The following is a 56228-nucleotide window of genomic DNA, read 5'->3' as shown; positions in this document are numbered from 1 at the left end:
ATCCGCCATCCTCGCTTGATTGTCGAGTGCCGTTTCCACGCTGAAACGGCGTGATAACTACACCGCCCGAAGCTAACAGTTTTCCGTACGGCTGCCAACCGTTGTTTTGCGTTGTGGTGGGTTCTTTGTGAGTGTGGCGGTCTCGGGTGTACGGATGGTGAGCAGCTTAGCGGGCAGGATGCCCTGAAGCGGTTGCCGGGTGGGCGAGGTTTGACCAGGCGAAGGCGCGTAAGTACCCTCGAACAGTCGCCCGAAAGTCGGCGATGCGGCTGCGACCTGGATTAGTCCAGGGACCGCGCCGGCCAGCAGCGAAAACTACCTCCGACTGTCCCGCGGGCCAATCGAGTTGGAAGGCAGTGAGTGGCCGGATGGTGATGTTGCCAGACATAGCGAGGAGACGCCCGTGACCAAGGGCAAAAGGACCTTCCAGCCGAACAACCGGCGGCGAGCTCGTGTTCACGGTTTCCGCTTACGGATGCGTACCCGCGCCGGGAGGTCAATTGTGTCCAGCCGGCGACGCAAGGGTCGGCGCACGCTCAGTGCTTGATTGCAACACCGGGCTTATTTGCGGTGCTTCGTGCACGCAACCGCATGAGGCGGTCAGCGGATTTTGAAACAACGGTGAAGCACGGGATGCGTACCGTGCGGTCTGACATGGTCGTTTATTGGTGGCGTGGGAGTGGCGGTGGGCCGCGCGTCGGACTGATTATCGCCAAGTCGGTGGGGTCGGCCGTGGAACGCCACCGCGTGGCACGTCGGCTGCGGCACGTGGCTGGGTCGATCGTCAAAGAACTCCACCCGTCCGATCATGTGGTGATCCGCGCGCTGCCGAGCAGCCGGCATGTCTCCTCGGCTCGGTTGGAGCAGCAACTGCGATGCGGCTTGCGGAGGGCTGTCGAACTGGCAGGTAGTGATCGGTGAGTCTGTCTAGGCAAAGCTGTGGGCGAGTGGTCCGGGTTACCGGTAGAGCATCAGCGCGGGGGTTGATTTTCGTTATCCAGGTCCATCGGCACATGCTTTCGCCGCTACGACCGGCGTCGTGCCGCTTTGTCCCTACCTGTAGTCAGTACGCCGTCGATGCGCTCACCGAGTATGGCCTGTTGCGGGGAAGCTGGTTGACCATGATCAGGCTCGCAAAGTGCGGACCATGGCATCGGGGAGGATGGGATCCGATACCGGAAGGCTTAACGACAGGCCGGAGCTGCCAGACAGACGTCGACGGCGCGAACGACGACTGGAACCCTGCGTCAAAGCGAGGGGAGCGTGAGTCTTTTGTTTGATTTCTTCAGTCTCGACTTCATCTACTACCCGGTGTCGTGGATCATGTGGGTTTGGTACCGGCTGTTCGCGTTTGTGCTAGGACCATCCAACTTCTTCGCCTGGGCGTTGTCGGTGATGTTCCTGGTCTTCACGCTGCGTGCGCTGCTGTACAAGCCGTTCGTGCGCCAGATTCGCACCACCAGGCAGATGCAGGAACTGCAACCACAGATCAAGGCCTTGCAAAAGAAATACGGCAAGGATCGTCAGCGGATGGCGCTCGAAATGCAAAAGCTGCAACGCGAGCACGGCTTCAACCCCATTCTCGGATGTTTGCCGATGCTGGCGCAGATTCCGGTGTTTCTTGGGCTCTATCATGTGTTGCGCTCGTTTAACCGTACGACCGGGGGCTTTGGTCAACCACACTTGTCGGTGATCGAGAACCGACTGACTGGGAACTACGTCTTTAGCCCGGTCGACGTCGGCCACTTCCTAGATGCCAACTTGTTCGGCGCTCCGATCGGGGCGTACATGACGCAACGGTCCGGGTTGGATGCGTTCGTCGATTTCAGTCGCCCTGCGTTGATCGCGGTGGGTGTGCCGGTGATGATCTTGGCCGGCATCGCGACGTACTTCAACAGTCGCGCGTCTATCGCGCGGCAGAGCGCCGAGGCGGCTGCGAATCCACAGACCGCGATGATGAACAAGCTGGCGCTGTACGTATTTCCGCTCGGCGTAGTCGTCGGCGGACCGTTCCTGCCACTGGCGATCATCTTGTATTGGTTCTCGAACAATATCTGGACGTTCGGGCAGCAGCATTACGTCTTCGGCATGATCGAAAAGGAGGAGGAGGCCAAAAAGCAGGAGGCGGTCCGGCGCCGGGCGGCCAACGCGCCGGCCCCGGGAGCTAAGCCCAAGCGGAGCCCGAAGACCGCTCCAGCGACCAATGCGGCAGCCCCAACAGAAGCCGGGGACACCGATGACGGGGCAGAGTCGGACGCCAGCACTGAGCGACCAGCCGACACGTCCAATCCGGCCAGACGCAACAGCGGCCCGAGCGCCCGTACGCCGCGGCCCGGGGTGCGACCGAAAAAACGCAAACGTTGACAATCCTTCCGGGCAGCCGGGCAGGCGGTCCCACAAACACAACCCACCCGCAGACGAGGGGAGAGCAAGCCATGGCCGACGCTGACACCACCGACTTCGACGTCGACGCAGAAGCACCGGGTGGAGGCGTCCGGGAGGACACGGCGACGGATGCTGACGAGGCCGACGATCAAGAAGAGAGATTGGTCGCCGAGGGCGAGATTGCAGGCGACTACCTGGAAGAGTTATTGGACGTGTTGGACTTCGATGGCGACATCGACCTCGATGTCGAAGGCAATCGTGCGGTGGTGAGCATCGACGGCAGTGACGACCTGAACAAGTTGGTCGGGCGCGGGGGCGAGGTGCTCGACGCTCTGCAGGAACTCACCCGGTTGGCGGTGCATCAGAAGACCGGTGTGCGGAGCCGGTTGATGCTAGACATCGCGAGGTGGCGACGGCGGCGCCGGGAGGAATTGGCGGCGCTGGCCGACGAGGTGGCGCGGCGAGTGGCCGAAACCGGTGACCGCGAGGAACTCGTTCCAATGACGCCGTTCGAACGGAAGATCGTCCACGATGCGGTTGCAGCGGTGCCAGGTGTGCACAGCGAAAGCGAAGGCGTGGAGCCAGAACGCCGAGTCGTTGTGCTCCGCGACTAGCTCGCGAGCCAGCGGCTCCGACCGACGCCGCAGTAAGCGATGCGTGGCCGAGCGGCTGGGCCAGCGTCTCGAGAGCGGAGAATGTTTCACGTGAAACATGACACAGACCTCACGAGCCGGCGGAGTGCGTAATGTCTCCGATCGAGCCCGCGGCGTCTGCGATCTTCGGACCGCGGCTTGGCCTTGCTCGGCGGTACGCCGAAGCGTTGGCGGGACCCGGTGTGGAGCGGGGGCTGGTGGGACCCCGCGAAGTCGGTAGGCTATGGGACCGGCATCTACTGAACTGCGCCGTGATCGGTGAGCTCCTCGAACGCGGTGACCGGGTCGTGGATATCGGTAGCGGAGCCGGGTTGCCGGGCGTGCCATTGGCGATAGCGCGGCCGGACCTCCAGGTAGTTCTCCTAGAACCGCTACTGCGCCGCACCGAGTTTCTTCGAGAGATGGTGACAGATCTGGGCGTTGCCGTTGAGATCGTGCGGGGGCGCGCCGAGGAGTCCTGGGTGCAGGACCAATTGGGCGGCAGCGACGCTGCGGTGTCACGGGCGGTGGCCGCGTTGGACAAGTTGACGAAATGGAGCATGCCGTTGATACGGCCGAACGGGCGAATGCTCGCCATCAAAGGCGAGCGGGCTCACGACGAAGTACGGGAGCACCGGCGTGTGATGATCGCATCGGGCGCGGTTGATGTCAGGGTGGTGACATGTGGCGCGAACTATTTGCGTCCGCCCGCGACCGTGGTGTTCGCGCGACGTGGAAAGCAGATCGCCCGAGGGTCGGCACGGATGGCGAGTGGAGGGACGGCGTGAGTGCTCCGTGGGGCCCGGTGGCCGCTGGACCGTCCGCGCTCGTAAGGTCGGGCCAGGCTTCAACTATCGAACCATTCCAGCGGGAAATGACACCACCGACACCGACGCCTGAGGCCGCGCACAATCCGACGATGAATGTTTCACGTGAAACATCGACAGAATTCGACACCCCCATCGGCGCTGCAGCAGAACGTGCGATGCGGGTCCTGCACACCACCCACGAGCCGCTGCAGCGGCCGGGTCGACGCCGGGTGCTCACCATCGCGAATCAGAAGGGCGGGGTCGGTAAGACGACCACCGCCGTCAATATCGCTGCCGCGCTTGCTGTGCAGGGCCTCAAGACACTCGTGATCGATCTCGATCCCCAGGGCAACGCGAGCACCGCATTGGGTATCACCGACCGGCAATCCGGCACACCCTCGTCCTACGAGATGCTTATCGGCGAGGTTTCGTTGCACACGGCGCTACGGCGCAGCCCGCACAGCGAGCGGCTGTTCTGCATCCCGGCGACGATCGATCTGGCCGGCGCCGAAATCGAATTGGTGAGCATGGTGGCGCGCGAGAACCGGTTGCGCACCGCCCTGGCCGCACTCGACAACTTCGACTTCGACTACGTTTTCGTCGATTGCCCGCCCTCGCTGGGGCTGCTGACCATCAACGCACTCGTCGCGGCACCGGAGGTGATGATCCCGATCCAATGCGAGTACTACGCGTTGGAGGGTGTGTCGCAGCTTATGCGCAACATCGAGATGGTGAAGGCCCACCTCAACCCCCAACTCGAGGTCACCACCGTGATCCTTACCATGTATGACGGCCGGACAAAGCTCGCCGATCAAGTAGCCGACGAGGTCCGTCAGTATTTCGGAAGCAAAGTGTTGCGGACGGTGATTCCACGCAGCGTCAAGGTTTCCGAAGCGCCGGGCTACAGCATGACCATCATCGATTACGATCCCGGTTCGCGCGGCGCGATGAGTTACCTCGACGCGAGCCGCGAACTTGCCGAGCGTGACCGACCACCATCCGCGAAGGGACGACCATGACCCAGCCGTCACGCAGAAAGGGTGGCCTCGGCCGTGGCCTGGCTGCGCTGATCCCGACTGGCCCGGCAGACGGAGAATCGGGGCCACCGACCTTGGGTCCCCGGATGGGATCTGCCACGGCAGATGTCGTAATCGGCGGACCGGTCCCGGACACTTCCGTGATGGGCGCCATCTATCGGGAAATCCCACCGAGCGCCATCGAGGCTAATCCCCGTCAGCCGCGTCAGGTGTTCGACGAAGAGGCACTGGCCGAGTTGGTGCACTCCATCCGCGAATTCGGTCTCCTGCAGCCGATCGTGGTGCGGTCATTGGCTGGATCCCAAACCGGCGTGCGCTACCAGATAGTGATGGGGGAGCGGCGCTGGCGGGCTGCCCAAGAGGCGGGCTTGGCCACCATCCCGGCCATCGTGCGTGAGACCGGCGACGATAATCTGCTGCGCGACGCCCTCCTGGAAAATATTCATCGAGTACAGCTGAATCCGTTAGAAGAAGCGGCGGCATACCAGCAATTGCTCGACGAATTCGGGGTCACCCACGATGAACTGGCGGCGCGCATCGGCCGCTCGCGGCCCTTGATCACCAACATGATCCGATTGCTCAAACTCCCCATCCCGGTACAGCGGCGAGTGGCCGCCGGCGTGCTGTCGGCCGGGCATGCTCGCGCCCTGCTGTCGCTCGAGGCCGGACCGGAGGCGCAAGAGGAGCTGGCGAGCCGGATCGTCGCGGAGGGCCTGTCGGTGCGAGCCACCGAGGAGACGGTCACGCTGGCCAATCACGAGGCCAATCGCCAAGCCCATCACAGCGACGCGACTACACCCGCGCCGCCGCGGCGTAAGCCGATTCAGATGCCTGGCCTCCAAGATGTTGCTGAGCGTCTATCGACCACCTTTGACACGCGGGTGACCGTCAGTCTGGGCAAACGCAAGGGTAAGATTGTGGTGGAGTTCGGCTCGGTCGATGATTTAGCGCGCATAGTCGGTTTGATGACCACTGATGGCCGAGATAAAGGCCTGCACAGGGACGCTCTGTAATTACGTCACTGTGACAACGCGCCGGTTCCGGCGCCTAAGCCAACCCGCTGCGGGGAGCGGGAATCAACGGAGACGCGGTGTGCGGCAAGCGGATTCGAGATTGGACGGGGCAATGGACCGGACAATTGTCACCGGCCGGACACGATGCGGTGCAAGTCGGCTGGAGTGGCATCGCGAATACTGGCCCGATAGCGATCGACTCTCTTATTCTAGAAGGGTTGCTGGTGCACATTGGCCCGCGGAGGTGTAGGGCCATCGGTTGCAATGCCGCACGGAGGCCAGGAGACTAGTGTCCGCTCGTATCACAGCGTTACGACTCGAAGCCTTCGAGCAGCTCCCCAAGCATGCGCGACGCTGCGTTTTCTGGGAGGTCGACCCCGCGATTCTCGGCAAAGACGACCACCTCGCCGACCCCGAATTCGAAAAGGAAGCCTGGTTGTCGATGGTGATGCTGGAGTGGGGTTCGTGCGGTCAGGTCGCAACGGCAGTCCCGGATGAGCGCAGCCACGCCGAACCACCCTGCCTCGGGTATGTGCTCTACGCTCCGCCCAGTGCGGTGCCGCGAGCCCAGCGGTTTCCTACCGCGCCGGTGTCGGCGGACGCGGTGCTGCTTACGTCGATGGGCATCGAGCGCGGGCAAGCAGATGACGACTTACCGCACAGTCTGATTGCCCGGGTGATTGAAGAGTTGGTTCGGCGCGGCGTCCGGGCGCTGGAAGCTTTCGGCCGGACACCAGCGGCCACCGATTTGCAAAACCCGGGCGCGGTAACACCTGATGTGCGGCCGGTGTTGGAGGCCCTCGGCGACTGCTGTGTCGAACACTGCATCATCGACGCGAACTTCTTGATGGACGTGGGTTTCGTCGTGGTGGCACCGCACCCGTACTTTCCGAGGCTACGCCTCGAACTGGACAAAGGGCTGGGGTGGAAAGCCGAAGTCGAGGCCGCTCTTGAACGCTTGCTGGAGAATGCTCGACTGCAAGAGCCGATAGCAGCGGGGTCGACGGCCGGCAACACGTCGTAAACCCCACGCGGCCACTGGGCTTAAGAACCGCCGAGTCTACCCGCTCGCTCGACAGACAGTTCGTGGGCCAGCAACTCGGCGAAAGTGAATGTGCCGGTGGGCCGATCGTTCTTGCCTAACAGATACAGCCGTTTGACCGCGGCGAGAATGCCTTCGGCGATGGCATCGCGCGTCTGCGTTGAGACTAGCATCCCACGATCGTGGGGGTTGGTGATGTAGCCGATATCGACCTGAACGGTCGGCATCCTGGTCAGCCGCAACAGATCCCACGTTCGACCATGCACACGGCAATCCCGTAAACCGGTGCGCGCCACCACTTCTCGTTGAATGAAATCGGCAAGATTGCGGCCGATGGTAGACACCGAGCCGTGCGAGTTGCCGAAGTGAAAGGAAGCCACGCCGTTGGCCGCGAGACTGGTCTGGGTCTCGCAGCGCAGGCTGATCATCAGGTCTGCGCCAACGGCGTTGGCGGTGGCGGCACGCTCTGCGTCGGACGGACTACGGTTGGTCGGACGGGACAGGTGGGTCTCCATACCGATAGCTGCCATCCGTCCTTCGAGCCGACTTGCCAAGTCCCACAACAAGTCTGCTTCGCTGATGGGCCCAGCCGGACCTTGCGCGATAAGTCCGTGGTCCACGCCGCCGCGACCGGGATCAATGATGATCCGTTTGCCAGACAGCTTCGGCCCCGAGCTGCGGACCAGCTCTTCTTCGCGAATCGCATGTGGCGAGCCACCGCTGACTCGCGAACTTAGAAAGTACAAGGAGCGCAACGTTTCTGGGCCGCAGATACCGTCTGCGGCAAGTCCGTACTCACGCTGATAGGACATCAACGCATTGTGGGTCTGCAACCCGAAATGACCGTCGACCAGCCCGGTGTAGAAACCAAGATCCTGCAGCCGGGCCTGCAGTGTAGCGACGTCGTCCCCGTAGAGCGGGGCGCCGAATTGGTGGTACAGCGTGCGGGCCCCGAGCCGGTAGGAGGCTTCTTTCAACGCGCGGTAGGTGGCCTCACCGACGATGCCGTCCACCAGCAGGCCGCGATGCTGTTGGAAGGCACGGACCGCCTGGTCGAGCTGCGCGTCGAACAACTCAAGGGCGACGTTACGGCCCGTCGTCAGGTCTTCTTCCTGATGATCCAGCATCCCTAACGCGGTCAGCGCAGCCCGGATCTCGGTGACGGCCGCACTGCGGTCGCCACAGCGCAGCGCATCGCCGTCTTCGCGGCGCGGACTCGGCATACCAAGGGCCCTCCGGGATTAGCTCACATCGTTGACAATGCGGACCAGCCAACCGGTATTGTCGCAGATCCTTGCCGATTTCGGGAAAACCCCAGGCTAACCGCGGGGGCTAGTTGAGGTTGGGAACCACGTCTGAGAGCTCGCGCAGCAACGCAGCCTTACCCTTGGCGCCAACGATTCGTTTCACCGGCTGGCCGTCCTTGAACAAGATCAGGGTAGGGATCGAGACGACCTGGAAGTTGCGGGCGGTCTCCGGGTTGGTGTCCACGTCGAGCTTGGCGACGGTGAGGTCTGTTGCGCGCTCGGTGGCGATTTCCTCGAGAACGGGCGCTACCATCTTGCAAGGTCCACACCATGTCGCCCAAAAGTCAACCAGCACAGGCTTGTTGCTGGATAGCACGTCGGTGGCAAAGGATGCGTCGGTAACTTTGATGGTGGCGGACTTCTCGGAATCGGTCATCGTTGTGCTCCTATCAATGCGTCGGTACTGTCAGCTTCTCCGGTTGCTGCGTGCTCGGCGAGCCAGCGCTCGGCGTCGATAGCCGCGGCGCAGCCACTGCCCGCTGCGGTAACCGCCTGGCGATAGGTGCGATCCACCAGGTCGCCGGCAGCGAACACGCCCGGCAGTGAGGTGCTGGTGGTACGCCCCTGCACCAACACGTAGCCGTCCGGGTCGACGTCGATGGCCTCGCGCACCAAGCCCGACCGCGGCTCGTGGCCGATCGCGACGAAAACACCGGTTACCGGCAGGGTGGTTTCGGCACCGGTGTTGGTGTCGCGTACCCGCAAGCCGGTCACTGTGGTGTCCCCGTCCACCGCGACCACGGTGTGGTTGGTGAGGAACCGTATCTTGTCGTTGTTGCGGGCGCGATCGAGCATGATTTTGGAAGCCCGGAACTCGTCGCGGCGATGCACCAGCGTCACACTGCGAGCGAATCGGGTCAGGAAGGTAGCTTCCTCCATTGCCGAGTCACCGCCGCCGATGACGGCGATGTCCTGATCGCGGAAGAAGAATCCGTCGCAGGTGGCGCACGAGCTCACCCCGCGCCCGAGCAATTCCTGTTCGCCGGGCACCTGCAGATAGCGTGCCGCTGCGCCCATTGCCAGGATCACGGCTCGGGCCCGGTGGGTCTGTCCGTCGGCGGTGACGACCGATTTCAGCGGCCCGTGAAGTGATACCGACTCGACGTCTTCCATACGCAGGTCCGCGCCGAATCGCAGCGCCTGTTCCCGCATCTCATCCATCAACTCTGGACCGGTGATGCCGTTGCGAAATCCCGGGTAGTTCTCCACGTCGGTGGTGGTCATCAGCGCGCCGCCGAAAGACGTGCCCTCGAAGACCAGCGGCGCCAGCTGGGCACGGGCGGCGTAGAGCGCCGCAGTGTACCCCGCGGGACCGGAGCCGATAACGATCACGTCGCGAACGGGGTGGTGTGCGCGGTCATGGACAGGCGGGGCGGTCATGCGAGCCTTTCGAGTGCGAGGGCAGATCTTGAGACAACGAACGCCAGCGTAGGCACTGCTGTTCCCGCAGGCGAGCGACAGCACCCAGACCCATCATGCGCGGGGGACCACGGTGCTAGCCAACAACCCGGTATCGGCGGCGCTGCAGTGCGGCGCGACCGCAAAAACGGCCAGTTTGTCGGGCGTGTCCGCGGGTATCACCAGCAGTACGGCGGGCCGAGCGTCGATATCGATCGGCTGCGCGCCCAGCACCGGCGTGGACGCCGGATAGCCGAGGCCGCTCAGGCAGGACGTACGCCGGGACGGATCGCCCAGCGGGCCTCCGGGCGGGCCATAGTCCGGGGTGTGGTGAAGCAGGTCGAGAACCTGCGGCCGAGACAGCGGAATCACCGGGGCAGGTTTTGACACCGTGATGTGCTGCGCGGTTGTCGGTGCACTCGGTGCGGGTGGCGGTGCATCGACCACGGCGCCGACACCGATCGCTGTGGCCACGGCGCACAATCCGGCCGCGCCGGCGATCATTCGGACGGGGTGGACGTGCGGACGGGCGGCGTGAGCGGCGCCGGGTGAGCTGTTCGGGCGCGCCGACCGTAAGGCCGCCGAAATGCTGTCGACGACCGCTGGGCGAGCAGCTGGCCCCCAAGCGGGGTCGGCACCCATCGCGGCGACATCGCGGCGTACCCGGTTCAACGCGCGCAGGATTTGCTGAGCCTGCGGGTCTGAGCGGACCCGGCTGCGGATGCGGGCGGCGGTTGCGTCGTCCAGCAGACCTGCTTGCAGGTCGGCCAGCAGCTCAACGGTCAGCGGCGGGTCCGCATCGGCGCTATGTTTGTCTGGATCCTTGTCGGCTGCACTCATCGGCCCCAGTGTCCGTCATGCCCGGTGGCAATAGCCAGATGTGGGGTAGCGGCGAGCCCGTGGATCGATGCTACGACGGACCGGCAACGGGGTCAGCGCCGGATGTTCACCCCGGTGTTGAGATAGCCCAGCAGCCGCGCTAGGCGGGCCCGCGCCCGGGCGCAGCGGCTCTTGACGGTGCCCTCGGCCACGCCCAGCATCCGGGCGGTGTCGGCGATCGAATAGCCCTGCATGTCCACGGCGACCACCGCGGCCCGCTGCTCGACGGGCAGCCGCATCAGTGCCCGCTGCACCGCGATCGCGGTCTCGACCTGCGCGGTCCGGTCCGCGACCGGATAGACATCTTCTAGAGGGGCGGTCGGATGGGCTTTGGCCCGACGCAGCCGGTCCAGGCAAGCGTTGACCACGATGCGGTGCAACCAACTGCTGACGGCGGCATCGTACCGGAACGAGCCGGCGCCGCGGTGCGCTGACAGCATCGCGTCTTGCAGCGCATCGTCGGCGTCCTCGGAGGTCCGGCTGGTGAGCCGCGCGAGCCGGTGTAGCTGGCGGTGATGACGGCGGAACAACTGATCGAAGGCGTACCGGTCGCCGGCGACATGGGCGGCCAGCAGCTCGGCGTCGCTGCGCTCGTGACGGCCCCCGAAACCCACGGCCGGACAGTAACCAATCGGTGGCGGCATAGCACTTCACCCTGGCTGGCCGTGCCCGGCCCGGTCAGGACGCGGCGTAAATCGTGATCTCCGAGATGTCGGCTTGACTCTTTCCGTCGGTGGTTCCCAAGGTAGAGATCCACACCAGCAGATTCGAGGTGGGCGCGGCCGCCTCGACCGAGATGGTGTTGTGGCCGGGCCGCAGCGCGGTGGCCGAAGTCAACACGGCGGTATCCTCCAGCGTTGCCGGCGTCGGCGTGGATGCCGAGCGGATCTCCACCTTGGTGCCGGTGCTGGCCACGTCGATGGCGACGGTGCCGACCACCGCGGCCTGGGGCAGCTGCAACATCAAACCGACTCCGTTCTTGAAGCTAGGGAACGGGACGGGGTCGGTATAGATGTCGGTCTTCCAGGAAGTGGCCGGATTGCCGTCGATGGCCAAATCAGCCTCCCCGGGGTTGTCGGCGCCGCCGTCGGGGGAGAAGACCGTGACCTTGGTGGGTTTGACGACGCTGCCGGGCGGCGCCGAACTGGCCGCCGAGGTCGACGCGGTGGGTGCGTTGAGGCCCAGTTCGTCCTTGTTGAGGCCGCCGCTGACATCGCCGAATATCCGGCTCAACACCGAAGCCAAGACCAGCAGGGCCACCATGAGGACGGCAGCACCCGCGCCGATGCCGATCAGCAGGTTGCGACGGCGGCGGGTGTAGGTTTCGCTGTTGGGCGCGGATGTGCGCGGGGCCGCGGAGACCGGTGCTTCGTCGATCGGTCCCAGCACCTCGGTGCGATCGGCCACCGCGGTCGCCTGCTGCATTAGATTCAACAGCGTTGACGCGCTGCGTATCCCGCCGTCTCCTTGAACCGACCGGGCCGCCACCGCGGAAATCTGGAAGGGGATGTCACGGTCGATGTCGGCGGGTTCGATGGGCTGGCCAGCGGTGTCGCGCTCGGCGGGTGCCAACCCGCTGCGCACGCCGGCCTCCGGCAGCGGCCACCGGTTGACCAGCAGGGCGTACAGGGAGGCGCCGATGCCGCGGATGTCGTCTTGCGGGTTGGCGTCCGGCATGGTCGCCGGGTAGGCCAGCACGACGTCGCCGTCGATGCTCACGCGCACCCGGCTGGGATGGTCGATCGACAGCGCAACACCGGCGCGGTGGGCAGCATCTGCGGCCGCGGCCAGGGACTGCATCGCCCGGATGGCGCCAACCGGCGACGGTGAGGTGTCGGCGACTTCCTGTAACGAACCGCCGCGGATCCACTCCGCGACTACCAGACCACCGGCCCGGGTGTGCACGACGTCAAGCACTCGGGCGACACCGGGCTTGTCGATCCGGCTGAGCCGCAACGTACGGGACAAGGTCTCCTGGAGGACGTCGTCGGGCAGGACGCCCTGCGGGTCGACGAAGGTCAGCGCCACCTGGCGGTCCAGCGCTGTGTCAAGCGCCTGCCAGAACTGCAGGGGTGGTACACCCCCGTGGAAGATCAGTAGGCGGTAGCGGCCGTTAGCGATGCGGGCGCCGGGAACCAGCTGCACATCATCTGGGGGGGCCGACGATTCTCGGTCCGGTTCGCGGAGCGCGTCGAACGCAATCGGCCCACGGGCCGCATCGGCGGGCAGATCGCCGTTTTGCAGGTCGGATGGGTGCGGCCGGGAAACGGGGCCGGGGTCACGGCCGGCTGGCGCGTCGAGCTGAAGCTCGTCGGCGACGGGCCGCGGCAGCTCGGCACCCGACGCGGCACCAAACGAGGCGTTCTCCGATGGGCGGTCGATCACCTCCGGTCCTTTCGCTCTCCCGGCTCTGGCTACCTGCTCCGGAGGCCTGCGCCGGATCGGCTCGTGGACCACACTTTTCCCCCGCGGCGGGGCCAAACGCCTCCGCTCAGGGTACGTGACCGGTCCGGGGCGAGACGATTGATCCAAGACATTCTGGGTCTGAGGCCCGGTCTTCAAGCGCCGGCTCCTGATTCGGGCTCGCACGGCATCCAGCGCCGCCCGCGCCTCGGGCACCCGTGCGCAGAGGGTGACCGCAGCCAGAATTGGCAGCATGATGAGAGCCAGCACCGACAGCCGCAGCAGCGAACCGACGCTGCCCGCGTGGGCCGTCAGCTCGCTTAGCCCTAGTAACCGATCGGCCACGTGTGCCAGCAGTCCGGCAAGCAACGACGCGGCGACGGTCACCAGGACGGTTCGCGCCTCGCCGACGCCGATCAGCTGGCCGCCGTCGGGCCGCAGGGCCCGACGCAGTATGTAGTAGCCGACGATCGTGCCGGCGAGAAATCCGAGTCCGTTAGCCAGCCCGAGATAGGCCGCGACCAGCTGGGGATCACCGGTAATATGCGGCGCCAGCAGCGAGCCGAGGATCTTGACGCCGGTGATGACCACGATGATCGTGATTGGTGTCCACGGCTGCTCGCGGGCGTAGAACACGCGTAGCTGCAACAGCACTAACGCATAGGGGATCAACGTGAACGCCGACAATGCGATCGCCGCCCCCAGGTACCCGGCATCAACGTCGCCGAAGTTGCCGTATGCAAAAAGCGCGCTACCGATCGCCGGACCGCCGACCGTCATGAACGCCACCGTTGGGATCAGCGTGATCATGGTCAGCCTGGTGGCTAGCGACAGGTCGGCGAGCACGGCCGGGGTATCGTCGGCCGCGGCATTGCGGCTCAGCCGCGGCATCACCACGGTCAGCACCGTCACGCCGATCATGCCGAATGGCAACATCAGCACTAGCCAGGTGTAGTTGTAGATCGCGGGGCCGGAAGCCGCTGCCGTGCTGGCGATCCGGTTACCGACCACCAGGCCGAGCTGGCTGATCAGCACATAGAGCACCATCGCGGCGGCCATCGCGCCAAAGCGCTTGAGCCGCTGATCGATTCCCCACAGGGGGCGCAGGCTGATGTGCTCGCGCCGGATGGCCACCAGCAGCACCGCGGTCTGTGCAAACACGCCTGCGGTGGTGCCGATGCCGAGCACCAGCAGCTTGGCGTTGCCCATCCGAACCGGATCGACTGAAAGCTCGCCGGGGACCGCCAGATACACCGCTAGGGTCGCGATGGCGACGACATTGTTGACGACGGGCGCCCAGGCCGGCGGCCCGAACACATTGCGGGTGTTCAGGATCGCCATGAATACCGACGAGAGGCCGTAGACGAGGACTTGCGGTAGCAGCAGGTAAGCGAACGCCGTGGTCAGCGGCTCGTTAACCTGTGGGTTTGTGCCCAGCATCAACCGCACAAGCAGTGGCGCGGCCAGCACCGACAGCGTGGTGGCGCCCAGCAGCAGGGTGGTTGCCAACGTGACCAAACGGCGCACGAACGCCGCGCCGCCGTCCGGGTCGTCCTGCTCGGCGCGGGCCAGCACCGGTACGAAGATGGCGGTGAAGGTGGCCTCCAGCACGAGTGCGGCGACCAGGTTCGGCAGCTGGTTGGCCACCGAGAACGAGCTGGCCAGCGCCGCACCTAAGATCGCGGCCAGCAGCACGATCCGGGCAAAGCCGGTGATCCGGCTGATCAGCGTCGCGAATGCCATTGCCCAGGAGTGCGATACCAGCGCCGCGTCGGACAGCTCGGGCTGCCTCTGCGATGCCGTGGGCACCTCTCCAGGGGAGGGTCTCATACCCGGTGCTTTTCGTCATCCCGACTGGCTACGGCACGGCGCTGCGGGGCGTGTTTGCCGGTAGGCAGGTCGGGGCGATCCAGGTCGGCGCGATCAGGCTGGCCACGGAACCGGTGCCAAAGGCGCCGGCCCGCCAGCGTTACCAGCACGGCCGCAGCGGATAGCGTGATCGCGAACAACACCTTGCCGTAGGCGTTGGAGTGCACCGACAACCGCACCGGTTCACCCAGCGCGACGCCGTCGGGGGTCCGCAGCGACACGTCGACGGCAACCCGCTGTGTGAAGTTCACCTCGATTGGTACTCGTAGCGGCAGGTACCCGGGCGGTAGCTCGATCTGACCGACATCGGCCACCGTCATCCCGGGCGGAGCATCGACCTGTAGCCGGACCCGGATTGGCACGGCGAGGCCATTATGCAGCGCCAACGGCAGCGGACTGTGCTCGGTGGCCAGAGTGTAGGAGCCGCCCGGGTTGACGATGGTCACCGCGCCGAAAAGATCGTCGATCGTCTTTCCAACGACGGCCAGCCGCTGCTGGGCCAGCCCGTTGCGGGTATCGGGTGGTAGCGATTGGCTCAGCGCGCGCAACATGTCCTCGCGTAGTGGTGCGGTGTACTGCACGCCGGTCAGCCCGGTGCGGTCATCGATGGTCAACGCCGAGGTCAGCTTCCATAGCCGGGCAACCTGCCCGCCGATCTGCGTGGTGATGTCGTCATTGAACCGGCCGCGAGCGGCGCTGTAAGCGCCCGGGGGTTCCGGTGGCTCGGTGCGGGCCGCGGCGTCAGCGATCACCGCCGGTAGTGGTCGCGGCACGGCCAGGCCAGACCGGATGGCGGTGGCCAGCGCGGTCAGGATGACCTGCGCGTCGTCGCTGGCCAGGCTCCACGACGCCGGCGGCACCAGGATTTGGGTACGGGGCGCGGCATTCGGCTCCAAGCTGCGCCACAGCATTGCGCCCAAGGCGTCCTGGCGGCGCGCGGTGATCGATTCATGCGCGATCCGAACGAACAACGAGGGATCTAGATAGGTAGGAACGGTCGGGTTTGTTCCCGCGGCGGCCAGCGCGGCCCCGACCGCGGGATCAAACGGCGCCGCTACCACCCGCGGGGACAACCGCCGGGGCGCGGTAGCGGGTAAGAGCGCGGAGCCGATCTGGGACGAACCCTGCTGTTCCTCGGGGCTAAAATCGGCGGCCGCGACGGCAACCGTGCTGCCGTGGGTGCTGAGCAAGTTGATCGCCCGGCCGGTCAACGGGCCGTCGGGCAGCACGGTTGCGCCGCGGGTGGAGCTGACATCCAGGATGCGGTCGACGATGTCGGCGGGGCTGATGGTTGCGATCGCGCTCAGCCTCGGATCATTAACCCGCTGCAAAGCATCCAGGTCGGCTTGGGCAAAAGGCAGCGGCGTCACGCATGTCCGGTGGACTAGCGTCCGCAATCGATCCAGCCAGCTGGATGCGGCGGCCTGGCCGGTGCCCGGGTGGGTCGGGGTGCCCGGTAGTTGAGCGGCCCCGTCGGGCGAGTCGGACACGACGTAGCCGCCGGTCATCGCATTGACGGTGATGAGTAGATCTGGGTCGATGGCCAGGCACAGCGCTCGGCCGACGGCGCCGTCGGGGTCGACTTCCCGGTTGGTGGCGAACTCGGCCGCCGACAGGAGGATGTCCAGCCGGCCGCCGTTGGCCAGCGAGTTTGCCAGGTCGTCGTCGACCAGCCGGACGGGAACGGTGCCACCGGGTGCCCCGGGGGCCAACCGGGGCCGGTCGGCCAGCGGCCACAGCATGGTGATCCAGACCGGCGCCGTCGTTTCTGGTGCAACAGCGGAGCCGAAGTCGGTGGCCTGGTCGGGTGGCACTCCGACCACGGGCAACAGGAACCGCGCATTGTCGAGCCGCGCAGGCGCACCGTAGTCGGGTGTCCCATTGACGTTGACCAGGACCGGGTAGATCCCGGGCTGGTTGACGGCCAACGACGGCCTGGTCAGCGAGCGCAGCGGGGCCGAGAGGGTAAAGCCGGCCTCTTGCCCGCGGTCTAGTTCGGGGGCGACCGTGAGGAAGTCCGCGGCCGGCTGGTACTGGTCGGTGCCGCCGTCGAGCGAGGTGCGTAACGCCGTTGACGACGTGACCGCGGCGGCGTGCTCAAGCCGGACCATCACATCGCGGACTGGGCGGTCACCGGTATTGGTCACCGTTCCGCTGACGGTGACATGGGGTTCGCTGGAAGTGGTCACCACGTCCGGGGTCACCTGATCGATGCGGACCTGGACAAAAGGCGTCGGGCTGGGCTCGCCTGCGAGCGCGTGCGGTGCCGCCGACGGTACCGTGAGCGCCATCCCGAGGCCGGCCACGACGCCGATCGCTGAGGTGACGCGCGCCAAAGCGGCCCAGCGGAGTTGCAGTGCGGTCACGGCCCCGGCCCGGGACCGTTGTGCTGACCCGGTGCTGAGTCATCGGCATGACGAGCGCGTGAATGCGTTTGCGGCCGTCGACGAGGCGAGCTGGGTGGTAGCGGCGGAAGCGCGGCGGGGCCGTCGCTCTGCAGCTTGTCGATCAGTTCGTCGGCCACCTCGGCTAGTCGACGTTCGTCGGCGTAGGCCAGTCGAGACGGCAGTTCCCGGATCGGCACCCAGGCTACCTCGGCTACCTCGAGGTCTTCGTCGGACAGCTCTCCGCCTAAAAACCGCATCAAATAATGGTGGACGGTCTTGTGCACCCGCCGGCCGTCGGTGACGAACCAGTAGTCGATGCGCCCCAGCGCGGCGAGCACACTGCCGCGGATGCCGGTCTCCTCGGCGACCTCGCGGATGGCGGTCTGCTCGGCGGTCTCGCCCAACTCGATGTGCCCCTTGGGTAGCGACCACAGCAGCCGGCCGCGCCGGTCGACGCGGCCGATCAGAGCCGCGACCTGCGCGTCTCGTGGACCGTCGATACCGTCAATGACCAACCCTCCAGCCGATGTTTCGTGCACGGTGCGCATCCGAGTCGACCCGCGACGAGGTGAGCGGGACCGGGACCGCTTCGCCGTTGCCGGGGTCGGGGTGGCGTCGCCGGCCGGTTGGGCGTCCATGTGATTCTCGGCTGTAGCCGCAGCGCGCCGCCCGCGGCGCCGCCCCCGGCGTCGACGTGATTTGGCTTGTTCGCCGTCGGACACCCCAGCGATAGTAGCTGGTACGGGCGGGTGTTCCCGATGTACTCGCCGTCTGAGCGCCCATCGTCGGCCAGGACTTATTCGTTGGGCGAGGGAGCGGGGCGGTGCAGGCGACCCGCGCTGACCAATTGAGTCGCGCCAGTCACATCTATCACAGAAGTCGCTGTGTCGGGGGCGCACGATTTGCCCACCTTCGAGCGACAAGACGCGACCGCACCCAAGGATTCTTAATATTGTCGCCGGCTGTTTGTCGCGCGGAGATGGGCACGACGACACCTCGTCCCGACACCGGCCAATGCGACGGGTGCGGCAACGAGGGTTGCCGGTTCCTCCACCGACCGTCCCGGCCCACTTCGACTGCCATTAGGCTGATCGAACGTGCCGGAAGCCGTCCAGGAAGCCGATCTGCTAACCGCCGCTGCGGTTGCCTTGAACAGGCATGCTGCCTTATTGCGGGAACTCGGGTCGGTGTTCGCCGCCGCGGGACACGAGTTGTATCTGGTCGGCGGTTCGGTGCGAGATGCACTGTTGGGCCGGTTGAGCCCCGACCTGGACTTCACCACCGACGCCCGTCCCGAGCGGGTGCAGGAGATCGTGCGGCCGTGGGCCGATGCGGTGTGGGATACCGGAATCGAATTCGGCACCGTCGGCGTGGGTAAGAGCGACCACCGCATGGAGATCACCACATTCCGTGCCGACAGCTACGACCGGGTTTCGCGTCATCCAGAGGTACGTTTCGGCGATTGCCTCGAGGGCGATCTGGTCCGCCGCGACTTCACCACGAACGCAATGGCTGTGCGCGTCACCGCCACTGGGCCGGGCGAATTCCTGGATCCGCTTGGTGGCTTGGCGGCGCTGCGGGCCAAGGTGTTAGACACCCCGGCGGCGCCGTCGGGGTCCTTTGGCGACGATCCGTTGCGGATGCTGCGCGCCGCGCGGTTCGTCTCGCAACTTGGATTCGCGGTGGCGCCGCGGGTGCGCGCGGCGATCGAAGAGATGGCGCCGCAGTTGGCCCGAATCAGCGCCGAACGGGTGGCCGCCGAGCTGGACAAGCTGCTGGTCGGTGAGGATCCGGCCGCGGGTATCGACCTGATGGTGCAGAGCGGTATGGGTGCTGTGGTCTTGCCTGAAATCGGTGGGATGCGGATGGCGATCGACGAACATCACCAGCACAAGGACGTCTATCAGCATTCCTTGACCGTGCTGCGGCAGGCGATCGCGCTGGAGGACGACGGCCCGGATCTGGTGTTGCGCTGGGCGGCGCTGCTGCACGACATCGGCAAGCCCGCCACCCGCCGTCACGAACCCGACGGTGGGGTGAGCTTCCATCACCACGAAGTGGTCGGCGCCAAGATGGTGCGCAAGCGGATGCGGGCGCTGAAGTATTCCAAGCAGATGATCGACGACATCTCGCAGCTGGTCTACCTGCATCTGCGGTTTCACGGCTACGGCGATGGGAAATGGACCGACTCTGCGGTGCGCCGCTATGTCACCGACGCCGGGGCCCTACTGCCACGGCTGCACAAGCTGGTGCGCGCCGACTGCACGACCCGCAACAAGCGCCGGGCCGCGCGGTTGCAGGCCAGTTACGACCGGCTGGAAGAGCGGATCGCGGAGCTGGCCGCCCAGGAGGATCTGGATCGGGTGCGCCCCGACCTGGACGGCAACCAGATCATGGCGGTGCTCGACATTCCGGCGGGCCCGCAAGTCGGCGAGGCGTGGCGCTACTTGAAGGAGCTGCGGCTAGAGCGCGGCCCGTTGTCCACCGAGGAGGCGACAACCGAGCTGCTGTCCTGGTGGAAATCACGGGGGAACCGCTAGCTTGGGAGTCGCGTCAGAACGGTTGTGGAGTACTGCATAGCCGGCGACGACGGCAGCGCCGGGATCTGGAACCGCCCGTTCGACGTCGACCTCGACGGTGACGGCCGGCTGGACGCGATTGGCCTGGATCTCGACGGCGACGGTCTGCGCGATGACGCGCTGGCCGACTTCGACGGCGACGACGTTGCCGACCACGCCGTATTCGACGTCGACAACGACGGCACCCCGGAAAGCTACTTCATCGACGACGGATCGGGGACCTGGGCGGTCGCCGTCGACCGCGGCGGACAACTGCGCTGGTATGGGCTCGACGGCGTCGAGCACACCGGTGGTCCACTGGTTGACTTCGACGGGTTCGGTGGTTTAGACGACCGGCTACTCGATACCGACGGTGACGGGCTGGCCGATCAGGTGCTGTGTGCTGGTGAGCAGCGTGTGACCGGATACGTCGACACCGATGGCGACGGCCGCTGGGACGTACGGCTGACCGACACCGACGGCGACGGCACCGCCGACGGCGCCAGCAGCCTTTAGGGCTGCGGCGGGTGCGCCCGCGCGGCTGAATTGTGGCGGTGCCTGGGCATTGTTAGGTTGCGGCCATGGGTGCCGACGACACGCTGCGCGTAGAGCCTGCGGTGATGCAGGGTTTCGCCGCGTCGTTGGATGGAGCGGCCGAGCATCTCGCGGTTCAACTGGCCGAGCTGGACGCTCAGGTCGGGCAGATGTTGGGCGGGTGGCGCGGGGCGTCGGGCAGTGCGTATGGCTCGGCGTGGGAGCTATGGCATCGCGGGGCCGGTGAGGTGCAGCTGGGATTGTCGATGCTGGCGGCGGCGATAGCTCACGCCGGTGCGGGTTATCAACACAACGAGACCGCGTCGGCGCAGGTGCTTCGTGAGGTGGGCGGTGGCTGAGCCGTTTCGGGTGGATCCGACCGTGTTGGCTGATGCGGTGGCGCGGATGGCCGAATTCGGTCGCCACGTCGAGGAGCTGGTCGCCGAGATTGAGTCCTTGGTTACCCGGCTGCATGTGACGTGGACGGGGGAGGGCGCGGCGGCTCATGCTGAGGCGCAACGACATTGGGCTGCCGGTGAGGCGATGATGCGCCAGGCGTTGGCCCAGCTCACGGCCGCGGGGCAGAGCGCGCACGCCAACTACACCGGCGCGATGGCCACGAATTTGGGTATGTGGTCGTGAGCTGATGGCGCCGTTGGCGGTCGATCCCGCGGCCCTTGATAGCGCGGGCGGCGCGGCGGTGGCTGCGGGTGCGGGTTTGGGTGCGGTGATCTCGTCGCTGACCGCGGCGCTGGCCGGGTGTGCGGGGATGGCCGGTGATGATCCGGCTGGGGCGGTGTTCGGGCGCTCCTATGACGGTTCGGCGGCCGCGCTGGTGCAGGCGATGTCGGTGGCGCGCAACGGATTGTGCAACCTCGGCGATGGGGTGCGCATGAGCGCGCACAACTACTCGTTGGCCGAGGCGATGTCGGATGTCGCTGGGCGGGCGGCGCCGTTGCCGGCGCCGCCGCCGAGCGGCTGTGTCGGCGTGGGTGCGCCGCCGTCGGCGGTCGGTGGCGGCGGTGGCGCCCCGAAGGGCTGGGGGTGGGTGGCCCCGTATATCGGGATGATCTGGCCGAACGGGGATTCGACAAAGCTACGTGCGGCGGCTGTGGCGTGGCGCAGCGCGGGCACGCAGTTCGCGCTGACTGAGATTCAGTCGACGGCGGGGCCGATGGGCGTTATTCGCGCCCAGCAGCTCCCGGAGGCGGGGCTGATCGAGTCGGCGTTTGCTGACGCGTACGCCAGCACCACCGCTGTCGTGGGCCAATGCCACCAGCTGGCGGCCCAGCTAGACGCCTATGCCGCCCGCATCGACGCGGTGCATGCGGCGGTCCTGGATTTGTTGGCCCGCATCTGCGATCCGCTGACCGGGATCAAAGAGGTGTGGGAGTTTCTGACCGACCAGGACGAAGACGAGATCCAGCGCATCGCCCATGACATCGCGGTGGTGGTCGACCAGTTCAGCGGGGAAGTGGACGCGTTGGCTGCGGAGATCACCGCGGTGGTGTCGCACGCCGAGGCGGTGATCACCGCGATGGCAGACCACGCAGGCAAACAATGGGATCGGTTCTTGCACAGCAACCCGGTGGGTGTGGTCATCGATGGCACCGGGCAGCAGCTCAAAGGCTTCGGCGAGGAGGCCTTCGGGATGGCCAAGGACTCCTGGGACCTAGGGCCACTGCGCGCCTCGATAGACCCGTTCGGGTGGTATCGCTCCTGGGAGGAGATGCTGACTGGGATGGCGCCGCTGGCGGGCCTGGGCGGCGAGAACGCTCCCGGCGTTGTGGAGTCGTGGAAGCAGTTCGGCAAAAGCCTCATCCATTGGGATGAGTGGACGACCAACCCTAATGAGGCGCTAGGCAAGACCGTATTCGACGCCGCGACGCTAGCTTTGCCGGGCGGGCCGCTGTCGAAACTTGGCAGCAAGGGCCGCGACATTCTCGCGGGCGTGCGAGGCCTCAAGGAGCGGCTTGAGCCGACGACACCGCACCTTGAGCCCCCAGCAACGCCGCCGCGGCCAGGACCGCAACCACCACGGATCGAACCACCAGAATCGGGCCACCCGGCACCCGCGCCCGCGGCGAAACCGGCGCCCGTGCCCGCCAACGGTCCACTGCCGCACAGCCCCACCGAATCCAAACCGCCGCCCGTCGACAGACCGGCTGAACCGGTGGCGCCGTCGTCGGCGTCGGCAGGCCAGCCCCGGGTATCCGCAGCCACCACGCCCGGCACACATGTGCCGCATGGCCTGCCGCAACCGGGTGAACATGTCCCGGCGCAAGCACCACCGGCGACGACGTTGCTTGGCGGACCTCCTGTCGAGTCAGCGCCCGCTACCGCGCACCAACCCCAGTGGGCGACCACACCAGCAGCACCCGCGGCGGCGCCGCATTCCACGCCCGGAGGCGTTCACTCAACCGAATCGGGGCCTCACGGCCGATCACTGAGCGCACACGGATCCGAGCCGACCCACGACGGTGCGTCTCACGGGTCAGGCCACGGTAGCGGTAGCGAGCCACCTGGGCTGCATGCGCCGCATCGCGAGCAGCAGCTTGCAATGCATTCGAACGAACCAGCTGGAGAGGGTTGGCATCGGTTATCCGACGAAGCGGTTGACCCGCAGTATGGCGAGCCATTATCGCGCCACTGGGACTTTACAGACAATCCGGCCGATCGCAGTCGGATAAACCCGGTTGTGGCCCAGCTCATGGAGGACCCCAACGCCCCATTCGGCCGCGATCCTCAGGGACAGCCCTATACCCAAGAACGGTATCAAGAGCGATTTAATAGTGTAGGCCCATGGGGCCAGCAGTACTCTAATTTTCCGCCTAACAATGGTGCGGTTCCAGGGACAAGGATCGCCTACACTAATCTCGAAAAATTTCTTAGTGACTACGGCCCCCAGCTAGATCGTATAGGCGGCGATCAGGGCAAGTACCTGGCGATCATGGAACATGGGCGCCCGGCATCATGGGAACAACGTGCCCTGCACGTGACGTCGTTACGCGACCCCTACCACGCGTATACCATTGATTGGTTGCCTGAGGGATGGTTCATCGAAGTATCTGAGGTCGCGCCGGGGTGCGGCCAGCCGGGCGGATCCATCCAAGTGCGGATATTCGATCATCAGAACGAGATGCGCAAAGTGGAAGAGTTAATAAGGCGCGGGGTGTTGCGACAGTGACAATAGGTGTGGACCTGTCAACGGATTTGCAGGACTGGATCCGCTTATCTGGCATGAACATGATCCAAGGGTCGGAAACGAATGACGGCCGGACTATCCTTTGGAACAAGGGCGGTGAAGTCCGCTACTTTATCGACCGGCTCGCCGGATGGTATGTTATTACGTCATCCGATCGCATGAGCCGGGAAGGCTATGAATTCGCCGCTGCATCAATGTCCGTGATCGAAAAATATCTTTACGGGTATTTCGGAGGCTCCGTCCGAAGCGAGCGTGAACTGCCGGCGATCCGGGCACCTTTTCAGCCCGAAGAGCTGATGCCGGAATATAGCATCGGGACGATGACGTTTGCCGGTCGGCAACGGGATACCCTTATCGATTCCAGTGGAACGGTTGTTGCAATTACCGCGGCTGATCGACTGGTTGAATTGTCACATTACCTAGACGTATCTGTCAACGTGATAAAGGATTCTTTCCTGGATAGCGAAGGTAAGCCCTTATTCACCCTTTGGAAGGACTATAAGGGTTAGGTTGACGTTTCTCGTGCGATGCCATTGTCGCGACAATCCGCATACTAAAACAGTAGATAAGATAGTGATGCTCATCGATTTCAGCCGGGCGGTCAGCAGCGCTTACCGGCGATGCGCCCAAGGCCTCGGCAAAATGGCGTTTCAACAGGACTGTGATGGTTTAACGGGCTGGCGAGGGCCGCGTCATTGCGGCGTAGCGTGGACGCGATGTTGTCGTGGCCGTCGATACGGAGCGGGCCGGCGGCGCTGTTGCGCGGGTGCCCTAACCTTGGGGCCCTGACCAGCGCGGACTTGGGAGGGGTTTTGCGTAGGTGACGTCGCGCATCCGATGCAATTTGTTCTCGAAGGCATGGCGCAATGACCCAGCAACCAGCAGGCTACCTGTGCAGGGGTGGCGTTCCCGACATGGAGGTGGCCGCGTACACGACCGTGGTGTGTTTGCGCTTGGTGGTGAGATCGATAACGGTGCTGGTCAGTTGGAACACCTGCACCGCGTGGTCACCGGTGACGTAACGCATCCGCCGCGGCGTGTCCGGGTTGGTGTGGTCTGGTGCAAGCGGCAAACAGGCGGTCAGCGGATACCATCTGCGGCGTGACCGCGCCAGCACCCTTGCCCATACCACGCACACGTAGTTGGCCCGCCATCGTGGTGGCCGCGATCGCTGCTGTGGTGGCGGTCGCTGCGCTGATCGTGGCCCTGACAAACGCCAGGCCCGCGGCTACACCGGCTACGACCTCGGTGCCTACCTACACCGCTGCCCAGACTGCCGCGGCTCAGCGGCAATTGTGCGACACATACAAGCTGGTGGCCCATGCTGTACCAGTTGACACGAACGGGAGCGATAAGGCACTGGCCCGCATCACGCTCACAAATGCTGCGGCAATCCTCGACAATGCAGCAGCCGATCCCGCCCTAGATGCCAAACACCGCGACGCCGCGCGCGCTAGCGACCGCTTACCGCACAACGATCGTAATGGCGAGTGGTGGCACTCAAGCTGAGTGGCAGGCTGCACTTGACGACGGCAACGTGAAAGATGCTGCTATGAAGCAGGTATGTGGTGGCGGCTGATCTTCCGCCCGGTAGGTGGAGCGCGGTGCTGGTGGGGCCGTGGTGGCCGGCCCCGTCGGCGGCCCTGCGTGCCGCCGCGCAACACTGGGCCACTTGGGCCATGCAAAAGCAAGAGCTCGCAAGGAATCTGATCAGCCAACATGATCTTTTGTTGCGGAATCAGGGTAGAACGGCCGAAGACCTGATTGGCCGGTACCTTCGGGGAGCGAAATCCGAGGTCACTAAGGCAGAGAAGTACGAAATAAAGAAGGGCGCCTTCAATACCGCCGCTGACGCCATCGACTATTTGCGGAGCCGGTTGACCGGCATTGCAGGGGAAGGAAATAAGGAAATCGACGACGTTCTTGCATCGAAAAAACCGTTGCCGGAGCAGTTGGCGGAAATCCAGGCGATCCAAACCAGGTGCAATGCCGATGCGGCGAACGCATCCCGGGACGCCGTCGACAAGGTCATGACGGCCATGCAGGAGATCCTCGAAGCCGAAGATATCGGTGACGATCCCCGGACGTGGGCACGGGCCAATGGTTTCAACGTCGACGACGCACCACCACCCCAGCGCTGACCGGTCCCGGCGCGCGTGGCGGTAGCTTTGGGAGTGTTGAGGGCGCCGGAGACCTGGCATCGCCACAATCGGTGGGTGCTGGCGGCTTTTCTGGCAGTGGTGTCCAGGCCGCCTGCTCACAACCGGCGCCGCGAGCAATAGGCGCTTCGAGTCGGCACGCCAGCGCAGGACCTGTACCACCTGCCCCGGTGGTCACAACACCCGCCGCTGCTACACCGCCAGTCATCGCCACTGGCCCCCGGTGGCGATGCCCGGCGGGTCGCTGTCGCCGGCGGCCCTCGGACAGGGCGTATCGCCTACGTCGATTGGGCAATCGTTTGCGACCGGGATGGTGACGGGGCAACCGGCCGCGGCTGGCGCGCATTCGCTGTCGGAAGGGGCAATGACGGCGATGCAGTCGGGGTCGGTTCCCCCGCCGCAGGCCACTCCTCCGATAACGACACCGCCCGTGGTGTCTGCGCCGACCATGGCTGCGGGCATCGAAGCCACACACGGGCCAGTTGACACGCCGGCGAACACCCCGGGCGCTCCACCGGCGTCGACCGGTACTACCGGGCCGGTCGCGCCGACCGTGGTGACCGCCGGGCCGGTGGCGGCACCCGCTGCGCCGGTGGTTGGTGGCTCGGCTGTCCCCGCGGGACCGCTGCCGGCTTACGGCTCTGATCTACGGCCCCCGTCGTGGCAGCCCCCGCCGTGCCCTCGGTTCCTACGGCGCCCGTATCCGGCGCGCCGGTGGCGCCCTCGGCGTCATCGGCCCCATCGGCGGGGGGGGCGCTGGTTTCTCCGGTGGAGCGCGCAGCCTCGAAAGCTGTGGCTGGACAGGCTGGTGCGAGCTCGTCGACAATGGCCGGCGCCTCGGCACTGTCGGCCACCGCCGGCGCGACGGCGGGCGCGGTATCGGCTCGGGCGGCTGAGCAGCAACGCCTACAGCGAATCGTGGATGCCGTGGCGCGCCAGGAGCCGCGAATCTCATGGGCGGCCGGGCTGCGCGACGACGGCACCACCACCCTGCTGGTCACCGATTTGGCCGGCGGGTGGATTCCGCCCCACGTCCGGCTGCCCGCGAACGTGACGCTGCTGGAGCCAACCGCGCGACGCCGTGATGCCGACGTGATCGACTTGCTGGGCGCCGTCGTCGCCGTGGCAGCCCACGAGTCCAACACCTACGTTGCCGAGCCGGGGCCAGATGCGCCTGCGCTGACCGGTGATCGGTCAGCGCGCTCGGCGATACCCAAGGTGGACGAGTTCGGGCCGACCTTGGTCGAAGCTGTGCGCCGCCGCGATAGCCTGCCGCGGATCGCGCAGGCGATCGCGCTGCCGGCGGTACGCAAAACCGGCGTGCTGGAAAACGAAGCCGAGCTGCTGCACGGCTGCATCACCGCGGTCAAGGAGTCGGTGCTCAAGGCCTATCCCAGTCACGAGCTCACCGCTGTCGGGGATTGGATGCTGCTGGCGGCGATCGAGGCACTGATCGACGAGCAGGACTACCTCGCCAACTATCACCTGGCCTGGTATGCCGTAACCACCAGGCGTGGCGGCTCACGAGGGTTCGCTGCCTGAACCGCTGCCCGAAACTCCCTGATCACCATACGAGGCCCGACACCGTGAGCTGAATACCGGTCGACGCGCGGCGTGACAAAATGGCGATGCTGCGGCCAATGTCGACAAGCACACGAAAGAGCGTCCGAAGGGGCGCTACCGATGAAGTTCGAGGTGTGATCATGACCGGAGATCAGAATCCGGCACCCGGCCCGGCTCCGGGAGTTCCGATCAAGGTGACGCCGGAAATCTTATTGCAGGTTTTGACGACGCCGCCAGCGTCCGGACCGGCGCCGCTTCCCGCTGTCCCCGTAGACCTACCCGCACCTGCCGACATCGCTAATGGGGCACTTTTCGCCGCCGGTAATTCCGGTGTGCCCGGCGACGTCGAGTCCAGCGGCCTGGAGGACCTAGATCGGCGGGCGCATGCGGCCGATGCCGTGCAAAAGTTCTCGGCGAATGAGGCCGATGCGGCCCAACAATTCCAGGGGGTGGGCGCTCAGGCGGAGGCCCAGGGGGCGACGCAGATGATGCAACAAGCGGTGTCGGGCATTACCGGCGCGCTCGGCGGCGCGGTCGGCGGCGTCATGGGCCCACTCACGCAGCTTCCCCAGCAGGCCATGCAAGCGGGGCAGGGAGCAATGCAGCCGCTGATGAGTGCGCTTCAACAGACCTATGGCGCGGAGGGACTGGACGTCGCGGACGGGGCGCGGCTGGTGGACAGCGTCGAAGGTGAGCCCGGCCTCGGCGGCGAGCCGGGCGCTGGTGACGTCGGCGCCGGCGGCGGGGGTGGTGGCACCACCCCGACGGGCTATCTGGGTCCCCCACCCGTGCCGACGTCGTCGCCACCGACGACTCCAGCCGGGGCGCCGGCCAAGTCGGTGACGCCGGACCCGGTTAGTGGCACCCCGCGGGCGTCGGGGCCGGCCGGCATGACCGGCATGCCGATGGTGCCGCCGGGCGCGTTGGGTGCGGGCGCGGAAGGAGCCAATAAGGACAAGCCGGTCGAGAAGCGGGTGACGGCCCCGGCTGTGCCGAATGGTCAACCGGTCAAGGGCCGCTTAACAGTACCGCCGAGTGTTCCGGTGAAATCTGCCGACGACAAGCCGGTGGTCACCAAGTCGACGCGACGGATCCTTGTTGTGCCGAACGACGACAAGGTTAAGGAATAGTCGCCCTGGGGCGAGGTCGGCCTTCGCGCCACGACTGAGTAGTCGGGTCGCGTCAACGGCAGTATGGTCGTGGCGCAGGGGCACCGGCCGCAATCGACAAGGTCGTGGTCTGGTCGGTACGGCCGAGGTGATGGCACCCGGCAACGGATGTGAGCACATGGCACAGGATTGGCACCGAAGGCGAACCCTTGACTGATCCCCTGACCACGCAGGCGATAGCGGCGCTGTCCCGGGGCCACGGCCTGTTCGCGGGCGGCGTTTCCGGCGCCGACATCGACGCGCCGCAGATCCAGCAGTATGCGAACGCGATATCCTGGGTGGCCAACGCCGTTCCCACCGCAGCGGCGTACCGCTGGCGCGGCGCCGCAAGAGCGCTGCGTCGATTGGCCAACACCGATGAGGCGCTGGCCCAGATCATGGCGGCAGCCCAGATCGATCATGCGCACGCCAGGACCGCGACGCGTGCACTCCTGGAAGCCGCCAAGACCGATGCCATGGCCTTGACCGACACACCGCTGGGCCGGCGGGAGGCGATGGCCCGGATGGCCGCCCGGCTGCGGGCTCAGCATCGGCACATCGCGCGATGTAGGTCGCGGGCGCGGCTATTGGGGCTGCGGCTGCGCCGGCTGCGCTACCTGCGCACCGCCGCGGCAAGACGACCCCAGGTAACCACACCCGGTGGACGCGCCCAAGTGTTGGCGGCGATCCAAAAAGCGTTGGATATCAAAGGCGTTCACGATCCAGCCGCGCGGGCACGCTGGACTCGCGGCATGGACCTGGTGGCCCGTCGCGAATCGAACTACAACGCCAACGCCATAAACCACTGGGATTCCAACGCCGCGCGGGGCACCCCCAGCAGGGGCGTCTGGCAGTTCATCGCTCCGACGTTCGCGGCCTATCACGAGCCGGGCACGTCGACCAACATCCACGATTTGGTCGCCCAGGCGTGCGCGTTCATCAACTACGCGAGAGGCCACTACGGGGTGGCCGCCGACGCATCGAATCTGGCCGATCTGATCCAGCAGGCCGATCCTCGCCGCAGCCCCAGGGGGTATTGAGAATGCCGCTGAGTTTGTCCAACCGCGACCAAAATTCCGGTCATCTGTTCTACAACCGGCGGCTGCGGGCGGCGACCACCCGGTTCTCGGTGCGCATGAAACACGACGACCGCAAGCAGACCGCCGCGCTGGCGTTGTCGATGGTGTTGGTGGCCATTGCCGCCGGATGGATGATGCTGCTCAACGTGCTCAAGCCCACCGGCATTGTGGGTGACTCGGCGATCATCGGGGACCGCGACTCCGGGGCACTCTACGCGCGCATCGACGGCCGGTTGTATCCGGCGCTGAACTTGACGTCCGCGCGGCTGGCCACCGGCACGGCGGGGCAGCCGACATGGGTCAAGCCCGCCGAGATCGCCAAGTATCCGACCGGGCCGCTGGTCGGCATCCCGGGCGCACCCGCGGCCATGCCGGTGAACCGGGGCGCGGTCTCGGCGTGGGCGGTGTGCGACACGGCGGGACGCCCGCGCAGCGCGGACAAGCCGGTGGTCACCTCGATCGCGGGCCCGATCACCGGCGGTGGCCGCGCCACACACCTGCGCGACGACGCCGGGCTGCTGGTGACTTTCGACGGCAGCACCTACGTGATCTGGGGTGGCAAACGCTCACAGATCGATCCGACCAACAGGGCGGTCACCTTGAGCTTGGGGCTCGACCCCGGCGTGACATCACCAATACAGATCTCACGGGCGCTCTTCGACGGGCTGCCCGCGACCGAGCCGCTGCGGGTGCCAGCGGTGCCCGAGGCGGGCACCCCGTCGACGTGGGTGCCGGGCGCTCGGGTGGGATCGGTGTTGCAGGCCCAAACCGCCGGCGGGGGCAGCCAGTTCTATGTGCTGCTGCCCGACGGGGTGCAAAAGATCAGCAGCTTCGTGGCCGATCTGCTGCGCAGCGCGAACTCCTACGGGGCGGCGGCGCCGCGGGTGGTGACCCCCGATGTGCTGGTCCACACACCGCAGGTGACCTCGCTGCCGGTGGAGTACTACCCGGCCGGGCGGCTGAATTTCGTTGACACCGCGGCGGATCCGACCACCTGCGTGTCGTGGGAGAAGGCGTCGACGGATCCACAGGCCCGGGTCGCGGTCTACAACGGGCGGGGGCTTCCGGTGCCCCCGTCGATGGACAGCCGGATCGTGCGGCTGGTACGCGATGACCGCGCCCCGGCGTCGGTGGTGGCCACCCAGGTGCTGGTGTTGCCCGGCGCGGCCAACTTCGTGACATCGACCAGCGGTGTGATCACCGCCGAGTCGCGCGAATCGTTGTTCTGGGTGTCCGGCAATGGGGTGCGATTCGGGATCGCCAACGACGAGGCGACGCTGCGGGCGCTGGGCCTGGATCCGGGTGCGGCCGTGCAGGCGCCGTGGCCGTTGCTGCGGACTTTTGCTGCGGGACCGGCTCTGTCGCGGGATGCGGCACTCTTGGCTCGCGATACTGTGCCCACCCTCGGCCAGGTGGCCATTGTGACGACAACGGCGAAGGCGGGCGCCTAGATGTCCAAGAAAGCGTTTCCCATCAACCGCGTCAACATCGACCCGCCGAAACCCGTTCGGGTGGCTCCGAATCCGCCGATAGCTCTGCCGGAGCGCGAGCCGCGCAACATCTGGGTGATGATCGGCGTTCCCGCGTTGATCGTGGCGCTGATCGGCACCATCGTCATGCTGTACGTGTCGGGCGTGCGCAGCTTGGCCACGGGGTTCTTCCCGCTGATGGGCATCGGCGCGTTCAGCATGCTGGCGTTCTCCGGACGATTCGGTCGAGCCCGCAAGATCACCTGGGGTGAGTTGGAGAAGGGGCGTCGTCGATATCTTCGTGACCTGGACACCAACCGCGACGAAATCCAGACGGCGGTGTGTGCGCAACGTGAATGGCAGAACGCCGTGCATTCGGACCCACCCGGACTGGGCGCCATCATTGGCGGTCCGCGGATGTGGGAGCGTGGCCGCGGCGACGTCGACTTCTTAGAGGTGCGGGTGGGCACGGGTGTGCAGCACGCACCAGATTCGGTGTTGTCGGTGACCTGGCCGGACATTTCCTCCGATGAGGAGCTAGAGCCCGTGACCGGGCAGGCGCTGCGCGATTTCATCTTGGAGCAGCGCAAGATTCGCGATATCGCCAAGGTGGTGAACCTACGGTCGGCACCAGGCTTCAGCTTCGTGAGCGAGGACCTGGACCGGGTGCGGTCGCTGATGCGGTCGGTGTTGTGCTCGCTGGCGGTGTTTCACAACCCGCGTGACGTCAAGCTGATGGTGGTGACGCGCAACCCCGAGGTGTGGGCGTGGATGGTGTGGCTCCCCCACAACCTGCACGACGAGCTGTTCGATGCCTGCGGCTGGCGGCGGCTGATCTTTGCCACACCCGAGGAACTGGAGGCGGCGCTGGGAGCCGAGCTGCATATGAAGGGCAAGCGAGGCGCATGGACCCCGCCGACGGTGGCCAGCCCAACCGCGATGGGCTCGGCGCTGGAAACCGGGCAGGTCGGCGTGGATTTGGGGCCGCACCTGGTGATCGTCGACGACAACACCGGCAGCCCGGATGCGTGGGAGAGCGTGGTCGGGCAGGTCGGCAAGGCCGGGCTTACGGTGCTGCGCATCGCGTCCCGGGTGGGCACCGGTGTGGGGTTCGCCGAGGACCAGGTCTTCGAGATGGCCCAACGACATGGGGCGGCAACCGCGGTCAAGGCCGGTCGCGATGGCGCAGACGCCGATGACGACCAGCGCCCGGCGCCGCTGTTGCGGGCGCGCGGCACGTTCTTCGCGCATGCCGACCAGCTGTCCATCCACCGGGCCTACCGATATGCGCGGGCGATGGCGCGGTGGTCACCGACCAGTCGCAGCGAGGTCACCGATTCCACCAGCGGCGCGGCCGAGCTGCTGCGTTCGCTCGGCATTAGCGACCCCCGGGAATTGGATGTCGATCGGTTGTGGGCCGAGCGGCGCGGTCGCGGCGACGATCGGTGGTGTGAGATTCCGGTGGGCGCCAAACCGAACGGCGAGCTGCAGAACATCATCCTGCGCGCCAAGGACTTTGGCGGCTTCGGGTTTCACTCAGTGGTCATCGGAACCAGCGGCTCGGGCAAGTCGGAGCTCTTCTTGTCGTTGGTCTATGGGATCGCGCTGACGCACTCACCGGAAACATTCAACGTCATCTTCGTCGACATGAAATTCGAATCGGCTGCCCAGGACATCCTGGGCATCCCGCACGTGGTGGCCGCGCTATCCAACCTCGGCAAAGACGAGCGGCATCTGGCCGAGCGGATGCGCAGAGTTATCGACGGCGAGATCAAACAGCGCTACGAACTGTTCAAATCGGTAGGTGCGCGCGACGCCAACGACTACGAAGAGATTCGCCTCGCCGGACGCGATCTGCCGCCGGTGCCGGTGCTGCTGGTGATCGTCGACGAATACCTGGAGCTGTTCGCCAACCACAAAAAGTGGATTGATCTGATCATCCACATCGGTCAGGAGGGTCGCGGCGCCAACGTCTTCTTCATGCTAGGCGGTCAACGGCTGGACCTGTCGTCGCTGCAAAAGGTCAAGTCCAACATCGCGTTTCGGATTGCGCTGCGCGCTGAATCCGGTGATGACAGCCGCGAAGTGATCGGCAGCGACGCCGCCTACCATCTGCCGTCGAAGGAGAACGGTTTCGCGCTGCTCAAGGTGGGGCCGCGGGATCTGGAACCGTTCCGCTGCTTTTACCTCTCTGCGCCGTTTGTGGTGCCGAAGAAGAAAGAGGTGGCCCGAACCATCGACATGACGTTGACCCAACCCCGGCTGTACGACTGGCAGTACCAACCGCTGGATGCCGCCGACGCCGAGGCATTGGCGACCGCCGCGGCCGCCGATGCGGAACCCGACGAATTCCTCTATTACGACGACGGTTTCAAGAAGAAGAAGATCGTCGACGTGCTGCGGGAGTCGCTATACAACGTGCCGCACCGATCGCCGCGCCGGCCGTGGTTGGCGCCGCTGGAAGACCCCGAGCCGGTCGATAGGCTGGTGGCTGCGTATCGTGGCAAACCCTGGCATGTCGACTACGGTCAAAACCCGGGACTGATGTTCCCGGTGGGAGTGATGGACATCCCCGAAGAATCCCAGCAAGTGGTACACGCCGTCGACGCGCTACGCAGCAACATCATCGTGGTGGGCGCCAAGCAGCGCGGCAAGACCACAACCTTGATGGCGCTGATGTGTTCGGCGGCAACGATGTACACCCCGGAGCGAGTGACGTTCTTTTGCATCGGCGGGGCGACCATGGCCCAGATTGGGTCGCTTCCACACGTTACCGATATCGTGTCGCCCAAGGATGCCGAGGGCATCGAACGCATCTTGAGCACCATGGATGCGCTGATCGATGCGCGGGAAGAGGCGTTTCGGCGAGCCAAGATCGACATGGACGGGTTCCGCGAGCGCCGGTTCGGGATCGGCGGCGACGGGGTGGGTGGCACCGATCCCACCGACGCGTTCGGCGATGTCTTTGTGGTGCTCGACGACTACGACGACCTGTACGCCAAGGACACCCTGTTGGGGGACCGCATCATCTCGTTGAGCAGCCGCGGTCCCGAATACGGGGTGCACCTGATGTGCAGTGCCGGCGGCTGGATTCATGGGCAGCGGCAGAGCCTGCTGCAGAATGTCACGGCGCGAATTCAGTTGCGGCTGGCCGATCCCGGTGAGAGCCAGATGGGGCATTTGTCGATCGAATCGCGGGAGGCGGCGCGGCGGACGTTGAACCGCCCAGGATTTGGTTTGACGGAAAGCCTGCACGAGCTGCGAATCGGTGTTCCGGCCCTGGCCGACCCCGGTACCGGCGAGCTGGTGGGCATCACCGATGTCGGGGCGCGAATCGCCGACGTGGCCGGGGTGACCAAGCACGCAAGTCTGCAGCGGCTGCCACAGCGGGTGGAACTGTCGGCGATTGTCGAGCACGAGGCCGTCCACCAGGGCGGTGACGATCTGTCGATCGCGTTTGCGATCGGAGAGCGCCACGAGCTGGGTCCGGTGCCGATCAAGCTGCGCGAGAGCCCAGGGTTGATGATCTTAGGTCGGCAAGGCTGCGGCAAGACCACGGCGCTGGTGGCCATCGGCGAGGCGGTGATGAACCGGTTCAGCCCGCAGCAGGCGCAGCTCACGCTGATCGACCCTAAAACGGCTCCGCACGGTCTGCGAGATCTGCACGCCCCTGGGTATGTGCGCGCGTATGCCTACGACCAAGATGAAATCGACGAGGTGATCACCGAGTTGGCCCAGCAGATCTTGCTGCCGCGGTTGCCGCCCAAGGGTTTGAGCCAGGAGGAGTTGCGCGCACTCAAGCCGTGGGAAGGACCGCGGCACTTTGTGCTCATCGACGACGTGCAGGACCTGCGGCCGGCTCAGAGCTACCCACAGAAGCCGCCGGTGGGTGCGGCGCTGTGGAAGTTGATGGAACGCGCCCGCCAGGTCGGTTTGCACGTATTCAGCACGCGCAACAGCGCGAACTGGGCCACGATGCCGATGGACCCCTGGGTGAAATCCCAGACCTCGGCGAAAGTGGCCCAGTTGTATATGGATAACGATCCGCAAAACCGAATCAATCGATCGGTGCGAGCCCAAACGTTGCCGCCTGGACGAGGTCTGTTGGTCGGTGCCGACGGCGACGTCGAGGGGATTTTGGTGGGGTATCCGTCGGTGCCCGGCGAGCAGTAGGGCCGGATCGCAAGATAGCGCGCATGGCTACTTTCTGCCTGACCATGTCGCTGTACGGGTTCAGTGACACCCGCGCGTATCCTCCAGGCGTCGCAGATTTCACATCCGCCCCACACGTACCGCTGACATGCTGGAACACATGGGGCGGCGTGGACCAGTTCGACGTCGGCATCGGTGCAGACGACTGATTTGCGCATACGCGATCGGCCGACTCGCATTACACTCAGCGACCATCACGCATTGCAGAAGCAATCGGAGGGGCGAACATGGTTTGGTCTGTGCAACCAGAAGCAGTGCTGGCGTCGGCAGCTGCCGAGTCGGCGATCAGTGCGGAAACCGAGGCAGCGGCCGCCGGAGCGGCGCCAGCCCTGCTTAGCACCACGCCGATGGGTGGTGATCCCGACTCCGCGATGTTCTCCGCAGCGCTCAACGCGTGCGGTGCCAGCTACCTGGGTGTCGTTGCCGAACACGCCAGTCAGCGCGGCCTGTTCGCGGGTTAGCAGGGCCTCGCGTCGGGCGTGTACGTGACCACAGAAGCGGCGCGCGCGGCGGCATCGGCGCTGCAAGGGTAAGTAGGCATGCCCGATCCAGGATGGGCTGCGCGGACACCTGAGGCCAACGACCTGCTGCTCAAGGCGGGCACCGGCGTGGGCACCCATCTGGCCAATCAAACGGCGTGGACCACACTGGGCGCCAGCCACCACGCCTCGGGTGTCGCGTCGGCGATCAACACCGCCGCCACCGCGGCGAGCTGGTTGGGTGTCGGGTCGGCGGCCTCGGCGCTTAACGTCACCATGCTCAACGCCACGCTGCACGGACTGGCCGGCTGGGTCGACGTGAAGCCGGCCGTGGTATCGACCGCGATCGCGGCGTTTGAGACCGCCAACGCGGCCATGCGCCCTGCCCCCGAGTGCATGGAGAACCGCGACGAATGGGGCGTCGATAACGCCATCAACCCCAGCGTGCTGTGGACACTAACGCCTCGAATCGTCTCTTTGGACGTCGAGTATTTCGGGGTGATGTGGCCGAATAACGCCGCGGTGGGCGCCACCTACGGAGGGGTTCTCGCCGCGCTGGCCGAGAGTCTGGCAATTCCGCCGCCGGTCGCGACCATGGGTGCATCTCCGGCCGCTCCGGCACAGGCTGCGGCGGCGGTTGGCCAGGCGGCCGCCGAGGCCGCGGCCGGTGACGGGATGCGTTCCGCCTACCAGGGCGTGCAGGCAGGGTCAACCGGCGCGGGTCAGTCAACGTCGGCGGGTGAGAACTTCGGCAATCAGCTCAGCACGTTCATGCAGCCGATGCAGGCGGTGATGCAAGCGGCCCCGCAGGCGCTGCAGGCGCCGTCGGGACTGATGCAGGCACCGATGAGCGCGATGCAGCCGCTGCAATCGATGGTGGGCATGTTCGCCAACCCGGGCGCACTGGGCATGGGCGGGGCGGCGCCGGGAGCCTCGGCGGCTTCGGCGGCCGGTGGGATATCGGCCGCGGCCACCGAGGTCGGTGCGGGCGGCGGAGGCGCCGCCCTGGGCGGCGGCGGTATGCCAGCGACGAGCTTCACACGTCCCGTCAGCGCTTTCGAATCGGGCACCAGCGGCAGGCCGGTCGGGTTGCGGCCCAGCGGGGCTTTGGGCGCCGACGTCGTGCGCGCGCCGACGACCACGGTGGGTGGCACCCCTATCGGAGGCATGCCGGTCGGACATGCGGCGGGGGGTCACCGCGGATCCCATGGCAAGTCCGAGCAGGCCGCGACGGTGCGTGTTGTCGATGACCGGCGGTAGATCTAGCTCGGGCACAGGGTGAATCGACAGGTCCGCAGAGCAGCCATACACTTCGCGTCATGCCCCGATATTTGAGGGGGAACGGCTAACGGCAGTAAAGGAGAAGGGCCCGTGGCAGACACAATTCAGGTAACACCGCAGATGCTGCGCAGCACCGCCAACGATATCCAGGCGAATATGGAGCAAGCCATGGGAATCGCCAAGGGCTACCTAGCCAACCAGGAAAACGTCATGAACCCCGCCACCTGGTCTGGTGCCGGCGTCGTTGCTTCGCATATGACAGCCACCGAGATCACCAATGAATTGAACAAGGTCCTTACCGGGGGCACGCGCCTGGCCGAGGGCCTCGTGCAGGCCGCAGCCCTGATGGAGGGACACGAGGCGGACTCGCAGACAGCGTTTCAGGCGCTGTTCGGCGCTAGCCACGGATCCTGACCCAACTCGTTTCACGCCTCGGAAAGGAATTTCACATGTCAGATCAAATCACGTATAACCCGGGAGCCGTATCCGACTTCGCTTCCGACGTGGGCTCGCGCGCCGGCCAGCTCCACATGATTTACGAAGACACCGCCAGCAAAACAAATGCGCTGCAAGAGTTTTTCGCGGGCCACGGCGCGCAAGGGTTTTTCGACGCCCAGGCGCAGATGCTGTCGGGGCTGCAGGGGCTCATTGAGACGGTGGGTCAGCATGGGACTACCACCGGCCACGTGCTGGACAACGCGATCGGAACCGACCAGGCCATCGCGGGCTTGTTCTAAAGCCGGCCGTGGGCCGAGTGAAGGTGGGGTACATGCGCGGACCGCGCGTCTGCCCCACCTTCTGCTTGCTGCTAGCTGGTTGAGATGAACGTGACATGCTGACGACGACGGTCGATGGCCTGTGGGTACTACAAGCGGTAACCGGGGTGGAACAAACCTGTCCGGAACTGGGATTACGGCCATTGTTGCCGCGGTTGGACACCGCCGAGCGGGCACTTCGCCACCCGGTGGCCGCCGAGTTGATGGCGGTGGGGGCTCTGGACCAGGCCGGTAATGCCGACCCCATGGTCCGTGAATGGCTGACCGTGCTGTTGCGACGCGACCTGGGGTTACTGGTAACGATCGGGGTGCCGGGCGGCGAACCGACGCGCGCGGCCATTTGCCGATTTGCCACCTGGTGGGTGGTCTTGGAACGCCACGGCAACCTGGTGCGGCTCTACCCGGCCGGCACCGCCAGTGACGAGGCCGGGGCCGGCGAACTCGTGGTGGGTCAGGTCGAGCGGTTGTGCGGTGTCGCTGAGGCCGCCCCGCTACGGCCGGTCACCGTCGACGCCGACGAACTACTACACGCCGTACGCGACGCCGGCACCTTGCGGTCGTATCTGCTCAGTCAGCGCCTGGACGTCGACCAGCTACAGATGGTAACCATGGCCGCCGATCCCACACGCTCCGCGCACGCCACCCTGGTGGCGCTGCAGGCAGGCGTCGGGCCGGAAAAGTCGGCGCGCATCCTGGTCGGCGATTCAACGGTGGCCATCGTGGACACTGCCGCCGGGCGCATCTGCGTCGAAAGCGTGACCTCGGGACAGCGACGTTACCAGGTCCTCTCGCCTGGATCGCGCTCTGATATCGGTGGGGCGGTGCAACGGCTCATCCGCCGCTTGCCCGCTGGTGACGAATGGTACTCATACCGGCGTGTGGTGTGAATGACATTGTCTGGCGAATAGCAAACTAATGCACTCAAAGAGCCGCTCACGCGCAGTAAACAAGGAATCTCGAATCATGTTAGCATCGCGGTCGTGACGAACCCGTGGAATGACCCGAATATGTTAGACGACGGCGCGATCGGACGCGGCGATCCGTCGGTGCGGCATCACTTTCGGGATTCGGTATCCGACACCATGCGTATTACCGATCTGGCTGCCCCTAGAAAGATTCCCCCGGGAACCGGTTGGCGGAAATTCGTCTATTCCGTTTCATTTCACAAAATTAATCCAGGTGAATCGCCCCGGGAACGGCACTACCGCAATTTACAGGGACGTATCCGTCGGCATATCCGTCGGCAATATGTCATCACGGTTGTGTCCGGCAAGGGCGGCGTGGGGGTCACCACGATGGCCGCGTGCATCGGCGGCGTGTTTCGGGAATGCCGGCCGGAGAACGTGATTGCGATCGACGCGGTTCCGAGTTTCGGTACCCTGGCCGACCGCATCGACGAGTCGCCGCCGGGGGATTACGCCGCCATTATCAACGACACCGATGTCCAGGGCTACGCAGACATTCGCGAACACCTGGGGCAAAACACGGTCGGGCTCGACGTACTGGCCGGAAATCGGACATCAGACCAGCCCAGGCCGCTCGTCCCGGCGATGTTCTCCGCAGTGTTGTCTCGGCTGCGGCGAACTCATACCGTCATTGTCATCGACACCTCGCCCGACCTAGAGCACGACGTGATGAAGGCAGTGCTGCAGAGCACCGACACCCTGGTGTTCGTCTCGGGAATCACCGCGGACCGGTCCCGGCCGGTGCTGCGGGCGGTGGACTACCTCAGGGCGCAGGGTTATCACGAGCTGGTCTCGCGCAGCACCGTGATCCTCAACCACACCGACAGCATTACCGACAAGGATGCGCTGGCCTACCTGACCGAACGTTTTACCAAGGTCGGTGCAATCGTGGAAGCAATGCCGTTCGATCCGCACCTGGCCAAAGGCGGGATCATTGATACGGTGCATGAATTAAATAAGAAGTCGCGGTTGCGGCTTTTCGAAATCACCGCCGGATTGGCCGACAAATACGTTCCGGATGCCGAACGGGCGGCGCAGTGACTGCGCCGCATAAGGTTGCTTTCCCGGCACGTTGTGCGGTCAACATTTGCTACGACAAGCATCTATGCTCCCAGGTATTCCCCGCCGGAATTCCAGTAGAGGGATTCTTCGAAGGAATGGTGGAGTTGTTCGATGCCGATCTGAAGCGCAAAGGTTTCGACGGGGTTGCGCTGCCGGCGGGTAGCTATGAGCTACACAAGATCAACGGGGTGCGGCTGGACATCAACAAGAGCCTCGACGAGCTGGGCGTTCAAGACGGTGACACGCTGGTGCTAGTACCCCGGGTTGCTGGCGAGTCGTTTGAGCCACAGTACGAATCGCTATCCACCGGGCTGGCGGCCATGGGCAAGTGGCTGGGGCGTGACGGCGGGGATCGGATGTTTGCGCCGGTAACCTCGCTGACTGCCGCCCACACCGCCATGGCGATTATCGCCATGGCGGTCGGAGTGGTGCTGGCCCTGACGTTGCGGACACGCACAATCACCGACAGCCCGGTCCCAGCTGCGATGGCTGGCGGGATTGGTGTGCTCCTGGTGATCGGGGCATTGGTGGTGTGGTGGGGTTGGCGGGAGCGCCGTGACCTGTTCAGTGGGTTCGGGTGGCTGGCGGTGGTGTTGCTTGCCGTGGCCGCCGCGTGCGCGCCGCCGGGCGCGCTCGGGGCGGCTCATGCGCTGATCGGGCTCGTGGTGGTGGTTCTGGGTGCGATCACGATCGGCGTGGCGACCCGCAAGCGGTGGCAGACCGCAGTGGTCACCGCGGTGGTAACGGTGTGCGGGATCCTTGCCGCTGTCGCCGCCGTCCGAATGTTTAGGCCGGTTTCGATGCAGGTGCTGGCGATTTGCGTGCTGGTAGGGCTGCTTGTCCTGATCAGGATGACTCCGACCGTTGCGTTGTGGGTGGCACGGGTACGACCCCCGCACTTCGGATCGATCACCGGCCGGGATCTGTTCGCGCGCCGTGCGGGAATGCCCGTCGATACGGTGGCTCCGGTCAGCGAAGCCGACGCCGACGATGAGGACAATGAACTGACCGACATCACCGCCCGCGGCACCGCGATCGCCGCGTCGGCGCGGCTGGTTAACGCGGTACAGGTGGGTATGTGCGTCGGGGTGTCGCTCGTACTGCCCGCCGCGGTATGGGGGGTGCTGACGCCACGTCAACCGTGGGCCTGGTTGGCGTTGTTGGTTGCCGGCTTGACGGTGGGCCTCTTCATCACCCAGGGCCGCGGGTTCGCCGCCAAATACCAAGCGGTCGCATTGGTGTGCGGGGCGTCCGCCGCGGTGTGTGCCGGGGTGCTTAAGTACGCCCTCGACACCCCGAAAGGTGTTCAGACCGGGCTGCTTTGGCCTGCGATCTTCGTCGCGGCTTTCGCCGCATTGGGTTTGGCCGTGGCCCTCGTGGTACCGGCGACGCGGTTTAGGCCGATCATCCGGTTGACCGTGGAATGGCTAGAAGTGCTGGCCATGATCGCGTTGTTACCAGCGGCTGCGGCCCTAGGGGGGCTGTTTGCATGGCTTCGCCACTAAACCGACCTGGCCTGCGGGCCGCGGCCGCGAGCGCCGCCCTCACCCTCGTTGCTTTGTCAGCTAATGTTCCTGCGGCACAGGCTATCCCACCGCCGTCGGTAGATCCGGCGATGGTGCCTGCAGACGCGCGGCCTGGACCTGATCAGCCCATGCGCCGCTCCAACAGCTGCTCCACACCGATCACCGTAAGAAATCCCGACGTGGCGCAGCTAGCACCGGGCTTCAACCTGGTCAACATCAGCAAGGCGTGGCAGTACAGCACCGGCAACGGTGTGCCCGTGGCAGTCATCGACACCGGCGTCAGTCTCAACCCGCGGCTGCCGGTGGTGCCCGGTGGCGACTACATCATGGGGGAGGACGGCCTATCGGATTGCGACGCGCACGGCACGGTGGTGAGTTCGATCATTGCCGCTGCACCGCTTGGGATTTTACCGATGCCAAGGGCCATGCCGGCCACCGCGGCGTTCCCACCGCCGGCCGGGCCGCCGCCGGTCACCGCCGCGCCGGCGCCGCCGGTAGAAGTCCCGCCCCCGATGCCCCCGCCGCCGCCGGTGACGATCACCCAAACCGTTGCGCCACCGCCACCACCACCCGAGGATGCGGGCGCCATGGCGCCGTCCAATGGACCGCCGGATCCGCAAACCGAAGACGAACCTGCGGTGCCCCCACCCCCGCCGGGCGCCCCGGACGGGGTGGTGGGGGTGGCCCCGCATGCGACCATCATCTCGATTCGGCAGTCCTCGCGGGCCTTCGAGCCGGTCAACCCGTCGTCGGCGGGTCCCAACTCCGATGAGAAAGTCAAAGCGGGCACCCTCGACTCGGTGGCGCGTGCCGTGGTACACGCGGCGAACATGGGGGCGAAAGTGATCAACATTTCGGTGACCGCATGTCTGCCTGCGGCGGCTCCGGGCGACCAGCGGGTGCTGGGCGCCGCGCTGTGGTATGCGGCCACCGTCAAGGATGCGGTGATCGTGGCAGCAGCCGGCAACGACGGGGAGGCCGGCTGCGGCAACAACCCGATGTATGACCCGCTGGACCCGTCAGATCCCCGGGACTGGCATCAGGTCACGGTTGTGTCGTCACCGTCATGGTTCTCTGATTACGTCCTGTCGGTAGGTGCCGTCGATGCCTACGGCGCCGCACTGGACAAGAGCATGTCGGGTCCGTGGGTCGGTGTCGCGGCACCGGGAACCCACATCATGGGTCTATCGCCACAAGGCGGCGGACCGGTCAATGCCTACCCGCCGTCGCGGCCAGGCGAGAAGAATATGCCGTTCTGGGGCACCAGCTTTTCGGCGGCCTACGTCAGCGGCGTCGCGGCACTGGTGCGGGCCAAATTCCCCGAGTTGACTGCCTACCAAGTGATCAACCGGATCGTGCAGTCGGCGCACAATCCGCCTGCGGGCGTGGACAACAAACTGGGGTACGGGCTGGTGGATCCGGTCGCCGCATTGACGTTTAACATCCCATCCGGTGATCGGATGGCCCCGGGTGCACAGAGCCGGGTGATCACGCCCGCCGCGCCACCCCCTCCGCCCGATCACCGGGCGCGCAATATCGCTATCGGGTTCGTCGGCGCAGTGGCCACCGGTGTGCTGGCAATGGCAATCGGGGCTCGGCTACGGAGGGCGCGTTGACGTCCAAGCTGACCGGGTTCAGCCCGCGCAGTGCGAGGCGGGTCGCCGGGGTGTGGACAGTGTTCGTGCTCGCGTCGGCGGGCTGGGCGCTGGGCGGCCAGCTAGGTGCGGTCATGGCTGTCGTGGTCGGCGTCGCCTTGGTGTTCGTACAGTGGTGGGGTCAGCCGGCGTGGTCGTGGGCGGTACTGGGGCTGCGGGGTCGGCGTCCCGTCAAATGGAATGACCCAATTACCTTGGCCAACAACCGATCCGGGGGTGGCGTCCGCGTGCAAGACGGTGTCGCGGTGGTGGCGGTGCAACTTCTCGGCCGAGCGCACCGGGCGACTACGGTCACCGGGTCGGTGACCGTAGAAAGCGACAACGTGATTGACGTCGTTGAGCTCGCGCCGTTGCTGCGCCACCCGCTGGACCTGGAACTCGATTCAATCAGCGTCGTCACCTTCGGCTCGCGAACCGGCACCGTCGGCGATTACCCGCGGGTGTATGACGCGGAGATCGGTACGCCGCCGTATGCCGGGCGGCGCGAAACGTGGCTGATCATGCGGCTTCCGGTGATCGGCAACACCCAAGCTTTACGCTGGCGTACCAGCGTTGGGGCCGCTGCCATTTCGGTCGCCCAACGCGTTGCCAGCTCCCTGCGCTGTCAGGGCTTGCGCGCCAAACTGGCCACCGCAACAGACTTGGCTGAGCTTGATCGCCGGCTGGGGTCGGACGCGGTAGCCGGGAGTGCGCAGCGCTGGAAAGCTATCCGCGGTGAAGCCGGGTGGATGACGACGTATGCGTACCCGGCTGAGGCGATTTCGTCGCGGGTTCTCTCGCAAGCCTGGACGCTGCGTGCCGATGAGGTCATCCAGAACGTAACGGTGTACCCGGACGCGACGTGCACCGCGACCATCACCGTGCGCACACCGACGCCGGCGCCTACCCCGCCCAGTGTGATCTTGCGTCGGCTCAATGGTGAGCAAGCCGCCGCGGCTGCGGCCAACATGTGCGGGCCACGTCCACACCTACGCGGACAGCGGCGCTGCCCGTTGCCGGCGCAGCTAGTCACCGAGATCGGACCGTCGGGGGTGTTGATTGGCAAGCTGAGCAACGGGGACCGGCTGATGATTCCCGTTACCGACGCCGGTGAGCTGTCGCGCGTCTTCGTGGCCGCGGACGACACGATCGCCAAGAGGATCGTGATTCGCGTCGTCGGTGCCGGTGAGCGGGTGTGTGTGCACACTCGCGACCAAGAGCGTTGGGCCAGCGTACGCATGCCGCAGTTGAGCATCGTCGGCACACCACGGCCCGCGCCGCGCACCACTGTCGGCGTCGTGGAGTACGTGCGGCGGCGCAAGAACGGCGATGACGGCAAATCTGAAGGCAGCGGTGTCGATGTCGCGATTTCGCCCACGCCACGGCCAGCCAGTGTCATCACCATTGCCCGACCCGGTACCTCGCTGTCCGAGAGCGATCGGCATGGCTTCGAGGTGACCATCGAACAAATCGATCGGGCAACGGTGAAAGTCGGTGCGGCAGGACAAAACTGGCTGGTTGAGATGGAAATGTTCCGTGCGGAGAACCGCTATGTCAGCCTTGAGCCGGTCACGATGTCGATAGGCCGGTAGAACGTTGCCAACGGAATTTGAGGCACAGAGTGACAGACACACGTTGCAACCGCGGTGACAGCGGCGGCGATGTCGAGAATGGTGGACACGATGGGTGATTTACTCACTGCGCGCCGGCATTTCGATCGGGCGATGACGATCAAGAATGGCCAGGGATGCGTGGCGGCGTTGCCTGAGTTTGTGGCTGCCACCGAGGCCGATCCGTCGATGGCCGACGCGTGGCTGGGTCGTATCGCCTGCGGTGACCGCGATCTGGCCTCGCTTAAGCAGCTCAACGCCCATAGCGAGTGGCTGCACCGCGAGACCACGCGGATCGGCCGGACGTTGGCCGCTGAGGTCCAGCTGGGACCATCCATCGGGATCACGGTGACCGACGCATCTCAGGTGGGGCTGGCGCTGTCGTCGGCGTTGACGATCGCGGGGGAGTATGCGAAGGCCGATGCCCTGTTAGCAAACCGCGAGCTATTGGATTCGTGGCGCAACTACCAGTGGCATCAGCTGGCTCGGGCGTTCCTGATGTACGTCACGCAGCGATGGCCCGACGTGTTGTCGACGGCCGCCGAGGATCTGCCGCCACAGGCGATCGTCATGCCGGCGGTGACCGCGTCGATTTGTGCGCTGGCAGCCCACGCCGCGGCCCATCTCGGGCAGGGGCGAGTGGCCCTGGACTGGCTGGACCGGGTGGACGTGATCGGACACAGCAGGTCATCGGGGCGGTTCGGCGCCGACGTGCTCACCGCGGCGATCGGACCGGCCGATATTCCGCTGCTGGTCGCCGACTTGGCGTATGTGCGGGGGATGGTGTACCGGCAACTGCATGAGGAGGACAAGGCCCAGATCTGGCTGTCGAAGGCCACCATCAACGGGGTGCTCACCGACGCCGCCAAAGAAGCCCTGGCGGACCCGAACCTGCGCTTGATTGTTACCGATGAACGAACCATCGCCAGCCGCTCCGACCGTTGGGATGCTTCGACGGCGAAAAGCCGCGACCAGCTCGATGACGACAATGCAGCGCAGCGGCGCGGCGAGCTGCTAGCCGAGGGCCGGGAACTGCTGGCCAAACAGGTGGGCCTGGCGGCGGTCAAGCAAGCGGTATCGGCGCTGGAAGACCAACTCGAGGTGCGCATGATGCGCCTAGAGCACGGCCTACCGGTGGAGGGGCAGACCAACCACATGTTGCTGGTGGGGCCACCAGGCACAGGTAAGACAACCACCGCTGAAGCGCTCGGCAAGATCTACGCCGGCATGGGGATCGTGCGTCACCCCGAAATTCGAGAAGTTCGCCGATCGGACTTCTGTGGGCACTACATCGGGGAGTCAGGACCCAAGACGAACGAGCTGATCGAAAAGTCACTCGGGCGAATCATTTTCATGGACGAGTTCTACTCGCTGATCGAACGTCATCAAGACGGAACACCGGACATGATCGGCATGGAGGCGGTCAATCAACTCCTGGTTCAATTGGAAACACACCGATTCGACTTCTGTTTCATCGGGGCCGGCTATGAGGATCAGGTGGATGAATTCCTCACCGTGAACCCGGGTTTGGCTGGCCGGTTCAACCGAAAGCTGCGGTTCGAGTCTTATTCGCCGGTGGAGATCGTCGAGATTGGACACCGCTACGCTACACCGCGCGCCAGCCAGCTCGATGACGCCGCACGGGAGGTATTCCTCGACGCGGTCACCACCATCCGTAACTACACCACCCCTAGTGGGCAGCACGGTATCGACGCTATGCAAAACGGTCGGTTCGCCCGCAACGTGATCGAACGCGCCGAAGGGTTCCGGGACACCCGGGTGGTTGCGCAAAAACGTGCGGGCCAACCGGTATCGGTTCAGGATCTGCAGATCATCACCGCCACCGACATCGATGCCGCGATACGCAGCGTGTGCTCAGACAACCGAGACATGGCCGCGATCGTTTGGTAGCAGCCGCATATCGGCTAGTGCGGTAGCAAAACCGTTGAGTCCCGGCGTGGTCCAGGTACAGCGCCTACGCGCCCTGGTCGGCGCGGCGGACCAGCCCAGGCGTGACAGCGTTGTTTGCCCAGCCGTTACGTCTAAAATGCACACAGGTCCGTCAAGTGGCCCAAGGTAGCAACGCAGCTCAATGAATCGCAATGAATCTCAACGAATGGAGTGTTCTGGGAGTGCACCGTATCTTTCTGATCACGGTGGCGCTGGCGTTGCTCACCGCGTCGCCCGCATCGGCCATCACGCCACCGCCGATCGATCCGGGCGCGTTGCCGCCCGACGTGACGGGCCCGGATCAGCCTACCGAACAGCGCGTTTTGTGCGCGTCGCCCACCACGCTGCCGGGGTCCGGGTTCCACGATCCGCCGTGGAGCAACACGTATCTGGGCGTGGCCGATGCCCACAAGTTCGCGACCGGGGCCGGGGTGACGGTGGCGGTGATCGACACCGGTGTCGACGCTTCGCCACGGGTCCCGGCGGAACCTGGCGGCGATTTCGTCGACCAGGCCGGTAACGGCCTGTCTGACTGTGATGCCCATGGGACTCTCACAGCATCCATCATCGCGGGCCGGCCCGCGCCCACCGACGGGTTCGTCGGCGTCGCGCCCGACGCTCGACTGCTCTCGCTACGTCAGACGTCTGAGGCCTTCGAACCGGTCGGCTCACAAGCCAACCCGAATGACCCCAACGCCACCCCGGCCGCCGGTTCCATCCGCAGTCTTGCCCGCGCCGTGGTGCACGCCGCCAACCTCGGCGTGGGTGTGATCAACATCAGTGAAGCCGCCTGCTACAAGGTGAGCAGGCCGATCGATGAAACCTCACTGGGTGCATCCATCGACTATGCGGTCAACGTCAAAGGCGTGGTGGTGGTGGTCGCGGCCGGCAACACCGGTGGCGATTGCGTACAGAATCCGGCGCCGGACCCGTCCACACCCGGCGACCCACGCGGCTGGAACAATGTGCAGACCGTTGTCACCCCGGCGTGGTACGCACCGCTGGTGTTAAGCGTCGGCGGTATCGGCCAGACCGGGATGCCCAGCTCGTTCTCGATGCACGGACCGTGGGTGGACGTGGCCGCGCCCGCAGAAAACATCGTCGCGCTCGGCGACACCGGTGAACCGGTGAATGCGCTGCAAGGCCGGGAGGGGCCGGTACCCATCGCCGGCACCTCGTTTGCCGCGGCATATGTGTCGGGTCTGGCGGCCCTGCTTCGGCAGCGGTTCCCCGACCTGACGCCGGCGCAGATCATCCACCGGATCACCGCCACCGCGAGACACCCCGGGGGCGGGGTCGACGACCTGGTCGGCGCCGGCGTCATCGATGCGGTGGCCGCGCTGACGTGGGACATTCCGCCCGGCCCTGCTTCGGCGCCATACAACGTCAGACGACTTCCACCCCCGGTGGTGGAGCCGGGTCCCGATCGTCGCCCGATTACGGCTGTGGCGTTGGTGGCCGTCGGCCTTACGTTGGCCCTGGGCCTGGGCGCGCTGGCTAGACGGGCGCTGAGCCGCCGATGAGAAATCCTTTAGGGCTGCGGTTCAGCACCGGGCACGCCTTGCTTGCCTCCGCGTTGGCCCCGCCATGCATCATCGCATTCTTGGAGACGCGCTACTGGTGGGCGGGGATTGCGCTGGCCTCGTTGGGCGTCATCGTGGCCACGGTCACTTTCTACGGCCGCCGGATCACCGGCTGGGTGGCGGCGGTGTACGCGTGGTTGCGGCGGCGCCGACGGCCCCCGGATTCCTCGTCAGAACCTGTGGTCGGGGCCACCGTGAAGCCAGGAGATCACGTTGCGGTGCGCTGGCAAGGCGAGTTTCTGGTCGCCGTAATCGAGCTCATTCCCCGACCATTCACGCCGACGGTCATCGTCGACGGGCAAGCCCACACCGACGACATGCTGGACACCGGACTGGTGGAGGAGCTCCTGTCGGTGCACTGTCCCGACTTGGAGGCCGATATCGTCTCAGCCGGCTACCGCGTCGGCAATACCGCAGCGCCGGACGTGGTGAGTCTGTATCAGCAGGTGATCGGGACAGACCCGGCGCCGGCGAACCGCCGGACCTGGATCGTGCTGCGCGCCGACCCGGAACGCACCCGCAAATCGGCGCAGCGCCGCGATGAAGGCGTCGCAGGACTGGCCCGGTATTTGGTGGCGTCCGCGACGCGCATTGCCGATCGACTGGCTAGCCATGGTGTCGACGCGGTGTGTGGCCGCAGCTTCGATGACTACGACCACGCCACCGACATCGGCTTTGTGCGGGAGAAATGGTCGATGATCAAGGGGCGCGATGCCTACACTGCCGCCTACGCGGCGCCCGGAGGTCCGGATGTATGGTGGTCGGCGCGCGCGGACCACACCATCACCAGAGTCCGGGTCGCGCCGGGGATGGCCCCGCAGTCCACGGTGTTGCTGACCACGGCGGACAAGCCCAAGACACCCAGGGGCTTCGCCCGCCTATTTGGCGGGCAGCGGCCCGCGCTGCAAGGCCAGCATCTGGTGGCCAACCGCCACTGCCAGCTGCCGATCGGGTCAGCTGGGGTACTGGTCGGCGAGACGGTGAACCGATGCCCGGTCTACATGCCCTTCGACGATGTCGACATCGCCCTCAACCTGGGTGACGCTCAGACATTCACCCAGTTCGTGGTGCGTGCGGCGGCGGCAGGTGCGATGGTCACAGTCGGGCCACAGTTCGAGGAATTTGCCCGGTTGATCGGCGCACACATCGGGCAGGAGGTAAAGGTGGCGTGGCCGAATGCGACGACCTATCTCGGCCCGCATCCCGGTATTGACCGGGTGATTCTGCGGCACAATGTGATCGGTACCCCGCGGCATCGGCAGCTGCCGATTCGCCGGGTTTCCCCACCCGAGGAAAGCCGCTACCAGATGGCGCTGCCGAAGTAGGGCGATCCGTTCGCGATGCCGGCATGAACGGGCGGCATCAAATTAGTGCAGGAACCTTTCAGTTTAGCGACGATAATGGCTATAGCACTAAGGAGGATGATCCGATATGACGCAGTCGCAGACCGTGACGGTGGATCAGCAAGAGATTTTGAACAGGGCCAACGAGGTGGAGGCCCCGATGGCGGACCCACCGACTGATGTCCCCATCACACCGTGCGAACTCACGGCGGCTAAAAACGCCGCCCAACAGCTGGTATTGTCCGCCGACAACATGCGGGAATACCTGGCGGCCGGTGCCAAAGAGCGGCAGCGTCTGGCGACCTCGCTGCGCAACGCGGCCAAGGCGTATGGCGAGGTTGATGAGGAGGCTGCGACCGCGCTGGACAACGACGGCGAAGGAACTGTGCAGGCAGAATCGGCCGGGGCCGTCGGAGGGGACAGTTCGGCCGAACTAACCGATACGCCGAGGGTGGCCACGGCCGGTGAACCCAACTTCATGGATCTCAAAGAAGCGGCAAGGAAGCTCGAAACGGGCGACCAAGGCGCATCGCTCGCGCACTTTGCGGATGGGTGGAACACTTTCAACCTGACGCTGCAAGGCGACGTCAAGCGGTTCCGGGGGTTTGACAACTGGGAAGGCGATGCGGCTACCGCTTGCGAGGCTTCGCTCGATCAACAACGGCAATGGATACTCCACATGGCCAAATTGAGCGCTGCGATGGCCAAGCAGGCTCAATATGTCGCGCAGCTGCACGTGTGGGCTAGGCGGGAACATCCGACTTATGAAGACATAGTCGGGCTCGAACGGCTTTACGCGGAAAACCCTTCGGCCCGCGACCAAATTCTCCCGGTGTACGCGGAGTATCAGCAGAGGTCGGAGAAGGTGCTGACCGAATACAACAACAAGGCAGCCCTGGAACCGGTAAACCCGCCGAAGCCTCCCCCCGCCATCAAGATCGACCCGCCCCCGCCTCCGCAAGAGCAGGGATTGATCCCTGGCTTCCTGATGCCGCCGTCTGACGGCTCCGGTGTGACTCCCGGTACCGGGATGCCAGCCGCACCGATGGTTCCGCCTACCGGATCGCCGGGTGGTGGCCTCCCGGCTGACACGGCGGCGCAGCTGACGTCGGCTGGGCGGGAAGCCGCAGCGCTGTCGGGCGACGTGGCGGTCAAAGCGGCATCGCTCGGTGGCGGTGGAGGCGGCGGGGTGCCGTCGGCGCCGTTGGGATCCGCGATCGGGGGCGCCGAATCGGTGCGGCCCGCTGGCGCTGGTGACATTGCCGGCTTAGGCCAGGGAAGGGCCGGCGGCGGCGCCGCGCTGGGCGGCGGTGGCATGGGAATGCCGATGGGTGCCGCGCATCAGGGACAAGGGGGCGCCAAGTCCAAGGGTTCTCAGCAGGAAGACGAGGCGCTCTACACCGAGGATCGGGCATGGACCGAGGCCGTCATTGGTAACCGTCGGCGCCAGGACAGTAAGGAGTCGAAGTGAGCATGGACGAATTGGACCCGCATGTCGCCCGGGCGTTGACGCTGGCGGCGCGGTTTCAGTCGGCCCTAGACGGGACGCTCAATCAGATGAACAACGGATCCTTCCGCGCCACCGACGAAGCCGAGACCGTCGAAGTGACGATCAATGGGCACCAGTGGCTCACCGGCCTGCGCATCGAAGATGGTTTGCTGAAGAAGCTGGGTGCCGAGGCGGTGGCTCAGCGGGTCAACGAGGCGCTGCACAATGCGCAGGCCGCGGCGTCCGCGTATAACGACGCGGCGGGCGAGCAGCTGACCGCTGCGTTATCGGCCATGTCCCGCGCGATGAACGAAGGAATGGCCTAAGCCCATTGTTGCGGTGGTAGCGACTACGCACCGAATGAGCGCCGCAATGCGGTCATTCAGCGCGCCCGACACGGCGTGAGTACGCATTGTCAATGTTTTGACATGGATCGGCCGGGTTCGGAGGGCGCCATAGTCCTGGTCGCCAATATTGCCGCAGCTAGCTGGTCTTAGGTTCGGTTACGCTGGTTAATTATGACGTCCGTTACCACCGAGCGCCCCGTGCGACAGCGCGGCCAGCGCAAGCGAGGTGACCACCCGGCTGATCGCCCAAGCGGTGCATCATGCGCGCGGATTCAACGGGTTACTGCGAATACCGGCGCGGGGTGGATCCAGCGGCCGAGCCGGCGTGAAATGCCGGAGGCCAACCGGACGGTGATCCGCGAGGCGATCTGGCGGTTTGGGGAGGGCAGTAGGGGATGAGTATTACCAGGCCGACGGGCAGCTATGCCAGACAGATGCTGGATCCGGGCGGCTGGGTGGAAGCCGATGAAGACACTTTCTATGACCGGGCCCAGGAATATAGCCAGGTTTTGCAAAGGGTCACCGATGTATTGGACACCTGCCGCCAGCAGAAAGGCCACGTCTTCGAAGGCGGCCTATGGTCCGGCGGCGCCGCCAATGCTGCCAACGGCGCCCTGGGTGCAAACATCAATCAATTGATGACGCTGCAGGATTATCTCGCCACGGTGATTACCTGGCACAGGCATATTGCCGGGTTGATTGAGCAAGCTAAATCCGATATCGGCAATAATGTGGATGGCGCTCAACGGGAGATCGATATCCTGGAGAATGACCCTAGCCTGGATGCTGATGAGCGCCATACCGCCATCAATTCATTGGTCACGGCGACGCATGGGGCCAATGTCAGTCTGGTCGCCGAGACCGCTGAGCGGGTGCTGGAATCCAAGAATTGGAAACCTCCGAAGAACGCACTCGAGGATTTGCTTCAGCAGAAGTCGCCGCCACCCCCAGACGTGCCTACCCTGGTCGTGCCATCCCCGGGCACACCGGGCACACCGGGCACACCGGGAACCCCGATCACGCCGGGAACCCCGATCACCCCGGGAACCCCGATCACGCCGGGAACCCCGATCACCCCGGGAACCCCAATCACACCCATCCCGGGAGCGCCGGTAACTCCGATCACACCAACGCCCGGCACTCCCGTCACGCCGGTGACCCCGGGCAAGCCGGTCACCCCGGTGACCCCGGTCAAACCGGGCACACCAGGCGAGCCAACCCCGATCACGCCGGTCACCCCCCCGGTCGCCCCGGCCACACCGGCAACCCCGGCCACGCCCGTTACCCCAGCTCCCGCTCCACACCCGCAGCCGGCTCCGGCACCGGCGCCATCGCCTGGGCCCCAGCCGGTTACACCGGCCACTCCCGGTCCGTCTGGTCCAGCAACACCGGGCACCCCAGGGGGCGAGCCGGCGCCGCACGTCAAACCCGCGGCGTTGGCGGAGCAACCTGGTGTGCCGGGCCAGCATGCGGGCGGGGGGACGCAGTCGGGGCCTGCCCATGCGGACGAATCCGCCGCGTCGGTGACGCCGGCTGCGGCGTCCGGTGTCCCGGGCGCACGGGCGGCGGCCGCCGCGCCGAGCGGTACCGCCGTGGGAGCGGGCGCGCGTTCGAGCGTGGGTACGGCCGCGGCCTCGGGCGCGGGGTCGCATGCTGCCACTGGGCGGGCGCCGGTGGCTACCTCGGACAAGGCGGCGGCACCGAGCACGCGGGCGGCCTCGGCGCGGACGGCACCTCCTGCCCGCCCGCCGTCGACCGATCACATCGACAAACCCGATCGCAGCGAGTCTGCAGATGACGGTACGCCGGTGTCGATGATCCCGGTGTCGGCGGCTCGGGCGGCACGCGACGCCGCCACTGCAGCTGCCAGCGCCCGCCAGCGTGGCCGCGGTGATGCGCTGCGGTTGGCGCGACGCATCGCGGCGGCGCTCAACGCGTCCGACAACAACGCGGGCGACTACGGGTTCTTCTGGATCACCGCGGTGACCACCGACGGTTCCATCGTCGTGGCCAACAGCTATGGGCTGGCCTACATACCCGACGGGATGGAATTGCCGAATAAGGTGTACTTGGCCAGCGCGGATCACGCAATCCCGGTTGACGAACTTGCACGCTGTGCCACCTACCCGGTTTTGGCCGTGCAAGCCTGGGCGGCTTTCCACGACATGACGCTGCGGGCGGTGATCGGTACCGCGGAGCAGTTGGCCAGTTCGGATCCCGGTGTGGCCAAGATTGTGCTGGAGCCAGATGACATTCCGGAGAGCGGCAAAATGACGAGCCGGTCGCGGCTGGAGGTCGTCGACCCCTCGGCGGCGGCTCAGCTGGCCGACACTACCGATCAGCGTTTGCTCGACTTGTTGCCGCCGGCGCCGGTGGATGTCAATCCACCGGGCGATGAGCGGCACATGCTGTGGTTCGAGCTGATGAAGCCCATGACCAGCACCGCTACTGGCCGCGAGGCCGCTCATCTGCGGGCGTTCCGGGCCTACGCTGCCCACTCACAGGAGATTGCCCTGCACCAAGCGCACACTGCGACTGACGCGGCCGTCCAGCGTGTGGCCGTCGCGGACTGGCTGTACTGGCAATACGTCACCGGGTTGCTCGACCGGGCCCTGGCCGCCGCATCCTGACGAGGCCAGGACAGCAACAGGCGCTGCGTGCGAGACGGAGCCGCTGGCAGGCCCGGTCTACAACGTTGTGGTTGTTGAGGGTGCCGGAGTCGACGGATCGACGGGGGCCGCCAGCGGACTCGCCGCTGGGCGGGCACCGGCTCCGGTATCCATGGCTTGCGCGGGAACGCCCCCGCCGGGCTGCTGGCCCGGTGATGCGCCGGCGCCTTCGTCACGTGCCGCGGCAACGACCTCGGCCGGCTGCACGTCGCCCTGGTCGCCCTGATCGTCGTTTGTCACTTCGTGGACCGGCTCCGCTTGCTCGGTGGCCGGTTTTTCAGCGCTGGCAAGCTGTGCGGGCATTGGGCCGCTGCCGCCCTGCGCGCTCTGGGCGGCCTGTTGGGCGGTTTGACTGATCGTCTGAGCGATGGGGGATGCGTTTTGCGACATCTGAACGGCGTGCGGAGCCAGCTGAACGAGTTGCGGCACCGTCGCAACAACACGGGGTGCCAGCTCAGCGGCCGTCTCGCCGAGCTGGGTCGTGACCTGTGACACGGGTGTGCTCAGCAGCTGGGTAGCCTGACTTGGCTGACCACCGACCGAGGCGACGCCAGCCAGGCCTTCGCCCGACGAGCCGAATGCATACTGGCTCAAACTGGTTCCCAGTGACTGATCGGTCTTCGCATAGACGTCCGCCGCCGCGTTCATGTTGGATGCTGTTCGAGTCAGGGCGGCTTTCACGCCGGGCACAGCCCGTCACTGACCAGCGATTCGATGCTTGGCATGGTCTCGTTGATTGCTGCTACCACCGAATCCGTTCCGCTGACCGCGATCGGCGCCGGAGGCTGCGGAAAAACGAGGCCGGCCAATTTCGCGGCCGCTGCGCTCAAGCCGGTGGGATCGACGGCCAACGGTTCAGCCATTGCCGGATCTCCTATACGTGTTCCCCATCGAGCAAATTTTACCGGACGCGCCACACGCTCAATCGCAGCAATTTGTCGGGCGCCGAAGGTATGCAAACCTGCGCCGTGTCCTCGATGTTCTGTCAGGAACCGCCAATCAGCCGATCCGGCTCAGAACCGGATATTGCGGACCGTGTCGTACACCCCGGTGATCCACAGCAGCATGGGAATGATGGCAGCGATCATGGCGCCGTCGATCAATTCCAGAGTTCGTTTTACGACCGGTGAAACGCGCCGGACGTGAGCCATCGACCCGACCACCACGAGCGCAACCAGGGCTACCGTGAGGTAGACGCTCAACAACAGCCAGGCATAGTGCGGGTACCAGATGATGAGTTTGGCCGTCAGACCCGTCGGAATCGCGACCGTCGCCGCCAGCAACGCCCACGCACACCAGCGCTCGGCGTAAAGCCGCGAGCGAAATCCGCAGACGGTCGTGATCAAACCCGCGACCACCAGGCTGTGTACAAAGAAGTGCCCGCGCACCACGACCGCGATGGCACCGGCAGCCAGAATCAGGGTGCCCGACGTGACGTATCCGATGAGAAGTTGCTTGGCCAGTTTGCTGCGCTCGGTGAGCCGGACCGCGGACGCGGGCACCGACGCGATGATGGCCTGCCAGGTCGGGGTTTCTTTGCTGGTAGCCTCCGGGGTCGCGACGGGATCGAGCAACTCCTCGTTGTCCACGGTTTCGCCGGGTACCGGAATCGGCGGCAGCGCGATCCGCGCGACCGCGACGGTCAGCTTGGCCGCATTCGTCACAATGAACAGCCCGAATGCGATCCCCCCCGCGGGGACCCAGTCCTGGTATCCATAGCCGAAGGCAGCGGCGGCCGCGATGACCGCGATAGCGGTGATCACGGCAAACGACGCCAACTCATGACGCTTCCGAGGGCCGCCCCGCGTCATCAAGGTCAAAAACAGCACGGCCGTAGCGGCGCCGGCAACTTGTGGCGCCCCCAACGAGTTGACCCCGCGCGGCAACGGCACGGCCAGCGCTGCGGCGGTTGCGATCAGCAGATACGTCGTGACCAGTAGGCACTCGGCCAGGTGGCCGCTCTGGTAGAACCTGTTCGCGACGAAGCTGCCTACCAGCACAGCGATCCCCAGGATGCCAATCGCCAACGGCCACCACAAGCTACGCCCAGTTTCCCACCACGCCCGCATCGCCATCCCGATGACGGGCGCGGTCAAAAGCGGGATCGCCGCCCCCACAAAGCGATTCAATGCCGTGCGGTCGAACTCAGGTGACTCGTCAAGCACGGCGATCGCGGCGATGACATCCTCGACCAACGGTCGGTAGCGCTCGGTGCGACTGACTGACACCAGAGTCAGCAGTGACCCGTCGACCACCCCGGCGTCATCGAGTGACTGGTCGAGCTTCAGCGGCGGCGATCCGGGACGAGCGAACGCCCACACGCCTTGCGCGGTAAAGTCGAAGCCGCCGAGTACATCAGCCGGCGTGTCTTCCAACACCTCGGAAAGCACCGCGACGGTGTCGTCAATATAAGTTTCCATCGGCAC

General features: G+C 65.6%; 44 protein-coding genes and 4 pseudogenes (1 of these 48 cut by a window edge). 37 read left to right on the top strand and 11 right to left on the bottom strand.

Annotated elements, in window-relative coordinates:
* Positions 1-403: 403 nt before the first annotated feature.
* The 9 genes from rpmH (at position 404) to FF952_RS20615 (ending at position 6900) form a co-directional block, all read left to right on the top strand.
* A complete protein-coding gene (rpmH, locus tag FF952_RS20655; protein WP_003400206.1) occupies positions 404-547 on the top strand; it encodes a 50S ribosomal protein L34 in 144 nt (47 codons plus the stop codon).
* A 23-nt stretch (positions 548-570) separates the two neighbouring features.
* Positions 571-921 carry a ribonuclease P protein component gene (gene rnpA, locus FF952_RS20650; RefSeq protein WP_003899767.1) on the top strand — a complete coding sequence of 117 codons (351 nt, stop codon included), beginning with the start codon at positions 571-573 and terminating at the stop codon, positions 919-921.
* Positions 918-1280 carry a membrane protein insertion efficiency factor YidD gene (gene yidD, locus FF952_RS20645; protein ID WP_031680867.1) on the top strand — a complete coding sequence of 121 codons (363 nt, stop codon included), beginning with the start codon at positions 918-920 and terminating at the stop codon, positions 1278-1280. Before rnpA ends, yidD begins: the two co-directional genes overlap by 4 nt.
* Positions 1264-2364, top strand: a complete 1101-nt coding sequence (gene yidC / locus FF952_RS20640) for a membrane protein insertase YidC (protein WP_003899765.1) — start codon at positions 1264-1266, stop codon at positions 2362-2364. Before yidD ends, yidC begins: the two co-directional genes overlap by 17 nt.
* A gap of 71 nt (positions 2365-2435) precedes the next feature.
* Positions 2436-2999: a Jag family protein gene (locus FF952_RS20635; RefSeq protein ID WP_003899764.1), complete on the top strand. Its 564-nt coding sequence runs from the start codon at positions 2436-2438 to the stop codon at positions 2997-2999.
* 131 nt (positions 3000-3130) lie between these two features.
* Positions 3131-3805 carry a 16S rRNA (guanine(527)-N(7))-methyltransferase RsmG gene (gene rsmG / locus FF952_RS20630; RefSeq protein ID WP_003899763.1) on the top strand — a complete coding sequence of 225 codons (675 nt, stop codon included), beginning with the start codon at positions 3131-3133 and terminating at the stop codon, positions 3803-3805.
* Positions 3802-4845, top strand: coding sequence for a chromosome partitioning protein ParA (gene parA / locus FF952_RS20625; RefSeq protein WP_003400180.1), 1044 nt, complete (start codon positions 3802-3804; stop codon positions 4843-4845). The genes rsmG and parA overlap by 4 nt, the downstream gene beginning before the upstream one ends.
* Positions 4842-5876: a ParB/RepB/Spo0J family partition protein gene (locus FF952_RS20620; RefSeq protein ID WP_003400175.1), complete on the top strand. Its 1035-nt coding sequence runs from the start codon at positions 4842-4844 to the stop codon at positions 5874-5876. The genes parA and FF952_RS20620 overlap by 4 nt, the downstream gene beginning before the upstream one ends.
* 289 nt (positions 5877-6165) lie before the next feature.
* Positions 6166-6900, top strand: a complete 735-nt coding sequence (locus FF952_RS20615) for a hypothetical protein (protein WP_003400171.1) — start codon at positions 6166-6168, stop codon at positions 6898-6900.
* A gap of 20 nt (positions 6901-6920) precedes the next feature.
* Here the strand turns inward: FF952_RS20615 and cwlM are convergent, their stop codons facing one another.
* From cwlM to FF952_RS20575, 8 genes are all read right to left on the bottom strand, one after another.
* Positions 6921-8141, bottom strand: a complete 1221-nt coding sequence (gene cwlM / locus FF952_RS20610; RefSeq protein ID WP_003400168.1) for an N-acetylmuramoyl-L-alanine amidase CwlM — start codon at positions 8139-8141, stop codon at positions 6921-6923.
* A 109-nt stretch (positions 8142-8250) separates the two neighbouring features.
* A complete protein-coding gene (gene trxA / locus FF952_RS20605; RefSeq protein ID WP_003400164.1) occupies positions 8251-8601 on the bottom strand; it encodes a thioredoxin in 351 nt (116 codons plus the stop codon).
* Positions 8598-9605, bottom strand: a complete 1008-nt coding sequence (gene trxB / locus FF952_RS20600) for a thioredoxin-disulfide reductase (RefSeq protein WP_003900782.1) — start codon at positions 9603-9605, stop codon at positions 8598-8600. The genes trxA and trxB overlap by 4 nt, the downstream gene beginning before the upstream one ends.
* A gap of 93 nt (positions 9606-9698) precedes the next feature.
* Entirely contained in the window at positions 9699-10463 is a 765-nt protein-coding gene (gene rsmA, locus FF952_RS20595) for an anti-sigma-M factor RsmA (protein WP_003400148.1), read from the bottom strand.
* Positions 10464-10555: 92 nt separating this feature from the next.
* Entirely contained in the window at positions 10556-11146 is a 591-nt protein-coding gene (gene sigM, locus FF952_RS20590) for an RNA polymerase sigma factor SigM (protein WP_003400144.1), read from the bottom strand.
* Positions 11147-11180: 34 nt separating this feature from the next.
* The gene (gene murJ, locus FF952_RS20585; protein WP_031654062.1) at positions 11181-14735 is read right to left on the bottom strand and encodes a murein biosynthesis integral membrane protein MurJ; all 3555 of its coding nucleotides are present in this window, start codon (positions 14733-14735) and stop codon (positions 11181-11183) included.
* Entirely contained in the window at positions 14732-17140 is a 2409-nt protein-coding gene (locus FF952_RS20580; RefSeq protein ID WP_003905199.1) for a DUF6049 family protein, read from the bottom strand. The genes murJ and FF952_RS20580 overlap by 4 nt, the downstream gene beginning before the upstream one ends.
* Positions 17137-17883, bottom strand: a complete 747-nt coding sequence (locus FF952_RS20575) for an NUDIX hydrolase (RefSeq protein WP_003400124.1) — start codon at positions 17881-17883, stop codon at positions 17137-17139. The genes FF952_RS20580 and FF952_RS20575 overlap by 4 nt, the downstream gene beginning before the upstream one ends.
* 375 nt (positions 17884-18258) lie before the next feature.
* On the opposite strand from FF952_RS20575, the gene FF952_RS20570 reads away from it, so the two are divergent.
* The 6 genes from FF952_RS20570 (at position 18259) to ift (ending at position 23967) form a co-directional block, all read left to right on the top strand.
* Positions 18259-19701: a CCA tRNA nucleotidyltransferase gene (locus FF952_RS20570; protein WP_003400120.1), complete on the top strand. Its 1443-nt coding sequence runs from the start codon at positions 18259-18261 to the stop codon at positions 19699-19701.
* Positions 19702-19725: 24 nt separating this feature from the next.
* The gene (locus tag FF952_RS20565; RefSeq protein WP_031680866.1) at positions 19726-20235 is read left to right on the top strand and encodes a hypothetical protein; all 510 of its coding nucleotides are present in this window, start codon (positions 19726-19728) and stop codon (positions 20233-20235) included.
* A 65-nt stretch (positions 20236-20300) separates the two neighbouring features.
* Positions 20301-20612, top strand: coding sequence for a pore-forming CpnT exporter EsxF (gene esxF / locus FF952_RS20560; RefSeq protein WP_003400100.1), 312 nt, complete (start codon positions 20301-20303; stop codon positions 20610-20612).
* A 10-nt stretch (positions 20613-20622) separates the two neighbouring features.
* Positions 20623-20895 (top strand): pore-forming CpnT exporter EsxE, encoded by a 273-nt coding sequence (gene esxE, locus FF952_RS20555; RefSeq protein ID WP_003400094.1) that lies wholly within the window; start codon positions 20623-20625, stop codon positions 20893-20895.
* Positions 20896-20899: 4 nt separating this feature from the next.
* Positions 20900-23440, top strand: a complete 2541-nt coding sequence (gene cpnT / locus FF952_RS20550; RefSeq protein ID WP_003902791.1) for an outer membrane channel protein/necrotizing toxin glycohydrolase CpnT — start codon at positions 20900-20902, stop codon at positions 23438-23440.
* Entirely contained in the window at positions 23437-23967 is a 531-nt protein-coding gene (gene ift / locus FF952_RS20545) for a necrotizing toxin immunity factor IFT (protein ID WP_003400086.1), read from the top strand. The genes cpnT and ift overlap by 4 nt, the downstream gene beginning before the upstream one ends.
* Positions 23968-24344: 377 nt before the next feature.
* Here the strand turns inward: ift and FF952_RS20540 are convergent, their stop codons facing one another.
* The gene (locus FF952_RS20540) at positions 24345-24530 is read right to left on the bottom strand and encodes a hypothetical protein (protein ID WP_003899758.1); all 186 of its coding nucleotides are present in this window, start codon (positions 24528-24530) and stop codon (positions 24345-24347) included.
* Here FF952_RS20540 and FF952_RS20535 point away from each other — a divergent pair.
* The 22 genes and pseudogenes from FF952_RS20535 to espK all read left to right on the top strand — a co-directional run bounded on the left by FF952_RS20535 (position 24518) and on the right by espK (position 53763).
* On the top strand, positions 24518-24967 hold the full coding sequence (locus tag FF952_RS20535; RefSeq protein WP_003400081.1) for a hypothetical protein: 450 nt from the start codon (positions 24518-24520) through the stop codon (positions 24965-24967). The genes FF952_RS20540 and FF952_RS20535 overlap by 13 nt on opposite strands.
* A gap of 56 nt (positions 24968-25023) precedes the next feature.
* Positions 25024-25934, top strand: a pseudogene (locus FF952_RS20530) (hypothetical protein).
* 221 nt (positions 25935-26155) lie between these two features.
* Positions 26156-27159, top strand: a pseudogene (locus FF952_RS20525) (DUF5631 domain-containing protein); the annotation flags it as partial.
* Positions 27160-27320: 161 nt separating this feature from the next.
* Positions 27321-27650: pseudogene (locus FF952_RS20520) on the top strand (hypothetical protein); the annotation flags it as partial.
* A gap of 809 nt (positions 27651-28459) precedes the next feature.
* Positions 28460-29368, top strand: coding sequence for a transglycosylase SLT domain-containing protein (locus FF952_RS20515; RefSeq protein WP_003899753.1), 909 nt, complete (start codon positions 28460-28462; stop codon positions 29366-29368).
* Positions 29369-29370: 2 nt separating this feature from the next.
* Positions 29371-30858, top strand: coding sequence for a type VII secretion system ESX-2 subunit EccB2 (gene eccB2 / locus FF952_RS20510; RefSeq protein WP_003400065.1), 1488 nt, complete (start codon positions 29371-29373; stop codon positions 30856-30858).
* Positions 30859-35049, top strand: a complete 4191-nt coding sequence (eccC2, locus tag FF952_RS20505; protein ID WP_003400060.1) for a type VII secretion system ESX-2 FtsK/SpoIIIE family ATPase EccC2 — start codon at positions 30859-30861, stop codon at positions 35047-35049. It abuts the gene before it with no gap.
* A 266-nt stretch (positions 35050-35315) separates the two neighbouring features.
* Positions 35316-35549: a PE domain-containing protein gene (locus FF952_RS20500; protein ID WP_003400047.1), complete on the top strand. Its 234-nt coding sequence runs from the start codon at positions 35316-35318 to the stop codon at positions 35547-35549.
* A gap of 78 nt (positions 35550-35627) precedes the next feature.
* The gene (locus FF952_RS20495; RefSeq protein WP_003899752.1) at positions 35628-36827 is read left to right on the top strand and encodes a PPE family protein; all 1200 of its coding nucleotides are present in this window, start codon (positions 35628-35630) and stop codon (positions 36825-36827) included.
* Positions 36828-36938: 111 nt separating this feature from the next.
* Positions 36939-37262: a WXG100 family type VII secretion target gene (locus FF952_RS20490; RefSeq protein ID WP_003400035.1), complete on the top strand. Its 324-nt coding sequence runs from the start codon at positions 36939-36941 to the stop codon at positions 37260-37262.
* Positions 37263-37297: 35 nt separating this feature from the next.
* The gene (locus FF952_RS20485; RefSeq protein WP_003899750.1) at positions 37298-37585 is read left to right on the top strand and encodes a WXG100 family type VII secretion target; all 288 of its coding nucleotides are present in this window, start codon (positions 37298-37300) and stop codon (positions 37583-37585) included.
* A gap of 95 nt (positions 37586-37680) precedes the next feature.
* Positions 37681-38511, top strand: coding sequence for a type VII secretion system ESX-2 associated protein EspG2 (gene espG2, locus FF952_RS20480; RefSeq protein ID WP_003400028.1), 831 nt, complete (start codon positions 37681-37683; stop codon positions 38509-38511).
* A 93-nt stretch (positions 38512-38604) separates the two neighbouring features.
* Positions 38605-39630: a MinD/ParA family ATP-binding protein gene (locus tag FF952_RS20475; protein WP_003899748.1), complete on the top strand. Its 1026-nt coding sequence runs from the start codon at positions 38605-38607 to the stop codon at positions 39628-39630.
* Positions 39627-41156 (top strand): type VII secretion system ESX-2 subunit EccD2, encoded by a 1530-nt coding sequence (gene eccD2 / locus FF952_RS20470; RefSeq protein WP_003900775.1) that lies wholly within the window; start codon positions 39627-39629, stop codon positions 41154-41156. The genes FF952_RS20475 and eccD2 overlap by 4 nt, the downstream gene beginning before the upstream one ends.
* Entirely contained in the window at positions 41141-42793 is a 1653-nt protein-coding gene (mycP2, locus tag FF952_RS20465) for a type VII secretion system ESX-2 serine protease mycosin MycP2 (RefSeq protein WP_003905189.1), read from the top strand. The genes eccD2 and mycP2 overlap by 16 nt, the downstream gene beginning before the upstream one ends.
* Positions 42790-44403, top strand: a complete 1614-nt coding sequence (eccE2, locus tag FF952_RS20460; RefSeq protein ID WP_003902572.1) for a type VII secretion system ESX-2 subunit EccE2 — start codon at positions 42790-42792, stop codon at positions 44401-44403. Before mycP2 ends, eccE2 begins: the two co-directional genes overlap by 4 nt.
* A 69-nt stretch (positions 44404-44472) precedes the next feature.
* Positions 44473-46332 carry a type VII secretion system ESX-2 AAA family ATPase EccA2 gene (eccA2, locus tag FF952_RS20455; RefSeq protein WP_003400005.1) on the top strand — a complete coding sequence of 620 codons (1860 nt, stop codon included), beginning with the start codon at positions 44473-44475 and terminating at the stop codon, positions 46330-46332.
* 221 nt (positions 46333-46553) lie between these two features.
* Entirely contained in the window at positions 46554-47894 is a 1341-nt protein-coding gene (gene mycP1 / locus FF952_RS20450) for a type VII secretion system ESX-1 serine protease mycosin MycP1 (protein ID WP_003400004.1), read from the top strand.
* Complete coding sequence (gene eccE1 / locus FF952_RS20445) at positions 47891-49279, top strand: type VII secretion system ESX-1 subunit EccE1 (protein ID WP_003400000.1); 1389 nt, start codon at positions 47891-47893, stop codon at positions 49277-49279. The genes mycP1 and eccE1 overlap by 4 nt, the downstream gene beginning before the upstream one ends.
* Positions 49280-49385: 106 nt before the next feature.
* Positions 49386-50768 carry a type VII secretion system ESX-1 target EspB gene (espB, locus tag FF952_RS20440; protein ID WP_003399995.1) on the top strand — a complete coding sequence of 461 codons (1383 nt, stop codon included), beginning with the start codon at positions 49386-49388 and terminating at the stop codon, positions 50766-50768.
* Entirely contained in the window at positions 50765-51112 is a 348-nt protein-coding gene (gene espL / locus FF952_RS20435; RefSeq protein ID WP_003399988.1) for a type VII secretion system ESX-1 associated protein EspL, read from the top strand. The genes espB and espL overlap by 4 nt, the downstream gene beginning before the upstream one ends.
* 416 nt (positions 51113-51528) lie before the next feature.
* On the top strand, positions 51529-53763 hold the full coding sequence (gene espK / locus FF952_RS20430) for an EspK C-terminal domain-containing protein (protein WP_244736094.1): 2235 nt from the start codon (positions 51529-51531) through the stop codon (positions 53761-53763).
* Between the two features lie 57 nt (positions 53764-53820).
* Here the strand turns inward: espK and espJ are convergent.
* Both espJ and eccD1 read right to left on the bottom strand, forming a co-directional pair.
* Positions 53821-54665, bottom strand: a pseudogene (espJ, locus tag FF952_RS20425) (type VII secretion system ESX-1 associated protein EspJ).
* A gap of 150 nt (positions 54666-54815) precedes the next feature.
* Positions 54816-56228, bottom strand: the 3' portion of a protein-coding gene (gene eccD1 / locus FF952_RS20420; protein ID WP_031680863.1) for a type VII secretion system ESX-1 subunit EccD1. Its footprint extends 123 nt past the window's final position; only the last 1413 of its 1536 coding nucleotides appear in the window; its start codon lies beyond the right edge, outside the window; it ends in the stop codon at positions 54816-54818.

Source organism: Mycobacterium tuberculosis complex sp. N0072 (assembly GCF_030323725.1).
Lineage (GTDB): Bacteria > Actinomycetota > Actinomycetes > Mycobacteriales > Mycobacteriaceae > Mycobacterium > Mycobacterium tuberculosis.
The sequence above is the reverse complement of the archived record's forward strand: the minus strand, read 5'-3'. Positions and strand labels throughout refer to the sequence as shown.

Excerpts from the sequence above, each read along its gene's own strand:
- FF952_RS20635 (WP_003899764.1), top strand. The coding sequence starts at position 2,436 with ATGGCCGACGCTGACACCACCGACTTCGACGTCGACGCAGAAGCACCG.
- rsmG (WP_003899763.1), top strand. The coding sequence starts at position 3,131 with ATGTCTCCGATCGAGCCCGCGGCGTCTGCGATCTTCGGACCGCGGCTT.
- FF952_RS20620 (WP_003400175.1), top strand. The coding sequence starts at position 4,842 with ATGACCCAGCCGTCACGCAGAAAGGGTGGCCTCGGCCGTGGCCTGGCT.
- cwlM (WP_003400168.1), bottom strand. The coding sequence starts at position 8,141 with ATGCCGAGTCCGCGCCGCGAAGACGGCGATGCGCTGCGCTGTGGCGAC.
- trxA (WP_003400164.1), bottom strand. The coding sequence starts at position 8,601 with ATGACCGATTCCGAGAAGTCCGCCACCATCAAAGTTACCGACGCATCC.
- trxB (WP_003900782.1), bottom strand. The coding sequence starts at position 9,605 with ATGACCGCCCCGCCTGTCCATGACCGCGCACACCACCCCGTTCGCGAC.
- rsmA (WP_003400148.1), bottom strand. The coding sequence starts at position 10,463 with ATGAGTGCAGCCGACAAGGATCCAGACAAACATAGCGCCGATGCGGAC.
- sigM (WP_003400144.1), bottom strand. The coding sequence starts at position 11,146 with ATGCCGCCACCGATTGGTTACTGTCCGGCCGTGGGTTTCGGGGGCCGT.
- murJ (WP_031654062.1), bottom strand. The coding sequence starts at position 14,735 with ATGAGACCCTCCCCTGGAGAGGTGCCCACGGCATCGCAGAGGCAGCCC.
- esxF (WP_003400100.1), top strand. The coding sequence starts at position 20,301 with ATGGGTGCCGACGACACGCTGCGCGTAGAGCCTGCGGTGATGCAGGGT.
- cpnT (WP_003902791.1), top strand. The coding sequence starts at position 20,900 with ATGGCGCCGTTGGCGGTCGATCCCGCGGCCCTTGATAGCGCGGGCGGC.
- eccB2 (WP_003400065.1), top strand. The coding sequence starts at position 29,371 with ATGCCGCTGAGTTTGTCCAACCGCGACCAAAATTCCGGTCATCTGTTC.
- eccC2 (WP_003400060.1), top strand. The coding sequence starts at position 30,859 with ATGTCCAAGAAAGCGTTTCCCATCAACCGCGTCAACATCGACCCGCCG.
- FF952_RS20500 (WP_003400047.1), top strand. The coding sequence starts at position 35,316 with ATGGTTTGGTCTGTGCAACCAGAAGCAGTGCTGGCGTCGGCAGCTGCC.
- FF952_RS20495 (WP_003899752.1), top strand. The coding sequence starts at position 35,628 with ATGCCCGATCCAGGATGGGCTGCGCGGACACCTGAGGCCAACGACCTG.
- FF952_RS20485 (WP_003899750.1), top strand. The coding sequence starts at position 37,298 with ATGTCAGATCAAATCACGTATAACCCGGGAGCCGTATCCGACTTCGCT.
- espG2 (WP_003400028.1), top strand. The coding sequence starts at position 37,681 with ATGCTGACGACGACGGTCGATGGCCTGTGGGTACTACAAGCGGTAACC.
- mycP2 (WP_003905189.1), top strand. The coding sequence starts at position 41,141 with ATGGCTTCGCCACTAAACCGACCTGGCCTGCGGGCCGCGGCCGCGAGC.
- eccA2 (WP_003400005.1), top strand. The coding sequence starts at position 44,473 with ATGTCGAGAATGGTGGACACGATGGGTGATTTACTCACTGCGCGCCGG.
- eccE1 (WP_003400000.1), top strand. The coding sequence starts at position 47,891 with ATGAGAAATCCTTTAGGGCTGCGGTTCAGCACCGGGCACGCCTTGCTT.
- espB (WP_003399995.1), top strand. The coding sequence starts at position 49,386 with ATGACGCAGTCGCAGACCGTGACGGTGGATCAGCAAGAGATTTTGAAC.
- espK (WP_244736094.1), top strand. The coding sequence starts at position 51,529 with ATGAGTATTACCAGGCCGACGGGCAGCTATGCCAGACAGATGCTGGAT.